Consider the following 57671-nt stretch of genomic DNA (forward strand, 5'->3'; position numbering starts at 1 on the left):
CGTAATCCCTTTGACGCCGGCGGCTACACGGCCCATGCTGTTCACCTCGGCTTCGTCAAAGCGGATGCTGAGCCCGTTTCGGGACACAAGCATTAATTGACGTCCGCCTTCGCTTAGCGTTACGCTAATAACCTCGTCGCCTTCGGCCACTTTACAGGCGGCAACGGCAGTTGAACGCGTGGTGGCATAGTCCTTCAGCTCGCTTCGCTTCACTTGACCTTTTTTGGTGACAAAAACAAGAGTTTGCTCTGATGCGCCAATATCCTTGACCGGAATGACGCTAATAATGGAGTCATCTTTGGGAAGCGGAATTATATTGACTACGGCCGTACCGGTATCCTTCCACTTAAACTCCGGAATTTGATGCACCGGCAGCAAATAATATTGCCCCTTCCGCGTAAACAGCAGCAGGCTGTCAATCGTATTGACCTGAAGCAGCTCGCGAATGACATCCCCTTCTTTGACGCCGGCGCTGTCCAGCTCGCCTCCGGAGCGGGTAAAGGACAACATACTGGTCCGCTTCATGTAGCCTTCCTGACTGAGCGTAACCAGAACATCCTCCGGCGCTACAAGCACCTCCAGATTCACCTTCAGCTCCTCGACCTCGCCTTGAATATCGCTGCGGCGATCAATGCCGTATTTGCCCCGGATTTCCAGCAGCTCTTCCTTAATGACGCCGATCAGCTTTTTTTCACTGTTCAGAATGGATTGAAGATAAGCGATGCGCTTTTGCGCTTCCTTCAATTCCTTTTCAAGCGCCGTAATTTCCAGGTTGGTCAAACGGTACAATTGCAGCGTCAATATCGCGTCGGCCTGGCGTTCGGTAAAAGCAAACTTTGCCACCAAATTGTTTTGGGCATCGGCACGGTTTTTGGAAGCCTTGATGGTTGCAATAACCTCATCCAGCACATTTAGCGCCTTAACCAGCCCTTCCACCACATGGGCCCGGTCCTCTGCTTTTTCAAGATCGTACGCTGTACGATGAGTGACTACTTCTTTTTGGTGATCGATATAAGCCGTCAGCATTGGCAGCAGGCCAAGCTGCTGAGGCGCTTTATTGACAATAGCCACCATATTGAAATTATAGGTAACCTGCAAATCGGTTTTTTTGAGCAAATAAGCCAAAATGCCAGCCCCGTCAGCATCCTTCTTCAGCTCAACGACAATGCGCAGGCCATTCCGGCCGCTTTCGTCGCGCACCTCGGCGATGCCTTCGATTTTTTTCTCCAGCCGGATGTTTTCCATCGCGGTCACGAGGCGGGATTTAACTACCTGATACGGAATTTCCGTAATGACGATCTGCTGTTTGCCGCCGCGCAAATCCTCGATAGCCGTTTTGGAGCGCAAATAAATGCGTCCTCTGCCCGTTGCATAGGCTTCGCGTATGCCTTCTTCGCCCATAATAAGTCCGCCGGTCGGAAAATCGGGGCCTTTAACAATCGTCATCAATTCCTCCAGCGTAATACCAGGGCGATCCATGCACGCAACACAAGCGTCGATTATTTCGCGCAGGTTATGCGGCGGTATTTCCGTGGCGAATCCGGAGGAAATGCCGCTGACCCCATTAACCAGCAGGTTGGGATACCGGGCCGGCAAAACAACAGGTTCTTTTGTTGTATTGTCGAAATTGTCCTTGAATTGCACCGTTCTTTTTTCAATATCGCGAAGCAGTTCAAGCGCGATGCTGGACAAACGGGCCTCCGTATAACGCATAGCCGCTGCGGGATCGTCGTCCTGAGATCCCCAGTTGCCGTGTCCATCCACAAGCGGATGTCCCATTTTCCATGGCTGGGCCATCCGCACCATGCCCTCATAAATGGAGGAATCTCCATGCGGATGGTAATTGCCCATCACGTCGCCGACGGTTTTGGCGGATTTGCGGTATGGCTTGTCCGGCGTATTGCCGGAATCGTACATCGCATACAGGATACGGCGCTGCACCGGCTTTAAGCCATCGCGCACATCCGGTATGGCGCGGTCCTGAATAATATATTTGGAGTAGCGTCCGAAGCGGTCGCCAACAATCTCTTCCAGGTACGCGGGCAAAAATTGTTCCAGAATACCCATAGCTCTTCCCCTCTATTCCTCGTATTCCGTAAAATCAACATTTTCAACAATCCAGCGTTTGCGCGGATCAACCTTATCGCCCATTAGTGTGGATACTCTTCGTTCCGCTTTTGCCGCATCCTCAATTTGAACAAGCAGAAGCGTGCGCGTCTCCGGATTCATCGTTGTTTCCCACAGCTGCTCCGGATTCATCTCGCCAAGTCCTTTGTAGCGCTGAAGCTCATATCCTTTGCCGATTTCCTTCAAATAGTTTTGAAGCTGCTCGTCCGTCCATGCATAACGCACCGTCTCCAGCTTGCCTGATTTACGGGTAATTTTGTACAGCGGCGGCTGGGCGATATAAATTCTTCCCGAGTCGATCAGCGGCTTCATATAGCGATAAAAAAACGTCAGCAGCAGCACTTGTATATGCGCGCCGTCCGTATCCGCGTCAGTCATAATAATGATCTTGCTGTAGTTGCTTTCATCCGCTTCAAATTCAGGCCCGACGCCTGCGCCGATTGCGGAAATGATCGCTTTATATTCATCGTTGCGCAAAATATCGGCAAGACGGGCTTTTTCCGGGTTCATCGGCTTGCCCTTGAGCGGCAAAATCGCCTGATGCTTGGAGTCGCGCCCCTGCTTCGCGGAGCCGCCTGCGGAATCCCCTTCCACAATAAACAGCTCGTTGCGTGTATAATCCTTGGATTGGGCCGGAGTCAGCTTGCCTCCCAGATTGGAGCTTTCGCTGCGTTTTTTGCCGCTGCGTATTTCCTCGCGCGCTTTGCGCGCCGCTTCACGTGCTTTGGACGCCTGTACCGCTTTTTTAAGAAGCGATTGGGCTACCTGGGGGTTTTCCTCCAGGAATACGTTCATGCGCTCCGTAACGACAGCGTCGACCCCGCTTCGCGCGGAAGCGCTGCCGAGCTGGTCCTTGGTCTGGCCAACAAACTCCACCTCAGACATTTTAATGTTAATGACGGTCATCATGCCTTCGCGCAGATCGCTGCCCTCCAAATTTTTGTCCTTTTCCTTGAGCAGTCCAACCTTGCGGGCATATTCGTTCATAACGCGGGTATATGCCGTTTTGAAGCCCGTTTCATGGGTGCCGCCGCCTCTTGTCGGAATGGAGTTAACAAACGAAGCGATCGTTTCGGTGTAGCCGTCATTGTATTGAAGAGCTACCTCGACCTCAATGTCATCCCGTTCCCCGGTAAAATGGACAACCTCGTGCAGCACCGTTTTATTTTCGTTCAGGAATTGCACAAATTGGCTTGCCCCGCCCTCGTAATGAAAAACGTCGGCGTTCCCGGAGCGGTCATCCTTGATGCTCACCTTTAAGCCGGAGTTCAAAAAAGCGATCTCCTGAAGCCGCTCGGCAAGGGTATCGTAGTTAAACGAAGCGCCGCCCTGGAAAACCCGGATATCGGGCTTGAAGGTAACCTTTGTCCCCGTGCGGTTCGTATTTCCGATAATCTCAAGGCCCGTTACCGGCTCACCGACATGCTCTTTGCCGTTATCGTCGATCCAATATTCAAAACGCATCTTGTGAATTTTGCCGTCGCGGTAAATTTCGACCTCCAGCCATTCCGACAATGCGTTGGTAACGGATGCGCCTACGCCGTGCAGGCCGCCGGATTTTTTGTATCCGCCGCCGCCGAATTTTCCGCCCGCATGAAGAATGGTATAAACAACCTGCGGCGTCGGAATTCCCGTTTTGTGCATGCCCGTCGGAATGCCCCGTCCATTGTCATGCACCGTAATGGAGCCGTTTTTGTGCAGCGTGACATCAATGGCGGAACAAAATTTCGCCAAATGCTCGTCCACTGCATTATCGACGATTTCCCACACCAGATGATGCAGCCCGGAGCTGCTGGTACTGCCTATGTACATGCCTGGCCGCTTCCGGACGGCCGTCAAGCCTTCAAGCACTTGTATATCATCGGCCTCGTAGTTCCGCCCTTCGGCCGGCGTTCCTGCTAATAAATCCAATTGCTCAGCCATGTGCTTCCTCCCAATATCAATGCCATATGCATCGTCTTCAAGCTATTTTAAAGCAACTATTCCCTTTCGTAAAGATGCGCCGCTTGTCAGAGCAAGCGCTATGCTGCTCATTCAAGGGGCGCGGCTACCGAAATGATGCTGATTTACATCCCTTTGTAAAAACGTTATCGAAAAAAGCAAAGCCGGATATACGTTATCATATTGTTAGCAATGTAGCAACAGCAGCCGTTGTTACCATACTGCGCAAATTTGGTCTGGCTTATTAATAAAAATCATGAAAAATCCTTTGCAGCGGTGGAAGAGCATTCCTCTTTCCCATGCAAAGGATCTTGTGCCTGGCCTTTTATTCTTTTTTTCGTTCGCTCCATAAACCCCTGGCGCTTCGTGATCATCCCTGCAGGGCAGCCAGCATAATGCCAAGCGATTTATTATAAATATCCGGCAGCTGCGATAAAGGCAGCGGATTTATGCCGCTTCCAAGCTCAATCGTAAACCCAGGTCTTCGCCAATCTTGAATAAACCAATCCTTATAACCCGCGGTGCTATCTACAAAACGGATGGCCTCATAACCGCTGACAGCGGCAAAACGCGCGGCCAAAATAGCGGACTCCGGCGGCTCAAGCCCCTGGAATCCCCAATAGATAACCTCGCCTTGCGTATGAAAGGCCAAAACCATGGAAAAATCACTGCTGCGGGTTAACGCCGCAAGCCCCTGAACCTCCGGCTCCGTAAGCGGTGCGGTGCCGGAATAATCACGCGGCGAAGGCTCTTGCGGCCCCATCACAGCATCCCGCTCCCACAGGGCGGGAAACTGCTTGTTGAGGTCCACCCCTGCCATATTCGCTTTCCAGCCGCCAAAGCTGTCGTTCCCCCCGTTAATAGCCAACACACTGCTGCGGTAAGGCTCGCTCTCAGGCGCGCCATTAATGACGAGATCCACTCCATCCGGATTAACCATGGGCACAAGGCTCAGCGTCGTTTCCAGATACAGCGGGTAGGTTGGCGCTTCCCTGATGTCTGCGCCGCTGCTTAAAGCAAGCAAATAATCATTTAGAAAAAGCATCAGGGCGCAGGTTGTAATCCATTCATTGGCATGAATCGACCCGTTGAAATGAACGATGCGGCTGCCGTTGCCTACGCGAAGCTCAGGGATATCCTTGCCCATTACCGACTTCCCCATCGTGCTGCTGCGTAAAAAGGGATACAGAGCGGCCAGCGCATTATAATCCTCCAGCACAGCGGCATAGGTATATGGACGGTCTGCATCAATGATGCGGGAGGTTATTTTTTGCGGCACAAGAAGAACGGCTCCGATGACAAGATTGCCGCTTGCCACACCGGGATTGCTGCGCATCAGCAGCTCCACGGAAATGCCGTTCGCTGACGCAATGCGCCATAAGGAGTCCCCTGCCACAACAGTGTGACGGCGCCATTCATAACCCGGAATTTGGACAACTTGTCCTGCTTGCAGGGCATCTGGTGCGATTGCAGGGTTGGAGTCGATAATTAATTGCAGCGGAACTCCAAAAATTAAGCTGAACCTCCAATACGTATCGCCGTTTTGCACCACAATTTGCATGACGCAGCCACCTTTCCGTTGCCGATTTCACGACCTGCTTTCCGTCAGAACAGTATATGCGTCCTTCAACCTGTCTCATTAGCGGCATAGCAAAAAAGAAGCCTGACGGCGGCAAAGCAATTCCTGCTGCGCGGATTATCGGCCCGCCAGGAAAACGCTTTGCGCTAGAGGCTTCTTTTGAAACTTCTTTTAAGACTTCTTTTACGTGCCGTTTTAACTATATTTCCCGCCGCCGGGTTTGCTGTTTTCAAGCAAATAGGCAAAATCGTTTTCACGAAGCTTCTGTTCTTTTCGTTTGGCTTCCTCGGCTTCCTGGCGCTTGCGCTCAATAGCCTCCGCCTCAGTGCGCTTCAGTTCGTCGGCCTGCGCCTTCAGCTTGCCGAGGACATCCGCTCCCAGCAGCTCCTTCAGCGTTGCTCCGCTCTCCTGCTGCTTGCCGCCGGACTCTTCTGTCTTGCTGCGGGAATTGCCGCTTGGCGGGCAGCCGCCTTTTTTCTTTTTAGCCATGTCTAAACTCCTCCCCTCAATTGTCGTAGCCTATGGACAGGGACTGCGCCGCCTGGCGGGCCAGAGTCCTAGCGTCCTCGACCTCTCCTGCTGTCGAAAGCGCAACCGCCATGCGGCGTCCGGGCAACGCTGCTGGCTTTCCGAATACGCGAACCTGCGTATTAGGCACGGACAAGGCCTCCTCCAAACCTCTGATCCGGAAAGCGCTGGAAGCGCGATCCGCTTTAAGCGTATGGGAGGCTCCCGGCGTCAGAAGGCGTATACCAGGGATGGGCAAGCCCATAATAGCGCGAACATGCAGACCAAATTCGGATATATCCTGCGTGGCCATCGTTACCATTCCGGTGTCATGCGGACGAGGCGAAACCTCGCTGAACAAAACGCCATCCTCCGTCAAAAAGAGCTCTACGCCGTATATCCCGTAGCCGCCCAGCTCGTCTGTTATTTTTAACGCAATGTCCTCAGCCTGTGCGATCTGGGCTTCGGTCATTTCATGCGGCTGCCAAGATTCGATGTAATCGCCATCCTTCTGCACATGTCCTATTGGCGCGCAAAACAACGTGCCCGAAACCGACCGGACGGTCAGCAGCGTAATTTCCGATTGGAAGGTGACAAAGCCTTCCACAATAATCCGGCTGTTGCGCGCGCGTCCGCCGTCCATTGCGTAGTTCCAGCAGCTCTCCAGCTCTTCCGCGGAACGGCAAACGCTTTGGCCTTTTCCGGATGAGCTCATAATCGGCTTGATGACACAAGGAAAACCCAGCTCCGCAGCGGCCTCGGTCAATTCCTCCAGAGAATCGGCAAACCGGAAAGGAGCAGTGGGCAACCCTAGACCTTCCGCAGCCAGCCGCCGAATGCCTTCCCTATCCATCGTAAGCCTAGCGGCTCTAGCGGTTGGAATGACGCGATGCCCCTCTTCCTCCAGCGCAACCAGCGTTTCGGTTGCGATCGCTTCAATTTCAGGCACGATGTAGTCCGGCTTTTCCTTTTCGATCAAATGACGCAGCGCTTCGCCATCCAGCATATCGATCACATAGGATCGGTGGGCAACCGCCATAGCGGGAGCATGCTCGTAGCGATCTACGGCAATGCATTCAAGCCCCAGCCGCTGCGCCTCCATAACAACCTCTTTTCCAAGCTCGCCAGAGCCAAGCAGCAGCAGCTTTTTTCCATAAGCGCCTAATGGCGATCCATAAGTTCCATAAGTCACAATAAAGAACCTCCACGTCTGAAATTTTGTCAATTCCATTGTGGAGGTTCCGCCTATAAAAATCAATATGCCCTTACAAAAAGCGGAATTGCGCTTCGATTAACCCATTGTATACGCCGCGTTTGGCAACCAATTGCTCATGATTGCCCTGCTCCACGATAACCCCGTGATCCAGCACGATAATATCGTCGGCATGGCGGATGGTGGAGAGACGATGCGCAATCATAAACGAGGTACGTCCGGCAAGCAGCGTCTTCAGCGCTTCCTGAATCTTCAGCTCGGTTTCAGTATCAATGCTGGCAGTCGCCTCGTCCAGAATGAGGATGCGAGGATCGGCAAGCAAAGCCCGTGCAAACGACAGCAGCTGGCGCTGTCCCATAGACAATACGTTGCCTCGTTCCTCAACCTGTGTGTCGTAGCCATCCGGCAGTCCCATAATGAAATCATGGGCGTGCACCGCTTTGGCCGCTTCCTCGATTTCATCATCGGTAGCATCCAGCCGTCCATAACGGATGTTGTCCCGGATTGATCCCGCAAAAATAAAGGTGTCCTGCAAAACAATGCCGATTTGCGAGCGAAGACTTTCGATGTTGACATCGCGGATATCGATGCCGTCAATCAGCACCCGTCCCTGCACGGGATCGTAGAAGCGGCAAAGCAGGTTGATGATCGTGCTTTTCCCGGAGCCGGTATGGCCAACCAGCGCAATGGATTGACCCGCTTTTACGTCGATGCTTATGCCTTTCAGCGCCTGACGGCCCTTTTCATATTCGAACACGATATTGTCAAAGGTCACGTCTCCCTTAATAGGCGGCAAAAGCTGCGCTTTATCGCCTTCTCTAACGGTCGTTTCCTCATCAATAAACTCAAAAATACGCTCCGAGGAGGCCATTGCGATCAGAAGCTGGGAATACATCTGGCCCAGGCGGTTGATCGGCTCCCAGAAGTTTCCGATATAGTTGGCAAAAGCAATGAGCAAACCAATCGTAATAACCTCCGCCTGGATCAGCATTGCTCCATACCAGAACAGGATACAGGTTCCGATTGCAGCCGTTATTTCAATAACGGGGCCAAACGTTTGGTTTAGCGCGGACGCCTTGTTCCAGGATTTCAGGTTGATGGTGTTCATATGGTCAAAAAAGCCCATGTTGTCTTTTTCCTGTACAAAAGCTTGCGTTACCTTCATCCCTTGAATACTTTCGTTCAAGTGGGAATTGATGCGGGACTGCTTCATTCGCACATCCTGCCAGGCAAAGCGGATTCGCTTGCGCAGCGAGGTGGATACGATAAACATAAGCGGAACCGTAATCATAACTGCCAAGCCCAGCTTGATGTTTAAGGCCAGCAAAATAATAACGATACCCGCCAGCTGAATGCAATCCATCAAAAGGTTGACAACGCCGTTTGTGAACAAATCCTGAAGCGCGTTGACGTCATTGGTGACGCGAACGAGGATGGAGCCTGCCGGACGTTTATCATAAAACCGGAAGCTCAGCTTCTGGATATGCTGGAACAGATGAGCCCTCAAATCATAAATGACCTGCTGTCCGATAATGTTGGTATATTTGATCCGATACGTATTGGAAATCCATTGCAGGATGTACAAAGCCAGCATTGCTGCTCCAATTCCAACGAGATGATACACATTTTGAGACCCTTTTTCGCCAAGAATGCCGTCGATCGCCTGCAGCATCAGGAGCGGCGTACCCAATCGGGTCAAGGTGCCGACCACCATCATCAAAAGAACAGGCATCAGCTGGCGGCGATAAGGTCTCATATAGAAATACAATCTTCGGATTTGAGCCCAGTTAAACGGTTTTTCAATGGCATCATCGTCCTGATAGACGAATCGTTCGTTTCGATTCCGTCCTTTCGATGCTTGTTCAGCGCTCATAATGGCTTGCTCCTTTTGCAAAATCATGCAATTCCCCGGCAGCGTTCCGGTATTGCTTGGCTGCGTCAAAGTCTGCGTATTGGATGTTGTAGGTGTCGCGATAAGGGCCTTCTTGCGCAATCAGTTCTTCGTGCTTGCCGCGTTGAACGATATGCCCCTTCTCCAGAACAATAATTTCATCGGCATGGCGCAGCGAGGAAATCCGATGGGCAATAATAAAGGTCGTGCGTCCCTTCATCAATTCCTTGAAGCCGGCTTGAATTTCGTGCTCGGTCTCCATATCCACCGCGCTTGTGGCGTCGTCAAGCACCAGAATGCGAGGGTTTTTAATCAGCGCCCTGGCAATGGCAATCCGCTGCTTTTGGCCGCCCGACAGCCCCATGCCCCGTTCGCCAACTATCGTATCGTAGCCAAGCGGCAGCTCCATAATAAAATCATGGGCTTTGGCCAGTTTGGCCGCACGCTCGATATCCTCCTGCGTGACATCCCGCACACCATAGGCAATATTATCCCGAATAGCGGCTGAAAAAAGGAAGGTTTCCTGAAAAACAGGCGCGATTTGGCGTCTGAGCGAAGCAACGTCCACATTGCGGATATCTATGCCGTCCAGCGTGATTTTACCATGCTTGACGTTATACGCCCGCATAAGAAGCTGAATAATCGTTGATTTGCCGGCGCCCGTTTCGCCCAAAAAGCCAATTACAGAGCCCGGTTTTGCATCAATGGTGATATCAGTCAAAGCGGCAGGCTTGTCGGGATAGTTGAACGTTACGTGATCAAACACGACGTGTCCTTTTGTATGCTCCGCATCCACCTCAACCGCATGCTCCACGCTTTTAACGTGGATATGCTCTTCCATTAGGCCAATTACTCGTTCGCCGGATGCTTTGAATTGCGTATAGTTGTTAATATGGAAGCCAAGCCCCCACATCGGTCCAACAATATACCAGATCAAGCTGAAAAAGGCGACAAAATTGCCAAGCACCAGCGTTCCGTTAATGACCATGATGCCGCCCGCAACAAGCAGCACGACAGGACAAAGATTGGCGCTAACCTCCATCGCAGGGAAAAACTTGGCCCACAATGTCGCAGCCCTGACCTGGTTGTTCTGATACGCTTCGCTCCGCACGGAAAACTTGGACACCTCATGTCCTTCGCGGGCAAAGGATTTGACCGTTCTGACTCCCGTTATATTTTCCTGAACGGCGGTTGTCAGATTGCTCATCGCTTGACGCATTTCCTGGAAAGCGGGATGGATCAGCTTTTCGAATCGAAGCGCGATAATAATGAGCAGCGGGATAGGCGCCAGCGTAATAAGCGTCAGCTGCCAGTTTAAATAAAGCATCATTCCGCCGCCAAACAAAACCATGATGACCATATTCAATATTTGCGCAAAACCAAAGCCGATAAATTGCCGGATCGCTTCCAGATCCGCTGTCAGTCTCGACATGAGATCGCCTGTTTTGGCCTTGTCATAATATTGATAAGACAGGGTTTGCAGCTTGTCGTACAAGGCGTTGCGCATCCGGTACGCAACCTTGTTGCCCAGCCTTCCGCCAAAAAAGCCGTGCAAGAACTGATTAACCGCCTTCAAGCTGATAGCGCCTACAACAATAAGAGCAAGCATAGGCACTTTTTCAAATTGATTTTGCTTGATGACATTTTCAATCAAATAGCTGAGAAGCATAGGATACACGAGTCCAAAAGCCGTTGCGCACATCAAAAAAAATACGGATAAATACAAAAACTTTGCTTCGGGCAAATAGAAGGCTTTCAGTCGCCTCATAACATCCAACGAAATCCAACTCCCCATCTTTTTTTAATATAGGAAAGCAAATGATGCCATTCTGGCTCAAACCAGAAATCAGTGCTTGACTTGGACCGAGATGTAACGCTACAGGACAGAGGGTTCTTCCAATCGCTGTTAAAGCCCGATTCCTTTTATTTTATGAGGTCTATGGTCGGAATCGTTCTTTAAAGGCGAGCACTTCAAATGTTCTGAAAGAACATCGCTTCGTAAGCATATGCCTCCTCCAGAATCCCTCTGCCCCTCCGCAAAGCTCTGTTTTCTGTCAAGCACTGATTATTAGGTTGAGTCTTCATTCTTTCTCTATATTTCTCGGAATGAAACATGCTGCTTCTCCAGTGGACAGAATCAACCGTTTCACCTTGGTATGAATGATAGTATCAGCATCCCTTATAACGGGCAAATACGATATGTAAACGAATTCCCGAAGGAACCCTTTAATTGGGGCGATTAGGAAGAAGAAACCACCAAAAGCTCTTAAATCGTCGCTTATTGTATAGAGAATGAACCTATTACTCCATTTTTGCATAAACGCACACAACTCGTGAAAAAAACTCCTATCGAGGTACTTCAGAGATGTGCCTCCGCAGTCAAAAATGGATTTTATATCCAGTATAAATCACCCCTTATACCTAACTCCTCTCTACTCCTTACTCCTTTCATGAACTCTCGGAAGAGGAATCTTGTGGCGGTTCATTCTTGCGGACAAAAATGTCCTTTAGAAGCTGATTTAGACGATGATTCCGTTTGTAATGGACATTAGTGTCCGTAACGTTCATAAATCCTGCCCGTATGCACCAATTTGGAGCTGTAAAGGACACGGATGACCGTTGCTCAACGAAAATCTAGTAATTCCAGCATGTAACGGTCATAAATGACCAGAAAAAACAGATCACATCTAAAATATCACTTTATTTTTAAACCTTAGCTCACGTATGCATACATACAAGCCATCCCGCATTTGCATTGCAAACCAGCCGACTCCCTGCATGCAAGCAATCTCGCATCCTTAATACATGCAATCTATCCACACTCGACATGTAAACCATCTCGCATTCTGCATACATGCAATCTACCCACACTCGACATGTAAACCATCTCGCATTCTGCATACCTACAGCCATCCCACACCCTGCACGCAAACAATCTCGCATTCTAGATACATGATGCTATTCCACCCTCTGCTTGCATACAAGCTCCAACTCAAGCGCTGATAATTAGGCTGTGCCATTTATGATATGTAAAAAGATGCTTTTGCCAGCTGTTGAACAGCCGGTAAAAGCATCTCCTTAAACCGAAAACATCGGATGGAAAGAACAGGAAAATCATAGATGGCTAAGAGAAATTCGCAGTTCCTTAAGCTCTCCGAGATTGGATTGATCCGACAGCGACAGACGTTTGCCCTGGCCAAAAGAATCTATATCCTCCAGCAGACGCTTGCTGCAGGAGGCTGCTGCGTTCCGCCAAACGGCCTCGTAATGTGTCATCCACGCCTCGCCTATGGATTCCGACTTGTGCTGCAGTGACGGAACAACCAAAGCCTCCAGCTCCTTGCGCAAAGCGTCCTTGCCTTCCCCTTCGAAGAAATGGCGAGGGGATTTGAAACGGCTCCACAGCCACTTGGCGGCAATGGTGCCCTCCTCCCAATCACTTCCTTCTGCTGGCGTCTCCAGAAAACCCTCCGACACGGGCGGCGGCGCGTAATCCGGCATATCCTCCAATAAATACTGGCAGCATTTTTCGTAGCCTTTATTTATTTCTCGCCATATGCCTCTTTCAAGCCTGAGCGTTGTGGCTTGCAGCTCTTGGGCCAGCTCCCGCTGGAAAAGCCGCTGCAGCTCCAGCCATGACGTCCATACCGCGCGCTTCAAGTCGCGCCCGTCGTCCTGCAAAGAAGAAGGATTAAATGCCAAATGATAAAAATCACCAAACCGGAATTGCAGCCTCTGAACAACATAATACAAGAGCTCTTTCATTTCCTGCCTTAAGCCCTGCGGAAACTCGCCTTGGCCAAAGCTTTGAATCGCGGCTTTGGCGGCTTCCAATTGACGCTCCAGCTTGCCCAGCTCAGCCTGACGGCTGGCCGCGTCTCCCTCCGCTCCGGCGACCCAGCCATCAATCAGCTGCAGCGCACGCTGAATTTCGCCTTGCGCGGACTGAATGGCGAGTTGGCCCAGATCATGGCGGACAAAGGAATGAAAGTCCTCTTCGAACCGGGGCAGTCCAGACTGCGAAAGCGCCTCAAGGTCTCTGCCCTCTTTTCCGTCCAGCGCCATAATACTGGAAACGGGATACAGGCGCGGAAAGGTAATACCATGCTTCTGGAGATTGCTTTCCACATGCTGTAGCACGCCTTGAAGCTCCTCTTGGCTTGAAGCAAGATCGCTTGCATTGACGATAAAAAACATTTTATCCAGCTCGAACTGGTCCTTCACGCGCCCAAGCTGGTCCAGAAACTGGCGATCGGCCTGGGAAAAAGCATGATTGTAGTAGGTCACAAACAAAATCGCATCCGCGTTTTTGATATAGTTAAACGCAACGCCGGTATGCCTCGCGTTTACGGAATCCGCTCCCGGAGTATCCACCAGCACAATGCCTTCATTCGTTAACGGACAGCTGTAATGAAAATCGATGCTGCTGACAAAACAGGACCGGGATTCTTCCGCCACAAAGGAAACATATTCCTCTCTGTCCGCCTTCAGCACCTGGCCAAGCAAAGGCTCGTGCTTCTCCCAGCCCGAACGGGCCGCCCGCAAAAAGCTGTAGTGAGGGCGTCCTCCCGCACCGACGGATTGCGGAGAAAGAGAGTCCACCAGCGCCATAATGTCAGCGGCATCCGGCAAAGCGGCTTCCGATGCGTCCTCTCCAAGCAAATGAAGCGAATAGCGGAGGTCGGCAAGCAGCTCCTGACGGGATTTCATTACGATTCGCGCCATGCCGTGGCCATATTCGCTATCCGGCGGCATAAGACGGTTGATTGCCGCTGTTGTTGGATTAGGGGACACCGGCAGCACCGCTTCTCCGATCAGAGCATTAGCCAGCGATGACTTGCCTGCGCTGAAGGCGCCGAACAGCGCGATGGTAAAGGTGCTGCTCCTCAGCCGCGCAGCCTTCTCGTTCATGGAGGCAGCGGCTGTATGAAGCGCAGGCTGGCCCTCCAGCAGAGCGGCAGCGGCGGACAGCCGCGCAGCGGCGTCGCGCTGAAGCCCCAGGGCAGAGCCTTCGGACGCCAAGCCACGGGATTCTCCTTCATCCCGCTTGCTGCCGATACGTTGTCCTGCATCTGCCGCTTCCACATCAGGAGCAGAAGCTTGCTTATGCTCCTGTTCAACCGAACCCGCTTGGGCTGTCACCGCCGACAGAGCGCGGGGATTACCCGTTGCAGCAATTGGCAGGGCCGTCCCGTCAATCCTCCGGGATTCGCGTCTAGGACGCGGCAACGCAGGAGCTTGTGCAGCTGGCGGCAGCAGCGCCTGCAGGGACTCCCGATAACGGCTTTCTTCCTGCTCCAGCTTGCGAAGACTGCGGGCGGCGCCCGCTTGCTCCTCCGCCTCTTTCAGCTGCGACTGTACGGCGTTTATTTTTTCATCAGCTGCTTTAGCGGCAAATGCGGCCAAGGCATCAATGACCTCAAGCGCCAATCCCCGGTATTTCCCCTTTAAATCAGCTGCCATTTCCTTGCAATAGATCATGGTATATTCATTGCCTATTACCGCGCCCGGTTTGATTTTGCCAGCCAGCCATTCCTCGTCCGGCCTCCAAACGAGCCTTGAGCCCATTTCCGCCTCCAGCGCCTCCATGTCAAAAGATATCCTCTCAGCCGCTGAACGAAGCAGCTGTCTGACGTGCCAGTCGATAGCGGCATCCGTCAATGCCAGCAGCTCGGAGCGGAAAACCTCCAGTCTGCGCGCCTGCTCTGCGGCCGTCTTGGCTCCCGCAAACAGCAAGCCTGCCCTGAAGCCCGGTTTCCTGCTTTCCAGAAAAGCCTGCGCCAAATCCCGCAAACTCGCCGGAGTAATATTGGCATTGTCCAATATGGATTGCAGCTCTCGCAGAAGACCGGATCGGAACTGCTCCTTTTCGTTTTGCAGCGATACGGTAAGCCCGAACAATCGCTGGATAGCTGCTTCGCCCTCTCGCAGCCCTTCCTCGCCGCCCGCCTCATCCAGCAGGGCAAGCCTCCTCGTCTCCATCTGCTCATCGCGCTGCTTCAAATGACCCTGCAGCAGATAGCTCATCGACGAGGAGACGCTATATGCGCATAAATCCTCTCTCTCTTCCGCCAGCTCCTTTATGAGAGCTAACAAGCTGTTCCATTGATGCTGTGGATGATCCGGCTGGCGCAGCGATAAATAGAGAATTCCCGCCGGCTCCAGATGCCAGGCATGGAAGGCCTCCTCCACACTTTTGGCGTAGTCGCTAAAGCTTAATTCGCGATCCCGGTGCTTGTCGATCTGGTTCACGATAAAATAAAGCGGCTTTCCCCAATCCTTCAAGCTTTTTGCAAAAGCGAAGTTAATCTCGGATTGGACATGATTGTAATCCATGACGTAAAAAACAACATCCGCCAGATGGAGCGCCGATTCCGTCGCTAAACGATGAGCGTTGTCCGTGGAATCAATGCCCGGCGTATCCAGCAATACAATATCTTTTCCAAGCAGCGGGCTTGGATAAATGATAGAAACCGATTGAAAGCGCTCTCCGTCGACACAGTAGCGATCCAGCTCTTCAATAGGTATCTCCGCCTGGACAACCTCCCCGTTCCTTACGGTTTCCACCGCCGCATATGGCCTGTCGCCCCCCCGGATCGACACGATATTGGCACTGGTTGGAATAGGGCTTGACGGCAGCAGCTTTGCCCCGCATAAAGCATTGACAAGGCTTGACTTGCCTGCTGAAAAATGACCGCATAATGCAACAGTAAGCCGACCTTCGGTCAGCTTACTGAGCAGTTCCTGCGCTTGCACCGAACGGCCGTCATCGCCAGCTTGCGACCATGACTCCGCCATTCGGCGCAATGCGTCAGCTATTTTCCCCGTATTCATCGTTACGAGCTTCGTCAAACTAGACAGCCGCCTCTTCGTCGGAGGGGAGACAAATTTCAAAAACGTTGCCGTGCTGCAAAATCATAATGTTGCGCTCCTTTTCCTTCATTACAACAACTTCCGGCTTTGTGCGCATACGGTCGATATATTGATCAGGCACATCTCCGGAGCCGCTGACGGTGATGCCTTCAATAACAATATCTTCATTCTCCTGCGGAGGAGCTTCCAGCACCTGCTCGTAAATATCGGAGAACAGCTCAAAATTGTTAGTATACACGGAAATGCACTTCATCTTCATCATCCTTCGTTTCCTTATTTGGCTTTCTTTGCTTTAGTTTGGGTCTTGACGGCAGGCTTCATACGTCGCTTACCCTCTTTGCAGATGTCCAGCAGCGGACAAATAGGGCATTGCGGCTTCTGCGCCTTGCAATGGTATCGCCCGAAAAAAATAAGCCGGTGATGGGTTAACGTCCACTCGTCCCTGGGAACCAGCTTCATCAGCTTTTGCTCCACCGTCAATACGGAATCGTCCTCCGCTGCAATCGACAGCCGCTTGGAAACCCGCTCCACGTGCGTATCCACCGCTATGGCAGGCACGCCAAAGGCGTTAGACATGACCACATTTGCCGTTTTGCGGCCAACTCCCGGAAGCTCTGTCAAGCCTTCATGGCTATCCGGCACCTCTCCCTCATACTTATCAATCAGGATTTGGCATAACTTCTGAATGTTAGACGCCTTGCTGCGAAATAATCCGATTCTGCGAATATCATTTTCCAGCTCCTCCAGAGGAACAGCCAAATAATCCCAAGGAGAACGATATTTCCGAAACAATCCTTCCGTTACTTTATTGACCGTTTCATCCGTACATTGCGCTGACAGCAAAACGGCAATCGTCAGCTCGAAGGGATTGTTGTGGTTCAGCTCGCAATGCGCATTGGGAAACATGTCGGCTATAGTATCCAATATATGACGCATCTTCTGTTTCGCATTCATCAATAAAGCCTCCACATTTGCACTATCGTTCAAAGTGTAGCGAAATTTGTCACGGTGCGCAACCAGTAAAATCGCATTTCTCAAAAAAAAACCGCCCTTTCGGGCAGTTTTTTTTTATTTTTCACAAAAGGCGTGCCATAAGCTGGCAGCTTACCCGTTTGAAGCGGTTGGAGCAACGATTTTCACCTGGGCTACGGCCGCGCCAATATACGAAACATCGATTTTGGTTCCGGCCGTGTACAAGCCGATTAGCCCTTTTGTTCCGTCTGCTTTTAACAGCTCAGCAGAGTTAACGTCAATATTAAAGGTTTCATTTAATATATTTTTTGCCCTGATTATTTTCTTCGAAACGTCAACGGATACAACCTCAAGCTGGTTGGTCCGATGAACCTGAATAACGGTAGCCTCCACCTTGTCCTGCTTCAGCATCATCGTAACGACATCGCCGGTTCTCAGGTCCAGATGAGTAGCCATCGGCTTATTGATATCGCCAACAATGGTATTGACATAAGGTACAGCGGCGATTGCGCCTTCTGCTGTTTTTATCGTGAGAACTTTATTTTTTGTATCTACGGCTGTCACCGTGCCCGTATAGTTGATTATAAATTTGATGGCAACCACGCTGTCATGAGTATAGCTGATCACAACGTTTTTGTTCGTCTTGAGCAGCGGAAGAGCTGTTGCACGGTCTACGGCAGATCCAAAATATTCAAATTTGGTTTTGTCTGTCAAATAGAGTGGCTGCACCTTACCTTTCGCATCATCTACCAAAATCAGGTTTTTGGCTTCGTTTACTTCCCAGATTTCAGCTCCGGCCAGCAGCTTAACGTCACGATTAAGCACTTTGACATGGGTTACCTGATCCTTATCATTCAACGACAACTCCACCTGATCGGATCCTTCCACCAAATCGGTAATGGCCGGCGATGCCAACCCCTCGATTTCAACGGTAGCTCCAAGCACCAATTCCTTGGTAATGTAGCTGTTATTTTCATTGATTCTGATCAGGTTGGATTTTACATCCGTAAATACCCCAGTTACTTTCGTTACGGGTACCTGGGCATCGGCAACGAGCTTAATGATTTGGGGTTCAGTCCGGAACGTATCGCGAACCAGCGTCAACGCCCGTCCTTCCTTAATGTCGGCAATATTCAATACTTTGCCGTCTGTATCAACCAGAGGCGCCGAACCGTCATAGGCAAACTTGACGGGCGCATTATTAATCCAGAGGTAGAAGCTTTTATCCTCGGGAACGTTGCGCAAGAATGTGCCGGAAATATTTTCGGTATGCTGAACATCGCCCAGCACCTCGACGTATTTGGCTATGCCGTCTCGTGCGATAACCGTAATGTCGCTATATTCCACAAGCTCGGATACGGTAATCGGCTTGTCCGAATTGTAATGATAGAACAACGTATTGCCATCAAGATAATAGCTGGTTTCCGCACCCTTGTCATACAGCTTGATCACGCCATCCTGCATGCCAGCGATAACGCCATTAACCTGACCCGCATATTGAACTGGGAAGCTGTATTGCGCACGGCTGAACAGAGTAGCCAGACTTGCCCGGTTAACGGGATCGCCGGGAGCAAAGGTCGTTTCGGTTTTGCCAGTGACTAGCTTCAATTGGACCGCTGCATTAACATAGCCCAAATAACGCTGTGAAATGTTTGACGCATCTCCAAAGTGGGAAGGCACGTTTTGCAGCTGCTGGGCGATCGCATTTTGGCCAATCGCCTTTACGATGAGCTTGGTCACCCATTCCCGGCTTGCCGGCTTGCTTCCCCATGCTTGATCCTGATCCTGGGAAGCCAAAGCGTATTCCTCTGTGCGGTCCAGCAAACCTTCCGTAAACGCATATTCGATGTAAGGCGTAAAGTAGTCGCTTACCTTAAAGCCATCCTCAAAAAACACCATGGACGAAGAAAAACGCGCCTCGGCCTCATCCTTCAAGCCGCTAAATTTTAACGCCATCAATACCGCCTCTTGTTGCGTAATGCTCTTTTCAGGCTGGAAGGTCAATGTGTTGTCGACTGTATTCCGGTACCCGTCAATAACGCCTTGCAAATACAGCTTCGCAATATGCTTCTCCGCCCAATGTCCGGCCGACATATCGGTAAAAGGCGTCTTTAAGGCGGATTCTGCTAAAACGGCAACAGGAGCGGACAAATAGACCGCTCCTCCTCCGGTTGCCAGCGACAAGGCAAGGATGCCGCTCATTACTTTTTTCCATTTCAGTTGCTTTGGCATATAACCGGTCTCCTTCAAGTTGGGTTTACTATAAGTTGAAAAAAGGAGTTTCAGCGACGTGGACCGGCGTGTGAGAAGTTCTTCCGATCGCAATTGTTCCCAGATTTCTCTGAATAAAATGTTCAAATGGTGAAATCCGGGAACACAAGCGAACGCTTAAAACGTTCTGGAAGAACGTTACTTCGTAAGCATATGCTTTTCTCCAGAACCCCTCACACTCTGGCCTATCCCTACTTTTCTTTTTTTCAACTTATATAGATCATTTAAACATCATCGCGCTTAATAGGATGAAGAAGCTCAACATGTCCCATGAGGGATTCTACCGCTTCGCCATCCAGCAAAATGTCCAGTTCATTAATGAAGTCAAACTGGAAGGACGTTTGCCTTAAGGACGACACTAGCATTAATTCGCCAGATGAACCAAATCTTCCTTCTTGGGGAATATGAATATCCAGCACAAGACGGTCTCCCTCAAGCTTTAAAGAATTGATCTCGATTTTGTTCATAAGAGAGATATTGCCGTTTTCCGGTTCCTTCCGCAGCTCCTCAATCGTTGCCGCTATCAATTCTTCATCCGTTGTATAGGAAACCTCAACTTCTCTTGTCACCATATCCATTAGATCGCTGTCAGACTCATGCAGCGTAACTGTTGCACGCTTTGCGTTGGGATCAGGCGTTGGCTCAGCGGGAGCCTCGGACTCCGTTGCAGGCGAAGACGATGCTTCAGCGCTTGGCGAAGGCGAAACATCCGACGGCGGCGTTTCACCGCCCGGACTTCCTCCTTTTTCTTTATCAACAGCGCCGCAGCCTCCGAGCCAAATTGCAAGAACGGCGGAAGCCAGCAGCAGGCTCCATTTTTTTCCTTGTGTAGTCATGCTGACCAACTCCAATTCCTTTTAGAGGTTGTTAACACGCACTTTTATTTTGACTTTGCGTATTCCTTTATTCCGTTAGCCAGCTCCAGAGCGATTCGGGCCTGCGACTTTTCGTCAAACAGCACCTTGGAATCAACCGGGCTGGACAAATAACCAACCTCCAGCAATATAGCCGGCATTGTTGTATTTTTAATGACCCGGTAAGCCGCTTTCTTGACGCCCCGGTCAGTCAAACCAGTCGCCTTAAGCAAATGCTTATGAACCACTTCCGCAAAAGCTTTGCTTTCGGGACGCTCATAATAGGTTTCGGTTCCGCTTACGGTATCTTTCGTAAAGCTGTTGGCATGAATGGATATAAACAGGTCCGCGCCAATGTTTTCGGCAAAATTGACTCTGTCGTTCAGCTCAAGAAAGGTATCGTCCGCTCTGGTCATGTGGACGCGGAAGGACTTGTCCTTGTCCAGCTCGGCTTTGAGCAGCAGCGCAATGCTAAGGTTAAATTCCTTTTCATATTTGCCGCTTGGCTTGCTGTAGGCGCCGGGGTCCTTGGCACCATGACCTGCATCAATAACGATGTCAATTATTCCGTCGTCCTTCGGCTCCTCAATCGGGGCTTCAGGCTCATTAGGCGTTTCCGTTTCTGGAGGAGCTACAACAGGTACGTCGCTTGACGGCATTAACGATATTCTCATTTCTCCTTCAGCCTGAGACAACACATAGCCAACATCCTCGCCAACCTCGATGACCAGTCTTGCTATAAGCGGATCGGTCTCGAATTGGGAATACCGGAAGCCATTCAGCAGGGGATTGCCGGAAACGGTAACTTTGGCTTGCGAGTCCTCGATAAACTGCTGGAAAACATGAGGAAGATAGGTTGTGTTTCTGAAATCAAAAACAAGACGCTTCGGCGATTCATACTGAATCGGCTTTCCTTCGTACACGACGCCGGAATGCGTAATCACGATTTCGGAATTTGCGTTTAAGCTTATGTCGCTGATATAACCAACCGGAGTTTCCTCGATGGGTGGTTCAACAGGGACTTCCGGCTCTGGCTGTGGAGCAGGTTCGGACATATGTACTTCGCGCTCTGTTCCCTTCCACTCAAACTCCAGTCCCAGCAGCTCGCCAACGATCCGGACGGGAACGAGCGTGCGCCAGTTCAAAAGCCGCGGCGCCGTGTCAATATCAATGGCATTTCCATTGACGTTCATACGCTTTTCGTTGATTCTCATTTCAATCATCGTGGCGTCTTTCTCAATTGTCACCTTTTTTATCGTTGCGTCCCAACTGACCTTATAGCCAAGTCCTTCGGATAAAATGGCGATTGGCACATACGTTACGCCGTTTTCAAGCAGCGGATCAACGTCAGAATACAGCTGAGTTCCATTCAGGAACAGCTTTGGCGGATTACCGGCAGCATGTCCGGCAGTGGCAAACATAGTGAACATAACCGACAGGAGCAGCAGAATGGATAACGACTTTTTCATTTCCCACCTCGATGACTGATTTGTTCCCGACGGAGCGGCTTATCCCCGGCAAGCTTGTCCGACAAGGAACACAAAAATATAGACGCATTTTGTAAGAAAAAGTTGCGTTTGAAGGAAAAAAGAGGACAATCCGGTTTATTTGCCGGAATGTCCTCTTTGCGGCGGCTTGACTTAGGCTTTTTGACCCAGGCGAGCTGCGTGTTTTTGTTCGTAAGCCGTAATTTTATCCTCATGCTGAAGGGTAAGACCGATATCATCAAGTCCTTGCAGCAGGAATTGGCGGCGGTGCTCGTCGATGTCAAAAGACAGCTTCAAGCCATAGTCGTCGGACAACGTTTTGCTCTCCAGATCAACATGCAGCTTGTAGCCTTCATGCTGCGCCGTGCGCTGGAACAGGTCTTCCACCTGTTCTTCACTCAGCTTGATAGGAAGAATGCCGTTTTTGAAGCAGTTGTTGAAAAAGATGTCGGCGTAGGACGGCGCGATAATGACTTTATAGCCGTAATCCAGAATCGCCCAAGGCGCATGCTCGCGTGAGGAGCCGCAGCCAAAGTTGGCGCGGGAGATCAACACGGACGCACCCTCGTAACGAGGTTTGTTTGGCTCGAAGTCAGCGTTGATGTCGCCATTTTCGTGGAAACGCCATTCATAAAAAAGGAACTGGCCGAATCCGCTGCGTTCGATGCGCTTCAAAAACTGTTTTGGAATAATAGCGTCTGTATCAACGTTGACCCGGTCAACCGGAGCAACGATTCCTGTTAATTGTTTGAATGGTTCCATAGATATAAGTCCCCTCTCTGCTTTCCCGGCTTAGCTCAATACCGGCTCTTTGATTTCCCAGTCGCGCACATCAGTAAAGCGGCCGTTGATTGCTGCGGCAACCGCCATAGCCGGCGATACCAGATGCGTTCTGCCGCCGCGTCCTTGACGTCCCTCGAAGTTGCGGTTCGATGTGGACGCGCAACGCTGCCCTGGAACAAGTACATCGGGGTTCATCGCAAGGCACATGGAGCAGCCTGCATCGCGCCACTCGAAACCAGCCTCGATAAAGATTTTGTCCAGTCCTTCGTTCTCGGCCTGGATTTTTACGCGGCCGGAGCCCGGCACGACAATCGCCGTTACCTTTTCGCTCACCTTGTAGCCTCTTGCAATTTCAGCTGCGGCGCGAAGGTCCTCAATCCGGCCGTTGGTGCAGGAACCGATAAAGACATAATCGATTTCGATTTCGGTCATCGGGGTTCCCGGCTTCAAGTCCATATATTCAAGGGCTTTTTCAGCAGCCTTGCGCTCATTTTCAGTCGCCATATCGGCAGGATTCGGTACAACCGATGTAATATCCGTGCCCATGCCGGGGCTTGTTCCCCAGGTCACTTGCGGAATCAGGGAATCTACATCAAAATCAACAACCGTATCAAACTCGGCGCCTTCGTCAGTGACCAGCTTGGACCACTCGGCAACCGCTTCGTCGAAGTTGGCAGGCGCATATTCGCGTCCGCGCAGGTAGTTGAATGTTGTTTCGTCCGGTGCGATCAAGCCGGCGCGCGCGCCCGCTTCAATGGACATGTTGCAAACCGTCATGCGCTCTTCCATCGTCAGGCTGGTGATGGCTTCGCCGCGGTATTCGATAACATAACCTGTTGCAAAATCGGTGCCGTATTGTGCGATAACGCCAAGAATCAAGTCTTTAGCGGTTACGCCAGGCTTGCGTTTGCCGTGGAAGCGAACCTCCATCGTTTTGGCTTTGGATTGCTGGAGGCATTGAGTCGCCATAACATGCTCAACCTCGCTTGTGCCGATACCAAAAGCAAGCGCTCCGAACGCTCCGTGCGTGGAGGTGTGGCTGTCGCCGCAAACAATCGTTTTGCCGGGATGCGTCAGCCCCAGCTCCGGTCCCATAACGTGAACAACCCCTTGATCAAGGCTGTCCAGACCGTACAGCTTAACGCCGAAGTCCTGACAGTTTTGAGTCAGCGTGTCGATTTGCTGCTTCGAGATCGGATCCGTAATATTGAAGCGATCCTTGGTAGGAACGTTGTGGTCCATTGTCGCAAACGTCAGGTCCGGACGGCGCACTTTGCGCCCCGACAGACGCAGTCCCTCAAATGCTTGCGGCGACGTTACTTCGTGCACCAGCTGAAGGTCGATATAAATAACGCTTGGTTTGCCCTCTTCCTGATGAATGACGTGATTGTCCCAGATCTTTTCAAACATCGTTTTTTTAGCCATTCTGTTCACCCCATAAGTTCATAATTGCGATAAATACCGAAGACCTCGGCCTCTTAAATTAAACCTATCATACCATGTCTTTCTTCATTGATCTAAGATATAATATCTATAATGTCTATAGAAATTAACTATAATAAAAAAGGCGTGTTTTGTACAGGCGCAGATTATGGGTGACGGGCGGCTCCGATCTATTGCAGCTCCGCTCCGGCTTTGCGCTATTGGCGTTTTATCCAATATCTGCTTCTGCACAGGCACCAGGGGAGTTCAACCTATGGAACTGAGACAATTAAATTATGTCCTTCAAATTGCAGCCGAAAAAAACTTTTCCCGCGCGGCCGACAAGCTTCATATTGCGCAGCCTTCGCTTAGCCAGCAGCTCTCCAAGCTGGAGCAGGAGCTGGGCGTTTTGCTGTTCAGGCGAACCACCAACTCTGTCGAGCTGACCCAGGCGGGGCATGTATTTGTAGAAAAATCGCAATCCATTCTGGATGCGGTGGAGCAGCTGAAGCAAGAGATGGACGACATGGCCCAGATGAGACGCGGCCGTCTCGTTGTAGGAACCTTGCCTATTACAGGCTCCCACGTTCTGCCGCTGGTGCTGCCTGAATTCGGCGCCAAGTACCCCCAGATCGAAGTGGTGCTGGTGGAAGAAACAACCGCCAAGCTGGAGCAGTTAACCGCAAGCGGCGGGACGGACATCAGCCTGCTTTCCCTGCCGCTGATTGATAACTCCCTGGCATGGCAGCCGTTTCTGGAGGAAGAGATTTGCCTTGCCGTTCCCCCATCCCATCCATTAGTGGGCCGCAGCGGCTCCATTGACATCGGTGAATTGGCAAATGAACCGTTTATCGGTCTCAAAAGAGGACAAGGCTTCCGGCAAATCACGGTTGAGCTTTGCCAGCAATCCGGCTTTACGCCATCCATTGTTTTTGAAAGCAGCAATATTGAAACCGTGCAATCGCTTGTGGCCGGCGGAATGGGTATTGCCTTTGTGCCGCAAATGCTTACGAGAAGCAGAGGCTCGGACATGTCTCCGGCCTATCTGCCGCTCGCCAACAAGCCGACCAGGCAACTGGTCGTTGCAAGCCGCAAGGGGCGGTATCTGTCCAAGGCTGCCGAAGCGTTTATTGCAACGTTAAACAGCACGATGAAAAACATCGGCAGCCCGTAACCTCAATAGTATTAGTCAAGCGTGTATAGTGACGGACGGCGATCCTCAAAAACGGGTATTCTGGACCTGACCTCATCAACCAGGCCTAATGAAATAACTCCGGTAAGGATGCCCTCCTCCTCGCCCGCCTCGGCGACCGTTTCACCCCAGGGGTCTATGATGACGGAATGACCGAAAAAGCTGGTATCGCCGCTTGTTCCGCAGCGGTTGCACGCAACAACAAACATCTGGTTTTCGATGGCACGGGCGGTCAGAAGGGTGCGCCAATGGTGCAGACGGGGGTTAGGCCATTCCGCCGGCACAAAGGCCAGCTTTGCGCCGCCCAGCGCCAGACTGCGGAACAGCTCCGGAAAACGGATATCGTAGCAGATCATGACTCCTGCTTCCTCGCCCTCCACCTCAAGCCGCCCCATGCTTTGTCCCGCTTGTAAATACTTTTCCTCCTCCATCAGTCTGAATAAGTGCATTTTGGCGTATTGCCCCAGCAGCTCTCCGTTTCTGCCGAAAACATAAGAGGTATTATAGACGCCGTCCTCCCTAAGCTCGGCAATTGAGCCGCCAACTACGATAACGCCATGCTCCTTGCTAAAAGACGACAAAAACGTTTTTGTGACCATGCCATCCTTGTCTGCCAGCCTCTCTATTTCATTCAACGCATACCCCGTATTCCACATTTCCGGCAATACGAGGATATCGGGTTTTATTTCGCTTGATACCGCTTCGCGCAGCATGGTATCAGCCTTTTTATAATTGCTTTCGGGATCTCCCGCTTTAATATCCATTTGCAGCAGCGCCAGCTTCAGCTCTTTGCTCATCGCTATTTCCTCCCGGTGATTCATCATTTCCCTAATGATACCCTCTCATGGTAACCTGTCAAGCTGGGCATGGTAAGAACAGAACGCTGACAGCTTATTTACGTTTTAAGGAGGGTATACGTATGAGCTCCAAAAAAAGGAAGCTACTCACAATAACCGCTGTATGGTGCTTCTGGTGGGCAATGGGATTTGCGCCTGCTGAAGCCGTCCCGCAAATGAAAACGGCAGCCTCCGTAATGGCGTCCGAAACGGAAATTGATGCGGCTAATCAGGTTCCGCTGCAGCTTGCCGGCATTGAAGCCGAAGGCTTCGGCCTCAATCGGCAGGCAGCATACAGGACCAAACGGACAAATCAGATTACGGCTTACCCTGGACCTGTTCAAGTTTTCGATGTTGAAATGGGCAAAATAATAAAAACCATTCCCAACGACGCCCGTTTTCAGCAAATGGCGCTGGAGTGGACAAAAACGGTGACAGGACTTGCTCCGCAGATGTCGCCCGGTCAAGGCTACAGCTATGTCATCCGCGTGCCGCTTGCAGCCCAAACGGCTATCCGAAGCGGCAGCATTCATTTTAATGCGGATAACCTGTTCCTGTTTCTCGCCAAGGACAAGCCGCCCCTCCTGCTTGCTTTCAATAGCGATAACAAGCCTTACCTCTTTTTGTTCAGGAGCAACACAGACGATTTTGTCAAAAGAATAGCTCTCCCGCTTTGAAAGGAATTGGCTTCCCCATCTTCAAATCCGGCCCGCTTCGTGCTACATTATTGTCAATGTCTATGGAATGCGGAGAGTGATGGAATGGAAAGCCGTTTACAAGTTTCAATCGTGCAGCCTGCGGAACGGATGGCGGGTCTGCCGGAGCAGTTTTTTGCCAAGCTGGTGGGCAAGGCGAACGCTAGAATCGCGCAAGGAAGGGATGTTATCAATTTGGGGCAAGGCAATCCCGACCGCCCTACCCCGCCCCATATAGTAGCTAAGCTGCAGGAGGCGGCAGCCAATCCCCTTTACCATAAATATCCCCCTTTCAGCGGATATTCATTTTTAAAAGAGGCCGTTGCCTTGCGTTACAAGGAAGATTACGGCGTAGAGCTGGACCCTGCAACGGAGGTAGCCATATTGTTCGGCGGAAAAACGGGGCTGGTGGAAATCAGTCAATGCCTGCTAAATCCAGGCGATATTTGTCTGGTGCCAGACCCCGGATATCCTGACTACTGGTCAGGCGTAGCCTTGGCCGGCGCCAGCATGAGCTTTATGCCGCTGCGAGAGGAAAACGGCTTTTTGCCGGACTTGAAGGCCATTCCGCGAGACGTTGCAGACAAAGCCAAGCTGATGTTTATGAACTATCCCAACAACCCCACCGGCGCAGTGGCAACGCCCGCTTTTTATGAAGAATGTGTTTCTTTTGCCCGGGAAAATAGCGTGGTTATGGCAAGCGACTTTGCGTACGGAGCCATCGGCTTTGACGGAAAACGGCCTGTCAGCTTCCTTCAGACGCCCGGCGCCAAGGAGGTTGGCGTTGAATTCTACACCTTGTCCAAATCGTACAATATGGCTGGCTGGAGGGTAGGCTTTGCGTTAGGCAACGCCAATGTCGTAGCCTTAATCAATCTGATCCAGGATCATTATTATTGCAGCCTCTTCGGCGGCATACAGGAAGCCGCCGCTCTGGCGCTAAGCGGACCGCAGGACTGCGTCTCGGAGCTTAATGAGGTCTATGAGTCCAGACGTGACGCTTTATACGAGGCGCTGGCGGAAATTGGCTGGAGGGCCGAAAAACCGGGCGGGTCTTTTTTCTGCTGGCTTCCGGTTCCAGAAGGCTACACATCCGAACGCTTTGCAGACAAGCTTTTGCAGGAGGCGGATGTGGTTGTAGCGCCCGGCGTTGGCTTTGGGTCAAACGGCGAAGGCTACGTCAGGCTGGGATTGCTGAGCGACGAAAACAGGCTTCGCGAAGCTATTGCAAGAATCGGGCGGCTGGGGCTGTTCTGTTAGCTTTACACTGCAATTCTTTCATGTTATCCTTACTACAATTAACAAGGATGTTCAAAAAGTACACTTTCCATTACGTATCATGCCTTGCGGCATGGCCGACGTCGAATATGTCATTCAGCCGAAATCTCCGGTGCTCACTTAGCTTCCACTAAGCTCCGCTCCTCAATTTCTAGCTTTATGCCATCTTCTCGATACTGAAAAGTGAACTTTTTGAACTTCTATTATAGATAACGCAATGACGGGACCAGTAAGCTTGACCGGCCGCGTCCAGAGAGTAAATTCCGAAGGCTGCAAGAATTTACCGTGGGCCCCTAGCTGAACCTACCTCCGAGCGGCTGGCGACAAGCCGGACAGCGCCCCCTGTTACAGGGCATAAAGACGGACAGCCCATCTTCTCCATCAGCGGCTGTCAACAAAGGTGGTACCGCGGAAGCCAAGACTTTCGTCCTTTATAGGATGAAAGTCTTTTTTGTTGTCATAAAAGGGTTGTCGTCATAAAACCAGATGAGGACGGGATGTTCAATGTCGGAACGAATCGTTGTAAAAATCGGAAGCAGCTCCCTTACTTCCGAGGAAGGCGGCTTAAACCGCGAGAGAATCGCTTTTTTCGCCGCAGAGCTGGCTGCACAGCATGCCAGAGGCGATGAAATGATGCTGGTCACTTCGGGAGCGGTAGCAGCAGGCTTTATGAAAATCGGATACGCTGCCAAGCCTAAGGCCGTGCATGAAAAGCAAGCCTCTGCCGCGGTTGGCCAAGCGCTGCTGATGCAGGCTTACCAGGAGGAGCTGTCCCAATACGGCATCGTGGCCGCTCAAATCCTGCTCACGAGAGCCGATTTTTCCAATCGCAGGCGCATTCAGAATGCGCTCATGACGCTGGAGGAGCTGCTCAAGCGCCGCATTATTCCGATTATTAATGAAAATGATACCGTTGCAACCGATGAGCTTGTGCTGAAGTTTGGCGACAACGACAATTTATCCGCGCTGGTGGCGGCTATGACAAAAGCAAGCAAGCTGGTTATCATTACCGACATGGACGGCCTTTATACCGAGGACCCGCGCATCAATCCCAACGCAACCAAAATATCGCTTGTGGAGCAAATATCCGAGGATATTCTCAAGGTGGCCGGCGGCTCCGGCTCAGCGGTAGGAACCGGGGGCATGCGCTCCAAAATCGAAGCGGCGCGAATCGCCATGCGAGGCGGCGTTCGCACCTTCATCGGCAAAATACAGACCAGGGACGATCTGGCAAACGCCGTGTCGGGAAGCGGCAAAGGCACCTATTTTGATACAAAGCTGCACAGCCTGCCCATGAAAAAGCAATGGCTTGGCTTCCACTCCATTCCACAAGGCGTTATTACAGTGGACAACGGGGCGGTCGAAGCGCTGCTGGTTCGCGGCAAAAGCCTGCTGCCTGCAGGCGTGACGGCCATATCGGGAGACTTTCATCCCGGCGACGTGGTTGAAGTGGTAGACACAGACGGCGCAACGCTTGGCCGGGGCGTCGTCAACTATGCCGCCTGGCAGCTGCAGGCGGCATCCGGCTTAGGCAGCGAGGAAGTAGCCCGCCGAATCGAGGTAAACCGCATTGAAGTCATTCATAGAGACGAATGGATTACACTAAAATCATAATTTTTATAAAAAAGCGAGGATGATCCTAATGACAAGCGAAGTGATTCAAAAAGCTACCGCAGCGCAAAAAGCAGCCGCTGCCATGAACCGGCTGACTACCGCTCAAAAAAACAACGCGCTGGAAACGATGGCAGATGCGTTATTGGCCCATTCCGACGATATTATCGCCGCGAACGCCGAGGATTTGAGCCGTGGCAAGGAGCAAGGCACCAGCCCTTCCCTGCTCGACCGCCTTGCGTTGAATCATGAAAGAATTGCCGGTATTGCGGAGGGCCTTCGCCAAATTGTCCAGCTTCAAGACCCCGTAGGCGCGACCATTCAATCTTTTACGCGTCCTAACGGACTGAAGGTGGAGCAAATCGCCGTTCCCATCGGCGTAATAGGCATTATCTATGAAGCCCGCCCGAATGTAACGGTTGATGCGGCTGGACTTTGCCTGAAAACCGGAAATTGCGTCGTGCTGCGCGGCGGCTCGGCTGCTCTTTCCTCCAACGCCAAAATCGTCGAGGTTTTGCGTAATAGCCTGAAAACGACGGATATGCCGCCTGACGCTATTCAGCTTATCGAGGATTCCGACCGGGCATCCGTCAATGAGATGCTTCGTTTAAACGGACTATTGGATGTAATCATTCCTCGCGGCGGCGCGGCATTGATTCAAAATGTCGTACAAAACGCCACTGTTCCCGTCATCGAAACAGGCGCAGGCATTTGCCATGTCTTTGTCGACGAAAGCGCCAATCCCGCAATGGCTTCGTCCATCGCCTATAATGCCAAAATGCAGCGCCCGTCCGTGTGCAATTCGATGGAAACGCTGCTTGTCCACGTAGCCTTTGCCCGAAACGGCGGCCTCGAAGAGCTTCTGGCTCCTATGGTCAAGGCCGATGCAGAGCTTCGCATTAGCGGCGTAACATCCGGCGAGCTGGCAAATGCGCGTAAGGCAACGGACGAGGATTTTGCAACGGAGTACAATGACTATATTTTAAATGTAAAAATCGTATCGGGCCTTGACGAGGCTCTGGAGCATATTGCCGCTTTTGGCACCAAGCACTCCGAATGTATTGTAACCGAAAATGCTGATAACGCTGAACGGTTCCTGCAGGAGGTTGACGCCGCAGCGGTTTATCATAATGCTTCAACCCGCTTTACCGACGGCTTTGAATTTGGTTATGGAGCGGAAATCGGCATCAGCACGCAAAAGCTTCATGCACGCGGTCCTATGGGCTTGCCTTCTCTGACTTCGACGAAATACCGCATATACGGGAATGGCCAAATCAGAGGATAACTGAGTTTAAATGGAGGAAACAACAATGAATACAGCAGCAAGCAACGCTATATCGGATTTACATGTATGTTTTTACGGAGCAGGCTCCATGTCGGAGGCGATTCTGCGGGGCATGCTGCAAAAGAAGCTGCTGGCTCCCCAGCGCGTCTCTATGCTGAACCGCAGCGGCGGCGAAAGACTGGCCGAGCTGAAGCGCCTTTACAATGTAACTACTCTTTTGGACGGAGGTTCAAAGGAAGAATTGCTCCGCGGGGCGGATATTATTTTCCTCGCAATGAAACCTAAGGATGCGGCAGAAGCGCTGACTCAGCTTAACGGCCTGCTATCCCCTGGAACGCTCATCATTTCCGTCATTGCAGGCTTGTCCATTGAAACGATGGCGTTTTTGCTGGGAGCCAGCCAGCCTATTGTACGCTGCATGCCCAACACATCCAGCACCATTGGATTAGGTGCAACCGGCATTAGCTATTCCGCAGCGGTATCGCAGGAGCAGCGCGAAATAACGGAAACCATTTTCAGCTCCTTTGGCATTCACGCCGTTGTGGAGGAGAAGCTGCAAGGGGCCATTACCGGCTTGTCCGGCAGCGGTCCCGCATATGTCTATTACTTTATGGAGGCCATGATCGACGCGGCGAGCCAGCTTGGCATCGAACGCGAAACCGCGCATCGCCTTATTTTGCAGACCGTAACAGGAGCCGCCGAAATGGTTCGTTTGACGGGTGAAAAACCGGAGGAGCTGCGCCGCAAGGTGACCTCTCCGGGCGGCACGACACAAGCCGCTATAGAAGTGCTTTCGGATGGCGATTGGTCCGGCACCTTTATTAAAGCCATGTTCAGGGCTGCTGAACGCGCGGACGAGATGGGCCGGGATATTGAAAGGAGCGTTTCGAAATGAATGGCGTATGCGTAGCGACCTACCGCGCCTTTGATGATAAGGCCGACTTCCACAAAAAAGCGTTGTCCATTGCGGTTGGCTTAACCGTGGGAAGCTGGACGGAGCTGCCTGAGGCGCAAAAGGCGGAGATGGAAAAACATCTCGGTAAGGTTGTTTCCGTAGAGGTGTTTGAAGCACAGGATGGAGCAGCGGGAACCCGTTATGCCGATATTGCCATCGCATATCCCGACATTAACTTCAGCCGCGACTTGCCCGCCCTGCTTGTTACCGTATTTGGCAAGCTGTCGATGGACGGAAAAATCCGGCTTATCGACCTTGAGGTTTCGCAGCATTTTGCCTCCGCTTTTCCAGGGCCGAAGTTTGGCCTGGAAGGCGTCCGCAATTTGCTGGGCGTTCACGACCGCCCCTTGCTCATGAGCATTTTCAAATCGGTGGTCGGTTATGACCTCGCTAATCTGCAGGAGCAATTTTACCGTCAAGCGTTAGGCGGCGTCGATCTGATCAAGGATGATGAAATCCTGTTTGAAAACCCGCTGACTCCGCTGGAGAAGCGTGTTGAGGCTTGTATGGAGGCGGCAGCCAAGGCGCAGAGCGAAACGGGGCAAAAGCTGCTTTATGCGGTCAACCTGACCGGCCCGACCTCCCGTCTTGCCGAACAGGCGCGCAAAGCCATTGCGGCTGGCGCTAACGCTTTGTTGTTTAATGTGCTGGCTTACGGCTTCGATGTGCTTCACGAGCTTAGCAGCGACCCCACTATTTCAGTGCCGATAGCGGCGCATCCTGCAATGGCAGGAGCGATTTACCCTTCTCCCCATTACGGGATTAGCGCCTCCCTGCTGCTGGGCAAGCTAATGCGGCTGGCGGGAGCCGATCTTGTTTTGTTCCCTTCCCCTTACGGCTCGGTTGTGATGCCAAGGGAAGAAAATATGGCCGTCAAGGATGCTTTGCTAGCGCCGCTGCATGGGCTGAAAACCAGCTTCCCGGTGCCTTCGGCAGGCATTCATCCCGGCCTGGTTCCGCTTATTCTAAAGGACTTTGGCCGCGACGTTGTTGTTAACGCAGGCGGGGGCATTCACGGACATCCTGGCGGCACGGCTGCGGGCGGACGAGCCTTCCGCCAAGCGATTGACGCAGCAGGCGCAGGCATTCCGTTGCGTGAAGCCGCGTCTACTCCCGGTCACGAGGCACTATTGGCCGCAATTGAAGCATGGGGTGTCAGAGAGTCCTAATGCCGCTCATTAGTCTCAACATAGCTCCAAAATAACACGGCTTGAGCTTGAATATGAAGAAGGAGATTCACTTTTAAATGAAAAAGAAGGTTGTTTTTTGCGACTTTGACGGAACAATCACGGTTAATGACAATATTATCGCTATCATCAAACATTTTAACCCGGAGGGCTGGGAGCAGCTCGCACAAAAAGTAATTTCCACCGAGCTGTCTATCCGCAGCGGTGTTAGCGCCCTTTTTGCTCTCCTCCCTTCCTCTATGGAGCAAGAGGTGATTGATTTTGGCGTCTCCAATGCGGTCATTCGAGATGGCTTCCGTTCATTTCTTCAATATTGCGAAGCAAACGATATAGAGTTTTATGTGACCAGCGGCGGTATTGATTTTTTTGTGTATCCCGTCTTAAAGCCTTTTGACATTCCAAAGGATCATATCTATTACAACGGCAGCGACTTCAGCGGAGAACGCATCGCCATTACGTGGCCGCATCCTTGCGACGGACAATGCAGCAATGATTGCGGCATGTGCAAAACGACCATTATGCGCCGGTTTCCGGCGGAGGACTATACCCGCATCGTAATCGGCGACAGCGTAACCGATTTTGAAGGAGCCAAACTGGCTGACGTCATTTTCTCCCGCTCCCATTTAACAACGAAGTGCAAAGAGCTGGGATTAAGCCATACTGAATATGAAACCTTCCACGATATTATTGCGGCGCTGGAGAAAGAAAGGATGGAGCAAGCATGAGCTTCCAAAGTGTTACAACCGAGCAAAAGCAAGCGGCGCTCCAAGAATTGAGATCCGTCAAGGAGCTTTTTGCCGGACGAGGCTGGTTTCCCGGTACAAGCGGCAATTTGTCGGTGCGGGTTGGCGATTATCGCCCCGACGAGTTTCATTTTGCCATAACCGCAAGCGGCAAGGACAAAACGGTGCATACGCCGGAGGACTATCTGTTTGTCGACCAGACCGGAAAGCCCGCCGAAGCAACAAGCCTGAAACCCTCCGCTGAAACGCTGATCCATTGTGAAATTTACCGGTTGACCGGAGCAGGCGCCATTTTTCATGTGCACACCGTCTTTAATAATGTCATTTCGGAGTATTTCTGGGATCGTGGAAGCGTGCCTGCTGTTGGCGTAGAATTAATTAAAGGGTTTAACATATGGGATGAGGAAGCGGAAATACAAATTCCGATTGTATCCAATTATGCCCACATCCCTTCCATCGTACCGGAAATAACGGAACGCTTCGATAGCCGCATACCCGGCATTTTGCTGCGCAAGCATGGCATATATGCGTGGGGAGCCAACGCTTTTGAAGCCAAGCGCCATCTGGAGGCGTTTGAGTTTATTTTCGAATATGTATACCGGCTGGAGCTGCTGAAAAGCGGCAAGGCTTAAAAATACGGCATATATACGGCATAGGTTAACATTTGGCCATCATGTTTGAGAAGCAGCAAAAGGGGTTATCCGAAAAGTCTGTTACGGTGAATAATTAATCAGCAAAACCGGTACCTGCTGATAATTATTCGTTCCGCTTTACTTTTCGGATAGCCCCTTTTTACTACTGGCATTATAGTAGAGCGAGCCTTAACCGCGCCCGCCATGAAACTTGCTTGCATGAGCTCTTGCTTCCTCAGCATTGGTTATCCGATTGCGGCTCCATTCCATCAGGATGCGATCGATATAACGCAAGCTCAGCTTTCCGGCAAAAACAGATTCCTTGAGAGCAAATAAAATAATTTCCTCTGAATAGTTGTCCTGATCCAGCCAGGCGCTAATGGTTTCGCATTCCATTGGCGAGAGCAGCCGGCCAAACTCCTGCTCAAAAACGGAAAATAAATTGGTGTCCGGCTTTGGTTTGGTTTTTCGCATAGTGGTGGACTCGGATGACTTTCGCGCTTCGCGCTTTCGAGCCGTTTCCCATTCCGCTGCCTTCATCAGCCACCCGCTCCAATTATAACGCTCCCCCTGAATCCCCGTGCCAGGCTCTACAAAATCGTCAATGCTCAAAAAACCATCCTTGATCAGCCGCCCCAGCCAGCCTTCAACCTGGCGGGATGTGCTCCCCATTACCTCGGCAAGCTCGACCGGCGTTGGAAAGTCATTGCCTTCGCCCTCCGAGCAAATCAGAATTTGCAGCAGCAGCATAACCTCCGAATGGTTCAGCCCAAGCTCAGCCGCGCTTTTAAGAAGCAAGGAGGGCAGGTATACCCCCCGCCCTCCAAGCGCCGCAGCCATGCCATGAGTATATGCCTTCCATAAATCATCGCTCAAGACTGCATCCTCCCCCGCCTAAAACGGCATAATCAGCACGGAATCCGGCATTTATTTCGAAGCGTTCTGTACCAGCTCAAACGTGTCTCTTGCAATCAGCAGCTCTTCGTTGGTTGGCACAACCAGCACTTTAACCCGTGAAGCCGCCGTTGAAATTTCTCTGGCTTCTTTGCTGCGAATAGCATTTTTTTCATCATCCAGCTCAATGCCAAGGAACGTAATCCCTTTGCACACAGCTTCACGAAGCACGGAGGAGTTTTCGCCAACGCCCGCTGTAAAAATTAGCGTATCGATGCCGTTCATCGCAGCAGCGTAAGCTCCAATATATTTACGAACCCGGTAGACATACATATCAAAAGCCAGCTTGGCATTTTCGTCGCCTTCGTTCATGGCGTCGATCACTTCTCGCATATCGCTGCTAACGCCGGAGATAGCCATCATGCCGCTGTGCTTGTTCAGCATGGAGTTAACCTCGCTCAGCGTAAGCTCCTCCTTGCCCATAACAAAAGGAACGATAGCAGGATCGATATCGCCGCTTCTGGTTCCCATCATCAGACCTTCCAGCGGAGTCATGCCCATGCTGGTGTCATACGATTTGCCGTCCAGAATAGCTGTCACGCTTGCGCCATTGCCGATATGGCAAGTGACCATCTTCAGCTCGTTAAGCGGCTTTTTCAGGTAGCTTGCAGCTACGTCGCTGACGTAGGCATGCGAAGTGCCGTGGAAGCCGTAGCGGCGAATTTTGTGACGGCGGTACAATACCTTCGGAATAGGGTAAAGGTACGACGAGGCCGGCATCGTTTGGTGGAATGCCGTATCGAATACGACCGCTTGCGGCACGTTCGGCAGATTGTTGTCGACCGCGGTGATCCCCATCATATGGGCAGGGTTGTGCAGCGGCGCCAGGTCAAACAGTCTTTTGATTTCATTTTTGACTTCAGCAGTAACCAATACCGAATTTTTGAACACCTCGCCGCCGTGTACGATGCGGTGGCCGACTGCGTCGATTTCGTCCATGGACGAAATCACGCCGTGTTCATCATGAGTCAGCATGTCAATGACGCGTTTGACGGCTGTGACATGATCCAGAATTTCGCTGACGTCGCGAACCTCCGGCTTGCCGGTTGGCTCATGCGTTACGATGGAGGAATCCATGCCGATTCGTTCCACGCGGCCGCTTGCAAGCACGGATTCATCTGTCATATTGTAGAGCTGGTATTTCAGCGACGAGCTGCCAGCATTAATAACTAGTACTTTCATTAGATTCGATCCCCATCCTTGTCATAGTGGAAAAAGCCGTAACCCGTTTTAACGCCAAGATGTCCTGCGCGCACCATTTTTTTCAACACGATGGAAGGACGATATTTCAGCTCGCCGTATTCGCGGAACATATTTTCCATCGCAGCAAGCACGGAATCCAGACCGAAGCGGTCCGCCATTTCAAACGGCCCATGCTGGAAGCTGTAACCGGTTCTCATGGCATTATCAATATCCTCGGCTGACGCAACGCCTTCCTCAAGCACATGCAGTGCTTCGTTGATCAACAAGCAAATAAGCCTTGTTGTCACAAAGCCCGGCGATTCAAATACCATTATTCCGTTTTTGTGAATGATTTCTTCTACAAAATATTTCGTTTGTGCAAACGTATCGTCCGATGTTTTTAAGCCGCGCACAATTTCAACCAAATCAATTTTGGAGACGGGATATATGAAGTGAAGCCCGATTACCCTTTGCGGAAAGCGTGTTGCGCTTGCCAGCTCCGTCAGGCTGAGTGTTGAAGTATTGCTTGCCAGTATGGTGTTTTCCTTGCAAATATCATCCAGACGCCGGAAAACTTCTTTTTTCGCTTCCAAATCCTCCGAAATGGTCTCGATCACAAGCTCGCAGCTAGCTAGCTCCTCGTACGTGATAGCAGCATGAATACGGGACAGGATTAATTTTTTCTCTGTGCCTGTCAGCGCCCATTTTTCAATTTGCTTGTCCAGGTTGATTTCAACCATGCTCATGCCGTAAGACAGTCTTTCGTTTGTTCTCTCGATGACGACGACATCAAGTCCCTTTGCGGCAAGCATTTCAGAAATGCCTTGCCCCATCGTTCCTAATCCAATAACGCCAACTTTCTTTATCATATGCAGCAACTGCTCCCTCTGGATTGAGATTTCTCTACTATTATAACGGATTTTCGACAAAAAAGAAGACGAACCTGAGGTCCGCCTTTAAATTGTAATAATGTAACCGTTTTTATTGCTTATACCGCCACATTTTGCGCCAAGAGCTCTCTAAAACGGCTTCCATTCAGATTTTCTTCCTTCAGCAATTCCGGAAGCGATAACTGAAAAACGTCACGATGACGCTCCAGCCTTTCCTTCGTTTCCGCCATCAGCCCATCCAGAATCGAAGAAGTAATTTCCGCCCAGCGATCCGGTGTCATCATCGTTGAATCTATAATGCCCAGTTCCGTCAAGCCGCATTCCACCAAATGCTTGACGATGCCGACCGCCTGATCGAAATCGCCGCGCGAGCCAGTGCTCCGTTCACCGTAAAACATCTCTTCCGCTGCGGCTCCGCCCAGCGCAATCATAATCTGCTCGTGCAAATATTGTTTGCTGTACAGGTATTGATCCTGCAGCGGCTGATGCCGCACATAACCTAACGTTCCGCCCCGCGGCGATAGCGCTACCTGCGAGACACTTCCGGGACGCAGCGTTTCGGCCGCGATTGCGTGGCCCAGCTCATGCAGGGCAACCCTTTTGCGCTCGTCAGGCGATGTTTCCTTATCGCTTCTTTCACCCAGCATCACCTTATCAATCGCCATAGTCATATGCAGCTTTCCGATTTCCTCCAGATCCTCCCGCATCGCATAAATGGCGGCTTCGTTCATAACGGACTCCAATTGCGCGCCCGAGAAGCTGAAGGTTTGCTCCGCAACTTCATCTAAATCCACCGAGCTGTCAAGCTGCTTGTTGGCGGCATGAATGCCAAGAATATGGCGCCGGCCCTTTCGGTCGGGCAAATCCACGGTAATATGACGGTCGAAACGGCCGGGACGCAGCAAGGCGCTATCCAGCATTTCCTTGCGGTTTGTTGCCGCAATAAGCAAAATGCGCGGATTCTCATTGCCGTGGATGCCGTCCATTTCTGTAAGCAGCTGATTCAAGGTCTGGTCATATTCACGCTGCTGGCCGCCGTCGCGCTTGCCGCCAATCACTTCAATTTCGTCGATAAAAATAACCGCGCTGCCTTTGCCTTCTTTTTTTGCTTTGGTGCGCGCTTCCCGAAACAGGTCGCGAATCCGGCCGGCGCCCACGCCGACGTACATCTCTACAAATTCGCTTCCTGAAGCCGTAAGGTATACCGAGTCGGTATATTGAGCCGCCGCTTTAGCAAGCAGTGTTTTGCCCGTTCCTGGAGGGCCTGCCAGCAGGATGCCTTTAAGCGGCCGTATACCCAGCTTGGCAATCTGCTCGCGCTTTACCAGAAAATCGAGAGCTTCCACAAGCTCTGTCTTGGCGCGGTCCTGTCCCCCTATCGACTCAAAAGTGAATGTCGAGCTTACGGGAAGCTGTCGGCCGTTTTTACCCGGCATAGCCGCCAATCGTCCACGACCTTTGGAAGCAAAAGCAACGCCCGCTCCAAGACAGACAAGCAAAAGCACGGGAACAACATTTACCCCGATATATGCAAGGAACAATAATAAAGCCGCTGCTCCGCCGATCAAAAGCTCTATACCGTATTTACGCATGGCTCCACACCCCCAAGCTTGCGCCTGTGCGAGGCAAAACCATATATTTGGAGGCTCCGTCTTTTCTCAGTGTAATATAAACATTGCGCTCGTCCATCTCGGTGGAAGCCTCTACTTTATCATGCTGCTTTGCAGCTTGCTCCACTGCTTGCGGAATGATTGAATACGTCTTGTTCTCCATCGCCTCCGCTACCTGGAACAACAGGCTTTGCCACAGCTGCTCCAGCTCCTCTGAAGATGCAGAGGCTATATCCAATTCCAGCTGCCGGTCACCGCCATTTTGCTTGCTTGCGGCGGCAATATCGCGATATACCTGGCTTAAGCTGGCGTCCTTCTCCAGCTCTAAACTCACTTTAATGGTGCTTTGGTCAATAACGGGTTCGCCAGCCTTCGCGACACCCGGCACGGCTTGGACCGCTTCGCTAAGTGGGGCGGCTACAAAGAAATAGCTGTATAGCATATAACCGCCAAACAACAACCCTGCCGCCAACACAGCAATGACTGCCGTCGGCGCCCAACGTGGTTTTCTCATCCCCTAAATCCCTCCGCATCTCTGTTTGATATACTTTGATCTATCAGTTTGTCTATATCAGAGTATATCATATTGAGCTGCTTAATTGGGCGTGTAAAAACAGGAAACGGGACCTTACGGTCCCGTCGTTGTTGGCAATCTGAATGTGTCCAGCAGCTCTGCGGTTTCATCAAAGCGATAAAACCGGTAGTAATGGCTCACGCCTTTATCCGATGTCTCTGTGTAATAAATTTCCCAGGCCGGACCGCCGCGCATCCGTCCCGGCGATATGGAGATCACTTCGGTTTCCGGCTTTTCCTGCTTGAACCGCTCCCGAAGCTCCTGCTCCGAAACCACCCTGCTTTTGTCATACGTTTCGATTTGTCCATCAGCCAGCATAAACAAGTAGATTTCCTGATCAAGCTCGTTTTTGCCTTCCGCAACCCAGGTTACCTCTTCCCAGACATGCTTGTTCAATTGTTCGACATCGGCAATCAAGCCGCTTTCCAATGCCGCCTCGCGAGCCTGATTCAGCTCTGACCAGCGGGGACCCATCACCTCGCGAAAATAAAAGCCGAACCATACGCCCAATGAAACAATGACCGCTATCGAAATCAAAATCCAGCGTTTCCTTGTCATAAAAGGAGGACGCTTTCTCTGGATGGCGCGCATCAGCCCTGCAGCAGCCTTTCAAAACGGGCGGCTGCTTCCCTAACTATTTTTTCCTCATCCAGCAACGTGCAGATGCCGTTCCGCAGCACTTGCCTCCCGTCTACCCAGACATGCACGACATCTCTGCCCGTTCCTGCATAGACAAGATGGGAAATAACATCAGATAGCGGATAAAAATGCGGCTGGTCCAGATTGATGCCGATAAAGTCCGCTTTATAGCCAGCCTTCAGCTTGCCGATCCGGTCACCCTGCCAGATTGCCTCTGCTCCATATGCCGTACCAAGCTTGAGGGCCTCCGAGGCCGGCACAGCTGTTGGATCGCCCGATACGCCTTTATGCAGCAAAGCCGCCATATTAATTTCCTGAAACAAATCCAGATTATTGTTGCTGGCTACGCTATCCGTACCAAGGGATACCTTTACGCCAGCCTTCATCAAATCGTTAAGCCGGGCAATACCGCTCGCAAGTTTAAGATTGCTGACCGGGTTATGGGATACGGAAGCTCCCCTGCTGGCCAAAAGAGCGATTTCGTCATCAGTCAGATGCACCGCATGGGCGAGCAGCGCCGGACGTGAAAAAAAGCCTAATTGATCAAGATGCTCCACGGGGCGTTTACCGTAATCGGCAACATTTTGCTCAACCTCGGCAATCGTTTCCGACATATGCGTATGCAGCGGCAAATCATAGTCATGAGCCGCCTGAACAAATTTTTCGATAAATGCAGGCGGACATGTATAAGGCGCATGCGGAGACAGCATTGTCGAAATCCGGCCGTTTGCCGCCCCGTTCCATTCACGGGCAAATGCGATAGCTTCGTCCAGCTTCTCCTGTTGCACTTCCTCGGGACAGAGGCCGATTACGCCGCGAGTCAATACGCCGCGAATGCCGGACTGCTCCGTAACGGCCGCAACCTTATCCATGCGGTCATACATGTCGACAAACGTTGTTGTACCCGTCTTGAGCATTTCCACAATAGCAAGCGCGGCGCCGGCCGATGTGTCCGCATCCTCGTATTTGGCTTCCATAGGCCACATTTTTTGCTCCAGCCATATTTGCAGCTTCTGGTCGTCGGAGAAGCCGCGAAGCAGGCTCATTGCAGCATGGCCATGGGTATTGATCAGACCCGGCATAAACGCAAGCTTGCTGCCGTCCAGCACCTCGACGTCCTCTTTCAAACCTTCAGGCGCTTTTTCACCCAGGTATGTAATGATATCGCCATCAACGACCATATGGCCCTTGAAGGGCGAAACGCCATCCTCCATTGATATAAAAAGTCCTTCTTTAATCCAGAGTTGACCCATCTTCGTCTTCCTCCTCGTCCTGATTCAAATAATAGGCCAAACTTAACAATTCGCGGGTAAAATCTGCATTCTGAACCCGAACCTCCTCCGGCACGCGAAGAATGCCAGGAGCAAAGTTTAGCAAACCCTCTATCCCCGCTTCCACAAAACGGTTGGCTACATTTTGAGCTTCCACCGCCGGAACGGTAATGATGCCGATGCGAATTTCGCCCTGCTTGACCGTTTCCACAAGCTCGTCCATTGGCTGAACAAGCAAATTGTTGATTTTGGTTCCTATTTTTTGCGGATTGTCGTCAAACACCGCTGTAATCTTCATATTGTCCTTGGAATATTTGTTGTAATTGCACAGAGCCAGGCCCAGGTTACCCGCTCCCACCAGCGCAACATTAATGGTCTGGTTTACTTTCAGAATCTGGCGGATTTTTTCAATCAGATAGATAACGTCGTATCCGATCCCTTTGCGTCCAAACTCGCCGAAATAGGCCAGATCCTTGCGAATTTGCGCCGGATTGAGATCCAGCCGTTGTCCAAGCTCCTGCGAGGATACGGTTCCGATTTCGCGGCTGTGCAATTCGTTCAAAGCTTGAAGATAGATAGGAAGCCGTCTAACGACTGCTTCCGATATTTTCGCGCTTTTCATCCCTGTCGCCTCCCTCTTCGTATGAACCTTCATTTTCCGGTATGAGCCACTCCCGAATTCTCGGCACGATCTGGGCTGTAAACATCGTTTCCATCTTTGGTCCCGGCAAGGAATAAAGAAAATGCTTGCCATAGTAGGCTTCGATAACGCGAGTATCATAAATAATGACAATTCCTTTATCATGCGCCGTTCGGACCAGACGTCCAAAGCCTTGCTTAAACCGGATAACTGCTTGCGGTATAGACAATTTCATAAACGGATTTTGCTTCTTTCTCTGCAGCAGCTCCGCCTTTGCCTCGGCAACTGGATGGTTGGGCGGCTGGAACGGCAGGCGGACGATAGCCAGACAGGTCAATGCTTCTCCTGGAATATCAACGCCCTCCCAAAAGCTGCTTGTACCCAATAAAACAGATTCGGCCTGCTGCAGGAAGCGGCGAGTCAGCTTGGTACGGTTGCTGCTGTCGATGCCTTGGCCAAGCACCTGTATGCCGGAAGCCTCCAGCGGGTCCTTGAGCAATTCGTAAACTGCCCTGAGCATCCGGTACGAGGTAAACAGCACCAGCATTTTGCCCCCCGTTTCCACAGCAACATCATGTATGGATCGGGCTAATCGTTCCAGATAAGAGGAGTCGGGAAAAGCGCCTTTGTAGGGCGGAAAATCTCGCGGCACGATGACAAGCGCTTGCTGCCTGTACTGAAACGGCGATGGGAGCTGCACGGTTTGCAGCCTGTTCTGTACCTCGTAGCCCTCCAGCCCCAGCTGCTCCATCACATATTGAAACGATTTCTGGACGGTTAACGTTGCCGAAGTCATGATGACGCTGTCTTTTGCATCAAAAAAATACGTTTGCAGCTGCCTGCTGACTTGAATTGGCGCCGCATAGAAATGCAGAGAGCGATGACGCATAACCGGGCTGGCTTCCAGCCAGTATACAAAATCCGGCTGCTCCATTTTGGCCAAAATCCGCAATTCATCCTTGATCCGCGCAAAATTTCTCAACTCTCCGTTTAAATCCGTCAGCGCTGCCTGAACGCCGTGATCATCAATCCGTTCTTTAATATCCGACGCAAGCTTCTCGCAATCTTTAAGCCACATGGACAATGCCGTATGAACATTTTCCTCGCAGGATGCGATATCGTCCCACCCTTCGGGAGGCTCGCTGCCTTGAAGCCTCAAAACAGCCGCTCCGTTGTCACCCGGGCCTTCTCCGGAAGTGCCGATAAGCCCAAATAACTGCTCAAACAGGTTATCCCAATATTCCTTCATGTTCTGAAGCTTGGGAATAAGCAGCGCGTCTATGGTTTCGATCCATGCATTAACCCGCTCGTCATCCTCCTGCTGTAAGCGATAACGCAAATTCAGAAGCATTCCGCTGCGGCTGTCCTTGAATAAGTGCATAGAGGTATTGATGAAGGAATAATAGTTTACGTTGAAGCCCAAATGTTTGCTAGCCGTCTCCTCCACATGATGGGCCTCGTCTATAACGAGATGGGAATAAGCGGGCAAAAGCCGGTGCTCTGATTGCACATCGGTAAACAGCAAGGAATGGTTGGTTATGCATACATCGGCAATATTGGATTCGTGCTTGGCGCGATGGTAATAACAACGCTTGAACCACGGGCAAGCCCGATTCAGGCAGGAATCTGCGTCACTGGCTACGCTTTGCCAAAAATCCGCTCCCCTGCTTCCAAAATTCAATTCCTCCTGATCGCCGGTTTCGGTTTCGCCAAGCCATACGATCATTTGAGAAGCGGTAACGCCATCATCATTCGGCGTTGCAAAATCCAGCGTGTTAACCTTGCTTTCAAACTTCCGCATGCAGAGATAATTGCCTCTGCCCTTAAAAATCGCCGCCCGGAAAGGAAACGGCAATACCTCCTCCAAAAGCGGCACATCGCGCCCGCGAATTTGCTCCTGCAGGTTGATGGTGTGCGTGCTGACGACAACCTTGCTGCCGCTCTGCACGCCGTGATATAGCGCCGGAATCAAATACCCTAACGATTTCCCTGTTCCCGTTCCTGCTTCAATCAGCAGATGGCTGTCGTTCGACAACGCTTTGTAAACCTCGTCAAACATCATATTTTGCGGCTCTCGTTCCTCATAGGCAGCAAACTTGTCCATCATGGCTGATTTGATGCTGTCGAGATATTCCTGAAAGGTCATTGTAATGGCTGGACCTTCATTGCCGCCTTCGCCTCGCGGAGGCTGCTCCTCGCTCCACTCCCTTGCCTTGAGAGCAAACTGGCGGTAGTAGTCGTATTCAGCGGATTCCAATACCGTCGTTTGTTCCAGCTCCTGCTCGATCAAGCGCAGAAACCAGTGCAGATCTTTGGTGGTGTCAATTAACGCAGAGAGCCGCTGCAATGTAAGCAGCGGCAAAGAACGCAGTTTTTGGACGGAGCGAATAAAAATCTCCGCTGTAGCCATCGCGTCGCTGTCAGCCTGGTGCTGACGTTCATGACTTATGCCAAAAAGATCCGCTACAGCTCCCAGCTGATAGGTCGTTATGGAAGGAAACAGAATGCGCAGCAAATCCATTGTATCCAGCCTGCGGCCGTTAAGCGGAAGGTATCCGCAGCGCTCGAGCGCTTGATTCAAAAATGAGGCATCAAAGCCGACATTATGCGCAACAAGCACCGTGTCCTCCAAAAGCGGCAGCAGCTCCTTCAATACTTCGTGCAAGGGAGGCGCATCTTTAACAGTATCGTTAGTAATTCCGGTCAGCCCGGTAATAAAGGATGGAATGATAATGGCGGGTTTAACAAACGAGCTGTACGTATCCAGAATAGCCAGCTCATGTGAGACAAACACAACGCCAATTTGTATAATTTCATCATCGGCGCTATGTCCGGTTGTCTCTAAATCCAGAATCGCATATTTCATCCATCCCTGTCCTTTCACAAATAAATCAGCTCCGTACTGCCAAAATACAGCGACAATTGTCCGGCGGCCGACTGCCTGCATGATTGCAAATTGCTTAAAGAATCGGTAAACTCGGGATAAATTTCATGCGCTTTGCGAAACAGCTCTTCGGCTAAAGCCATATTCATTCGTATCGCATGAATGCACCCAAGCGCATTATATCCTAAAGCAACCCATTTGGGAAAGTCCGACAAAACAACAAGCAGTTGAAAATGACCCTGCGCCTCGTTCCAATTTCGCAAATGCATCTGGCTCATGCCAAGAAACAGCCGTGCCATATTGCATTCCGGAGCTGCGGCAACCATCAATTGAAAATATTTTGCCGCTTCATCAAACATAAATAATTTATAATAGCCTTGGCCTTTGTCCATCATGCCGGAAAATTCCTCGGGAACGGTCAAATCATTGGCATTGCACGGAAAAGCCCCGCCCGGCTTATTTCCGGTCTCCCCCGCCTGCTTGGCGGCAAACATTTCATAAGCCGGCAGTGCTGGTACCGGAGCCAGCTCGCCAAGCTCCGCAAGCTTTTCCTCGAATTGAAGCCATTGCTCGATAAATTCGTCGCTTAGCGCCTTGAGGCCTGCAATCTGCTCCAATAAAAGACTTTTTTCCTGGTCAGCCGAACCCGGATACTGCTGTTTGATCCCGTCAAGCATTTCGTTCATTGCCGCGAACACATGCCCAATCATGCCGCATCCCGCCTTATCAATGGAGTAGGTGTGATACGGTCATTTTTTGTTTGCAGGGGTCTTTTCATACGGCATGCCAGCCGTTGCATAAAGCAGGCGGCAACATCCCATGTATGAGCTTAAAGGATTGTGGCGTGCAGCTCTTCATTCAGCAGCTTCACGGGTTTGTTCTCGCTGTCCAGAATCGTAACAATCGGCTTGTAGCTTCTGGCTTCTTCATTAGTCATGGAGGCATAAGAAATAATAATAACCTGATCCCCTGGCTGCACCAGTCTGGCCGCTGCGCCATTCAGGCAAATAACGCCCGATCCTCTTTCACCGGTGATGACATACGTTTCAAACCGAGCTCCGTTGTTGTTGTTGACAATTTGCACCTTTTCATTGGGCAGCAAGTCCGCTGCATCCATTAAATCCTCGTCTATGGTAATACTGCCTACATAATTCAGATTTGCTTCCGTTACGGTTGCACGGTGCAGCTTGGACTTCATCATTGTTCTGAACATGCTGATTCACCTCCGGTGTGATCAAACAAAGCATTATCAATCAGTCGAGTTGTGCCAAATTTAACGGCAAGAGCCACAATAAAGGTTTCCCGCAGCTCGTTAAGGGGCTGATCCTCAGGTACAGGCTCCAGCGAAGGATAAAGCAAAAGCTCCACATAATCAATAACGGCATCCTGCGCGCCATTAATGGCCTCTCTCACAGCCTTAATCAGGCCTCCTGACGTCATGCCAGGCTTCATGCACATTTCTTTCGCTTCCCGAAGAGAACGCGACAGAACCACCGCCTGCTCGCGCTGAACGGGGGATAGATACACATTGCGCGAGCTTAGAGCAAGGCCGTCAGGCTCTCTGACAATTTCCCCGGTTACGATTTCAACGTCAAAATTCAGGTCTGCCGTCATCGTTTTTATAACTGCCACCTGCTGAGCATCCTTCATGCCAAAATAAGCACGGGTTGGGGAAACCAGATTAAACAACTTTCCAACCACCAGTCCAACGCCGTCGAAATGGCCGGGCCTGCTGGCTCCGCACAGCCTTTCCGTCAAGCCGCTTATTTTAACAGAAGTCAGCGGCCTTGAAGGATACATCTCTTCCTGGACGGGCAGAAATACCAGATCACATCCGCAGCTCTCAGCAAGCGCCAAATCCCGCTCCTCATTTCGCGGATACCGGTCCAAATCCTCTCCCGGCCCAAACTGCATGGGATTGACAAAAATACTGAGCACAACCACATCGTCCCGCTCGCGGGCCTTTCTTAGCAAGCTGGCATGTCCTTCATGCAAATAACCCATTGTCGGCACAAATCCAACGCTTTTGCCGCCGCTTCTTAATGTATGAAGCTTTTCCTTCAAATCCGCAATGGTTCTGCAAATGATCATTTTACCGTCACTTCCTTGGCGCTTTGAGACCTATTCTGCTCATTAACGACGTCAGCCTCGCCGCCGTAAAGCCGCTCAGGTCCACGGCTATCCGGCTGGAAGACATGCTCCTCGGCTGGAAAAGCCCGCGTTTTTACATCCTGCACAAAGCCTTCAATGGCGCCTCGAATCGTTGTTCCAATATCCGCGTATGTTTTAACAAATTTTTTCTCAAAATAAGGAGAAGAATATTGCAGCAAATCATGAAATACAAGCACTTGCCCGTCGCAATATCTGCCTGCCCCGATCCCGATAACGGGAACGGACAGCTTATTCGTAATCTGAGCGGCAACCTGCTCCGTCACAAGCTCCAATACAATTGCAAAAGCGCCTGCTTTCTCCAATTCGATGGCATCCTGCAAAAGACGGGCAGCATCCTCTTCCGTCTTCCCCTGCACGCGATAACCGCCCAATTGATGCACGGATTGCGGCGTAAGTCCAATATGTCCCATGACTGGAATGCCGGCATTTACAAGAGCTTTTACATCGTCGGCAATTTCTTCGCCGCCCTCCAGCTTAACCGCCTGGGCTCCGCCCTCGCGCATAATGCGTGCAGCATTCAGCAGCGTATGCTCGCGGCTTGCGCCATAGGTCATAAACGGCATGTCCGCTACAATCATCGTCCCGCTAGTGCCTCTTGCCACCGCTCGAGTATGGTAAACGATATCGTCAAGCGTAACCGGCAACGTCGTTTCATAACCCAATACCACATTGCCTAAAGAATCCCCCACCAGCAAAATGTCGATTCCAGCTTCCTCTGCCAAAATAGCCGACGGATAATCATAGGCCGTCACCATTGAAATTGGATTGCCTTCGTTTTTCATCTTCCGGAGGGCATGTATGCCTAACCGTTTCCTCATCCTCTTCATCTCCTAGTTAAGGTTGTTCAAAAAATCCGCTTACCATTACGAAACATGCCTAGTGGCATAGTCGACATCGAATATGGAATTCAGCCGAAATGTCCGTTGCTCACTTAGCTTTCACTAAGCTCCGCTACTCCATTTCTAGCTTCATCCCATCTTCTCGGTACTGAAAACCGGACTTTTTGAATTCTCTCCTTGTAGTGTAAACACAAAAAAACCTTTTAGCCGCCGCTAAAAAGGTTCCCACAGAGAAAAGGAAACGTTTGTCTGGTATGCTTCCTTCTGTCTCGGTCCCTACGGCTCAGAGCAGAATGCGTCATTCATTCCTTGACAAAAAGCTTTGGTTTAATTGCGACAGTGCAGCTTCGTTCAGAATACCGCCTGCCCTTACAGTTTACCAAAACAACCGGCATTCGTAAATATGATTACCCCTGTCTAGGCTCGCCCATTTCCGCCGAAAAAAGAGTAACGACCTCGCCATCATCCCGCTTTACAATAATAGCGCCGCTCCCATCCAGTCCTATGGGCACGCCAATCAGCTTGCCTTGGGGCGTTGTAAGCTCCATTTTTTTGCCAAGTGAAACAGACAAGGATTCCCACAGGGCGGCAATGCTCTGAAAGCCTGTTTCCAGATACAGCTTGTAGAGCGTTTCCCACTCCAGTAAAAAAGCAGTCAGCAGCTGCGCCCGGTTAAAGCTGTTTCCAGATGCTATCCGCAGCGAGGTCGCTTTTTCCAGCAGCTCTTCGGGATAATCGCTTTGCGACATATTTACGCTGATGCCGATGCCCGCGATTATATATTTAAGCCGTTCATCCTCCGCTGCAGATTCCAGCAGGATGCCGCTAATTTTTTTGCCATTAATCAATAGATCGTTTGGCCATTTTATGCCGATGTCGAGTCCTGTTTCCCTTCTCAGGCTCCGGCATAAAGCGACAGCAGCGAGCAAGGTTAGCTGCGGCGCGCAATGGATGGGCACCAAAGGACGGAGCAGCAGGCTCATCCAGATGCCTTTGCCTCTTGGCGCAAGCCATGAGCGTCCCATACGACCCCGGCCCGCTTGCTGCATGTCGGCTATAACAACAACGCCTTCGGCGACCCCTTCCTCCGCCAATTCCCTGACTGCATTTTGAGTGGAGTCGATTTCGTCCCGGTAATGCAGGGGAAGGCCAAAGGATTCCGTTTTCAACAAGCTTTGAATGGTTTTTTCGTCAAGCTTGTCCGGCTGAAACAGCAGCCGATAACCTAGCTTGGTGGAGGCTTCGAATTCATAACCCGCCGACTCCAGCTTACGGATGCTTTTCCATATGGCCGTACGGCTTACCCCAAGCACCTCGCTTGCAAGGGCCCCCGATACATATTGTCCCTCATTTTTAATAAACAGCCCAAGCAATTCATTTTGGCTCATGATTACTCTCCATTGTCCATTTCATCCCTTGGGAAATCAGGACCTCTTTGTGATTGAGCAGTTCGCCGTCCGCGACGGCATGCAAAAGACGCAGCAGCATTTCACGCGTCCAGGGTCCCGGCTTTTTCCCCAGCGCCTCCGCGAGCTCAGCGCCGTTGACGCTCAGCTCGCGAGCCGAAGAAACGGGCAGGCTCTCCATGACATGCCGATAGCCGCCGCCTTTGCCCGCTATGCCGGGAGCCAGCTCGTCCGGCAGCAGCAGCGCCATCTCCAGCCACTCGGCAGCCGCTTCCCTGCCGTATTCCAGCACAGTTTTGCGCCAAAGCGAGTCTTCGTCGGCTTCCTCCGGCACTAACAGGTAACGAGCGTGCATATCCAGACGATTCCTGACAGCATCCATCCGTTTGCCTGAAAAACGCAGCTTGCTCATGCATGAAAAAGCGGCGGCACCATCCATACCGCATGCGATAAACAAAGCCGCATAGCGGTTGTCCTTGCCAGGCAGCTCACCCAGCCATGAAAGGTCAATGCAATCTATCGGCTCCGGCAGATTCAGCTCTTCCCGTGTATGCTTCAGCAGCCCGCTGAGGCTCAGCCAGGCCAAGCTGCGCTCAGGCGCAGGTCCGTCTACCATTTTGTCCAGCTCAGCCTGAACGCGCTCCATGGCGACATGTCTCAGCAAGGCGCGATGCCGGCGCAGCGCCCTCCAGGTGGAGAGCGTCGGAGAAAGTCCGTAAGTACCGATAAAACGAACGCCGCGCAGCATCCGTAGCGCGTCCTCCTGCAGCCTCGCGTCTGGATCGCCAACGCATCGGAGGCGACGGTTTTTCAAATCCTCCAGCCCGCCAAACGGATCATGAAGCTCTCCATCTGCTCCCAGCGCCATTGCGTTTATGGTAAAGTCGCGCCGCAGCAAATCGCCTTCCAGATTGCCAATGAACTGAACGCTGCCCGGACGTCTGTGATCCTCGTAGGGGGATTCCTGACGGTAGGTAGTCACCTCGTAGCCGTTGCCTTCCACCATGACGGTAACTGTGCCATGCTGCAAGCCTGTGCCTATGCATTTGGGGAATAAAGCCATTGTTTGCTCCGGCAAAGCGGAGGTGGCAATATCTACATCCTTGTCCTCCAGCCCCAGCATCAGGTCCCTGACGGCGCCGCCAACAAAAACCGCTTCATGCCCGTGCTTAATCAACGTCAGCAAAACCGGCAGCGCAGTCTTCATTCCCGAGCTAAGCTCCGTCTTCATTGGGATTGACACATCGCCTTCTCCGCCTCTGCTTCAATGCCCAGCACGCGGTAATAGATCGCCTCATATTGATCGGTTATCCCGTCATTGCAAAACTCCTCATGCGCGCGGTAGAGGCAGGCCTCCCTAAACTGCGCCCGAAGCTGATCGTCCGTAAGCAGCAATTCCGTATTGTCCGCCATCTCCTCCACATCGCCAATGCTGGACAGAAAACCGGTTACGCCATGCGTAACAAGCTCCGGGATGCCGCCCGCATTGGAGCCGATGGTCGGAACGCCGCAAGCCATCGCTTCCAGCGCAACAAGCCCAAAGCTTTCCTTCTCGGAGGGGAGCAGCAATACATCCGCCATAGAGATGACCTGCGCCACATCCTCCTGCTTGCCCAGAAAATGAACCTTGTCCTCCAGCCCCAGTCCTTTGATCTTGCACTGGATTTTGGATAGCTCCGGCCCTTCTCCTACCAGCAGCAATTTGGCGGGAAGGCGCTTCGACACTCTGTCGAAAATATCAATGACGTCGCTTACCCGCTTGACAGGTCTGAAGTTGGAAATGTGCATCAGTATTTTTTCATGAGGAGCGGCATAATCGCTGCGCAAACTCGCCACCTCGCGAGGATAGTAGACCCGTTTGTCCACAAAATTATAGGTCAGGTCCATCGGCCTTGATATATCAAGAAGTCGTCTTGTTTCTTGAATCAGATCGCGTGAAACCGCTGTGACGGCATCGCTCTGGTTAATGGCCAGCGCGATGAGATCCTTCAGCGATTCATCCTGTGCAAGCACCGTGATATCCGTTCCGTGCAGCGTTGTTACCGTCTTCAGCTTGTCGCCTACCATTTGTTTGGCCAAATAAGCGCAGACGGCATGCGGAACAGCGTAGTGAACATGCAGCAGGTCGAGGCCTTGCATGTTGACAACCTGAGCCATTTTGCTAGCAAGGGAAAGGTCGTATGGCGGGTAACGAAACACATAATAATCGTTAACTTCCACTTCATGAAAAAATATATTTTTATGAAACTGGCCAAGCCGGAAAGGAATGCTGTGAGTTATAAAATGAATTTCATGTCCGCGTTCCGCAAGCAGCTTGCCCAGCTCCGTTGCAACAACGCCCGAGCCGCCAAGCGTCGGATAACATGTAATGCCGATTTTCAGCTTTTTTGCCATGCTTTTTGCACCTCCGCGTTTGTCGCATGGAATAGTATATTCCGAATGGGCTGTACGTTTTGTCAAAATAATGAAACGGACAGCGGTGATTTGATGGCAAAGCCTTCGGCATAGGTCCAGCCCTTGCTCTGGCCCAGCAAATAATCTCTTGCCTCTACTCGCTTCAAATAGCCGTTGGTAAGCGGCGTTTCGACGCTATTGTCAGTAGCCTTCACATTAAATTGAGAGGCGTACGCCTCCAGCGATTTCGTTTTTTTATCATAATGGCTGGTGATGTCTACCACAGCCGACGGATGTTCCATGTCATTAATGTAATAATAAATTAGCCCTTCAACTCCAACGGAAGGGATGTCCGGCAAATAGTTGCGCAGCTTGGCATTAAAAACCGCTTCCTCAACCAGCTTGCTGCAAGCAATATGATCGGGATGGCGATCGATCCAATAGGGAGCAAAAACAAGACGCGGTCTCCAGCGCCGAATTTCACGCACAATGGCTTCAATCTGTTCCGGACTCCCCGTCAGTCCCCGATCAGGGAGCCCCAGGTTGGTGCGGGCCGATAAACCAAGCACCGCGGCGGCCGCGGCGGCTTCTTGCCGCCTCAGCTCCACGGTGCCATTGGAGGACATCTCGGCTTCGGTCAGATCGCATACGCCAACGCGGGAGCCGGCTTCAGCGTGCTTGGCAATAGTGCCGCCCATACCAATCTCCGCATCGTCGGCATGCGCTCCAAAAATGAGAATATCCAGCTTGTCCATTGTCCTTACTCCAGTCCCGGCTTGTACTTGTGCACAAGCTCGCGCCATGCAAAATCGCCGCGTTCTACCGCTTTAACAAGCAATTCAGCCGTTGCAACGTTAGTTGCGACCGGTATGCCCTGAACGTCGCAAAGACGAAGCAGCGCAATAATATCCGGCTCGTGAGGCTGGGCCATCAGCGGATCGCGCAAGAAAATAATCAGATCCATTTCGTTTTCGGCCACCATTGCCCCGATTTGCTGATCTCCGCCAAGCGGCCCCGACATAAAGCGGTGAATCTTCAATTGCGTCTGCTCCATGATGCGGGTGCCGGTTGTGCCGGTGGAATAAAGCTGATGAGGCATAAATACGTTTTCGTATGCCGTTACAAAGTTAACGATTTCCTCTTTTTTACGGTCATGCGCAATAAATGCAATTTTCAACATGATGTTCTCCTCTCAAGCTGGAGCGGATTTGGTTTGGATGAGTCCTTCATTTAATCCATAATGTGCTCAAAGCCGTAGATCAGGCCGCTGTAGGTCATTACCTTTTTGACGGCAACATTAACCCCTGGCATATAGCCGGCGCGTTCATAGGAATCATGGCGGATTTTTAACGTTTGCCCATGTCCTCCGAACACAACCTCCTGCTGGGCGAATACCCCTGGAAGTCTGACGCTATGTATGCGGAATCCGTTATAATAAGCTCCCCTTGCTCCCTCGATCAGCTCTTCCTCGGCGGGATTGCCCTGTTTCAGCTCTTGTCTAGCTTCGGCAATCAGCTCGGCGGTTTTGATCGACGTGCCGGATGGCGCATCCAGCTTTTGGTCGCCATGATATTCAATAATTTCAACATGCGGCATATATTTGGCGGCTTGAGCCGCAAATTTCATCATCAGGATTGCACCGATGGAGAAATTCGGCGCGATTAGTCCGCCAATTCCTTTTTGCTTGCAAAGCTCGTCCAGCTCGGTAATTTGCTCAGGCGTAAAGCCCGTCGTGCCAATAACGGGACGAACACCGTATTCAATGGCGGTTCTTGTATTGTTGTAAGCGGCCTGAGGCACCGTAAAATCGACAAGCACATCGCTTTGGCTTGAAGACAAGGCTTCCTCCAGCGTTGAGCTGACCGTAACTCCGGTTTGTTTGCCTCCTGCGAATATGCCTGCATCAACAGGACCCGCTGAAGGATCAACTGCAGCAACAAGCTCCAGCGCTTCATCCTCCAGCACCATTTTGATAACCTCGCGGCCCATTCTTCCTCCTGCTCCGGTAACTGCTACTTTTATACGTTGATCTGCCACTTCTAATCACCTGTCCTTTTTTCTGCTGAATGTTGAGGTTATGGCTCTAAACCTGCGTTTGCGGCGAATATCGCCGAACAGCCGCTTCGCAGCGGCATGCTGCGGATCGAGGCGAAGCGCCTCGCGCGCGCATACATATGCTTCTTCCAAATCGCCTGCCCTCTGCCAAACGAGCGCAAGCGTATAAATAGCGTCAAAGTACAGCGGATCCAGCGTCACCGCCTGACGAAGCATCGTAGCGGCTTCGCCTAACAGGGGCGGCGTATGGGACAGCAGGCCATTTGCTTCCACAAGCAGAAGCCTGGCCCGAATCACTCCAGAATGGTAGCGGTATTCCTCATTGTCCGGCTCCAGCTTTTCCGCATAATCGGCATAAACCTTTGCTTTGCTCCATTTGCCGCTGCGAGCGCAGGATACCGCGCATTTATGATAAAAGGACGGATTGGCGGGGTCCGCTGCAATCGCCTGCTCAAACCATTCTATAGCCGCTTCAAAATCGCCGTTTAATATATACTCGTACGCTTTTCGGACACAACTTTCCCCATCCATCTGCCCATCCTCCTGTAACAGGATTATGGTACAGCATATGTAGGGGGCTTGCTTACAGTTCGCCGGTTTTCCGCGTCCAGCGATTAGCGTCGCGGGTATTGAATTTGTTCATGACCTTGTCATGAGCCTGACTTAGATCAATCCCCAAGGAGTTGGCAAAGCATGATAAAATAAACAGAATATCCCCAAGCTCCATCTCAATGGAATTATCAGCTTCATCGCTTCTTTTGGGCTTTTCCCCATAGGAGTGATTGATTTCGCGGGCCAGCTCACCGACCTCCTCGGTCATACGCGCCATTAAAGCTAACGGGCTGAAATAGCCTTCCTTGAATTGCGAGATATATTCGTCAACCTCGCGCTGTATATCGGACATCGTTTTTTCCGCCATAGGAGACTCCCTTTCACACTATATAGCTATACGATTCTTATGTTACCGTATTGCTCTGATGAAAATCAATGTTTTTTACATGGCCCGTTAATTGCCCATACTATATAAAATCAACAAAAGAATAGCTGCGTCAGGCCTACGGAAACAATTGTGACCGGGAGAACTTCACAAGCCGGCCCACACTGCTGAAATACATTTGTTCAATTAATGTAAGAAGTGAACCTCTACATTAGAAAGGAGCTGCAACAAGAATGAAACGATGGATAGGACAGCTGAAAATGATTGTGCCGATTATGCTGGGCACGGCCGTTTATGCATTTGGCCTGCATTACTTTCTCATTCCCAACCAGCTGATGGAAGGCGGCGTAACGGGCATTGGAGTGCTGCTAAATTATGCGGCGGGATGGCCTTTGTCCATAACGACGCTGGTTCTCAACATTCCGCTATTTTTGTTGGGCTGGAGGACGCTTGGGAAATTTCAAATGCTTTATACGATTCTGGGCACGGTTTCCTTGTCTGGATTTCTAGCGCTGATAGAATGGTTTATCCGGCTGGGATGGATTGTGCCTTTCAAAAGCTCGGGGGATCATATGCTGATCGCTTTATATGCAGGTGCAACGCTGGGAGCAGGCCTTGGCATTGTATTCCGGTTCGGAGGGACAACAGGGGGGATTGATATTATCGCGCGCATCCTCTCACGCAGAAGAGGGTACAGCATGGGGCAGATCATTCTTTTTTTTGACGCTATCATTATTGGCCTTTCCCTGTTCTATATTTCACTGGAAAAGGTGCTGTATACGCTCGTTGTTGTTTTTGTCGCCTCCAAGCTCATCGACTTTATCCAGGACGGCGCTTATTCCGCCAAAGCCTTCTCCATCATTTCTGATCATAGCGCGGCCATTGCAACCGCAATAACGCAGGAACTGGAAAGAGGCGTTACGCTAATGCAGGCAAAGGGGGCTTTTTCGGGACAGGACAAAGAGGTCGTTTATTGCGTAGTCGGGCGTTATGAAACCCGGCGCCTGAAAGGCATTGTACGCAAAATCGACCCCCATGCATTTATCGTTATTAATGACGTCCATGACGTACTGGGCGAAGGCTTCAAGGAGGAATGAGCGCTTCCGCGCGACGAAACGCTACCCGTTAATGCAGCGTTTTCACGCCAAACGGATCTTGCTTGTATTTCCTCCAGCCCGTCCATGTCAGAACGGCGGCAATGACTGTTCCAAAAAATAAAACCCACTGTGTGACATCAGGTCCGCCTGACGATTGAGCTATCGGCTTAAAGGCGCTGCGGTATGCCTCCCCTTCAAACATCGCCGACGACGACGCTTCCATTGAGGAAAAAGCGGCTTCAATCGCCAGCTGGAGTCGCTGATGATCATCGGGAGCCGCCATCTTGGCTTTAAGCAGCGCTGAGGCTTCCTTAATGCCTTGAATAAGCTGCTCCGTCTCATGGGCGGAACCGGCCATCAGCGCGGCAGGTCCTATCCGGCTGGCATAAACTTCGAAATGATTAAGACGCGCAAGAGCAGCGGCAGCGGGATCGCCTGCGCTGCGCTTCCAGGCTTTACGAATGGCCGCAAGATCATCCTCCAGCAGCTTGTCGTATTGAAGCCACAAACCGCCGCTGCCAGAGGATATTGCATCAACAGCCAGTGCTATGCGGGCCGCTCCTTCGTTCCAGTCGCGCGATGGAGAACCGGACAGCAGCAAAACCTCCGTCTCGGCCATTTCGTTGTCAAGCGCCTCCCAGCCCGCCTCTGTGCCAAATCCTCTGAGCATGCCGGACTCAGTTTGCTGCTTCAGCTTCATAAGCCGATTGTAAGCAAGGTGCTTTTCATTGGATGCAGCAGCAGCGTAAAGGGCGGCAGCCGTCTCGTTCATTCGTTGAAGCTGGATATGATGACCGCTGGCGGCTTGATCCAGATGCTCCGCATTAATCGGACGTATCCATACCGACCATACCGAAGCCAGCGTAAATAGAATACATAATAGAAATGGAGCTGCAAAACGGGCCTTCATGTGGACATCCCCCCATAATAGAAGCTTATGAGGGGATGTCCGGCTTTATGATGCGGTTTTGGACCGTTTTTTCCATATCCATAAAGGAAGAATAAAGCTGATGACGGAAAGAGCCATTGTAAACCATTTAATTTCAGTCAGATCATCCTGAAGCTCGTTTGGCAGGCTTGGGAAAATGCCAAAGGTATAATCCATTGTATCGTTCAGCAGCATCCAGCCAAGCGCTATAGCCAGACTTACCGCTCCAGCCTTCATAAAACGGAAATAAAGCAGCGCCTCCAGCGCCATCCCCAGATGGGAAGCAATAAGCATATAATGGCTCCAAATCAACACATCCCCTTGAGCTGCGCCGGCCCAGATCATGGCAACCGCCCAAATGCCGTATTTGAAGGAGCACGCAACAGCAAGACCTTCAATCAATAATCGAAATCCATTCGTCACAACCGAAGCCTTACGAGGCGGAAACAGCAAAAATAATAAAGCCAGCGTAAAAAATAGGCTAGCCGTCGGAGAATCAGGCACAAATGGCAGCATCCATAACGGCTTTTCCTGAATGGTCATCCGAATTTGATATTCATACCAGATGTATCCGTAAATCGTCCCCAAAAAGTTAACCGTAAACAAGATCCACAAAAAATTCCGGTTTAACAAAAAGTCCTTGCTCCAAAAAAAGCGAAGATTCATCCTTCGTTACCTCTTCCATGTTCATATGTAGCGAACGGTTTGTCCGCACTTTCTATTGTGCGAAAAAAAAGGCTGATCGTCAAATGACAATCAGACCTTTTTGATCCTTATTGGGTTTGCTTCGCCAGCCAAACAGCCAGCTGATCAATTTCTTCGGCGGAAAGCTTGTCGTTGAAATGCGGCATTGCCCCATTTTCGC

General features: G+C 51.2%; 50 protein-coding genes (2 of these 50 cut by a window edge). 10 read left to right on the forward strand and 40 right to left on the reverse strand.

The window, feature by feature from the left end; all coding sequences use genetic code 11:
• The 15 genes from gyrA to leuC all read right to left on the reverse strand — a co-directional run.
• On the reverse strand, positions 1-2067 hold the 5' portion of the coding sequence (gene gyrA, locus A7K91_RS14085) for a DNA gyrase subunit A (RefSeq protein ID WP_068683768.1). Its footprint begins 387 nt before the window's first position; only the first 2067 of its 2454 coding nucleotides appear in the window; it begins with the start codon at positions 2065-2067; its stop codon lies off the left edge, out of view.
• 12 nt (positions 2068-2079) lie between these two features.
• Positions 2080-4050, reverse strand: coding sequence for a DNA topoisomerase IV subunit B (gene parE / locus A7K91_RS14090; protein WP_068683769.1), 1971 nt, complete (start codon positions 4048-4050; stop codon positions 2080-2082).
• Positions 4051-4438: 388 nt separating this feature from the next.
• A complete protein-coding gene (locus A7K91_RS14100) occupies positions 4439-5629 on the reverse strand; it encodes a M14 family metallopeptidase (protein ID WP_068683771.1) in 1191 nt (396 codons plus the stop codon).
• 213 nt (positions 5630-5842) lie between these two features.
• The gene (locus A7K91_RS14105) at positions 5843-6136 is read right to left on the reverse strand and encodes a YqkE family protein (RefSeq protein ID WP_068683772.1); all 294 of its coding nucleotides are present in this window, start codon (positions 6134-6136) and stop codon (positions 5843-5845) included.
• Between the two features lie 16 nt (positions 6137-6152).
• Entirely contained in the window at positions 6153-7346 is a 1194-nt protein-coding gene (purT, locus tag A7K91_RS14110; RefSeq protein WP_245697520.1) for a phosphoribosylglycinamide formyltransferase 2, read from the reverse strand.
• 73 nt (positions 7347-7419) lie between these two features.
• Complete coding sequence (locus A7K91_RS14115; RefSeq protein ID WP_068683776.1) at positions 7420-9240, reverse strand: ABC transporter ATP-binding protein; 1821 nt, start codon at positions 9238-9240, stop codon at positions 7420-7422.
• Complete coding sequence (locus tag A7K91_RS14120) at positions 9230-11035, reverse strand: ABC transporter ATP-binding protein (protein WP_068683778.1); 1806 nt, start codon at positions 11033-11035, stop codon at positions 9230-9232. The genes A7K91_RS14115 and A7K91_RS14120 overlap by 11 nt, the downstream gene beginning before the upstream one ends.
• 1337 nt (positions 11036-12372) lie before the next feature.
• Positions 12373-16110, reverse strand: coding sequence for a dynamin family protein (locus A7K91_RS14130; RefSeq protein ID WP_068683780.1), 3738 nt, complete (start codon positions 16108-16110; stop codon positions 12373-12375).
• A 1-nt stretch (position 16111) separates the two neighbouring features.
• Positions 16112-16384: an NAD/NADP transhydrogenase alpha subunit gene (locus A7K91_RS14135; RefSeq protein WP_068683783.1), complete on the reverse strand. Its 273-nt coding sequence runs from the start codon at positions 16382-16384 to the stop codon at positions 16112-16114.
• A gap of 20 nt (positions 16385-16404) precedes the next feature.
• Positions 16405-17085 (reverse strand): endonuclease III, encoded by a 681-nt coding sequence (gene nth / locus A7K91_RS14140; RefSeq protein WP_068683785.1) that lies wholly within the window; start codon positions 17083-17085, stop codon positions 16405-16407.
• Positions 17086-17235: 150 nt separating this feature from the next.
• Positions 17236-19335, reverse strand: a complete 2100-nt coding sequence (locus A7K91_RS14145; protein ID WP_068683786.1) for an S-layer homology domain-containing protein — start codon at positions 19333-19335, stop codon at positions 17236-17238.
• Positions 19336-19598: 263 nt separating this feature from the next.
• Positions 19599-20210 carry a GerMN domain-containing protein gene (locus A7K91_RS14150; protein WP_068683787.1) on the reverse strand — a complete coding sequence of 204 codons (612 nt, stop codon included), beginning with the start codon at positions 20208-20210 and terminating at the stop codon, positions 19599-19601.
• A gap of 44 nt (positions 20211-20254) precedes the next feature.
• Positions 20255-21697 (reverse strand): N-acetylmuramoyl-L-alanine amidase, encoded by a 1443-nt coding sequence (locus A7K91_RS14155; RefSeq protein ID WP_068683788.1) that lies wholly within the window; start codon positions 21695-21697, stop codon positions 20255-20257.
• Positions 21698-21868: 171 nt separating this feature from the next.
• Entirely contained in the window at positions 21869-22477 is a 609-nt protein-coding gene (gene leuD, locus A7K91_RS14160) for a 3-isopropylmalate dehydratase small subunit (RefSeq protein WP_068683791.1), read from the reverse strand.
• Between the two features lie 30 nt (positions 22478-22507).
• The gene (gene leuC / locus A7K91_RS14165; protein ID WP_068683793.1) at positions 22508-23923 is read right to left on the reverse strand and encodes a 3-isopropylmalate dehydratase large subunit; all 1416 of its coding nucleotides are present in this window, start codon (positions 23921-23923) and stop codon (positions 22508-22510) included.
• A 271-nt stretch (positions 23924-24194) separates the two neighbouring features.
• Here leuC and A7K91_RS14170 point away from each other — a divergent pair, with 271 nt between their 5' ends.
• Positions 24195-25094: a LysR family transcriptional regulator gene (locus tag A7K91_RS14170; protein WP_068683795.1), complete on the forward strand. Its 900-nt coding sequence runs from the start codon at positions 24195-24197 to the stop codon at positions 25092-25094.
• Positions 25095-25105: 11 nt separating this feature from the next.
• Here the strand turns inward: A7K91_RS14170 and A7K91_RS14175 are convergent, their stop codons facing one another.
• Positions 25106-25909 (reverse strand): carbon-nitrogen family hydrolase, encoded by an 804-nt coding sequence (locus A7K91_RS14175; protein ID WP_068683797.1) that lies wholly within the window; start codon positions 25907-25909, stop codon positions 25106-25108.
• A gap of 122 nt (positions 25910-26031) precedes the next feature.
• On the opposite strand from A7K91_RS14175, the gene A7K91_RS14180 reads away from it, so the two are divergent.
• The 8 genes from A7K91_RS14180 to mtnB all read left to right on the forward strand — a co-directional run bounded on the left by A7K91_RS14180 (position 26032) and on the right by mtnB (position 34334).
• Positions 26032-26625 carry a hypothetical protein gene (locus A7K91_RS14180; protein ID WP_068683798.1) on the forward strand — a complete coding sequence of 198 codons (594 nt, stop codon included), beginning with the start codon at positions 26032-26034 and terminating at the stop codon, positions 26623-26625.
• An 84-nt stretch (positions 26626-26709) separates the two neighbouring features.
• Positions 26710-27903 carry a pyridoxal phosphate-dependent aminotransferase gene (locus A7K91_RS14185; protein WP_068683799.1) on the forward strand — a complete coding sequence of 398 codons (1194 nt, stop codon included), beginning with the start codon at positions 26710-26712 and terminating at the stop codon, positions 27901-27903.
• Between the two features lie 522 nt (positions 27904-28425).
• Entirely contained in the window at positions 28426-29535 is a 1110-nt protein-coding gene (proB, locus tag A7K91_RS14190) for a glutamate 5-kinase (protein ID WP_068683801.1), read from the forward strand.
• A 28-nt stretch (positions 29536-29563) separates the two neighbouring features.
• Positions 29564-30817: a glutamate-5-semialdehyde dehydrogenase gene (locus A7K91_RS14195; RefSeq protein WP_245697522.1), complete on the forward strand. Its 1254-nt coding sequence runs from the start codon at positions 29564-29566 to the stop codon at positions 30815-30817.
• A 25-nt stretch (positions 30818-30842) separates the two neighbouring features.
• Positions 30843-31712: a pyrroline-5-carboxylate reductase gene (proC, locus tag A7K91_RS14200; protein ID WP_068683804.1), complete on the forward strand. Its 870-nt coding sequence runs from the start codon at positions 30843-30845 to the stop codon at positions 31710-31712.
• Entirely contained in the window at positions 31709-32941 is a 1233-nt protein-coding gene (locus tag A7K91_RS14205) for a 2,3-diketo-5-methylthiopentyl-1-phosphate enolase (RefSeq protein WP_068683807.1), read from the forward strand. The genes proC and A7K91_RS14205 overlap by 4 nt, the downstream gene beginning before the upstream one ends.
• Positions 32942-33018: 77 nt before the next feature.
• Entirely contained in the window at positions 33019-33684 is a 666-nt protein-coding gene (locus A7K91_RS14210) for a 2-hydroxy-3-keto-5-methylthiopentenyl-1-phosphate phosphatase (protein WP_068683809.1), read from the forward strand.
• Positions 33681-34334, forward strand: coding sequence for a methylthioribulose 1-phosphate dehydratase (mtnB, locus tag A7K91_RS14215; RefSeq protein WP_068683810.1), 654 nt, complete (start codon positions 33681-33683; stop codon positions 34332-34334). Before A7K91_RS14210 ends, mtnB begins: the two co-directional genes overlap by 4 nt.
• A gap of 189 nt (positions 34335-34523) precedes the next feature.
• Here mtnB and A7K91_RS14220 read toward each other — a convergent pair whose 3' ends face one another.
• The 21 genes from A7K91_RS14220 to A7K91_RS14320 all read right to left on the reverse strand — a co-directional run bounded on the left by A7K91_RS14220 (position 34524) and on the right by A7K91_RS14320 (position 54763).
• A complete protein-coding gene (locus tag A7K91_RS14220; RefSeq protein WP_068683811.1) occupies positions 34524-35210 on the reverse strand; it encodes a DnaD domain protein in 687 nt (228 codons plus the stop codon).
• Between the two features lie 51 nt (positions 35211-35261).
• Positions 35262-36470, reverse strand: coding sequence for an acetate/propionate family kinase (locus tag A7K91_RS14225; protein WP_068683812.1), 1209 nt, complete (start codon positions 36468-36470; stop codon positions 35262-35264).
• Complete coding sequence (locus tag A7K91_RS14230) at positions 36470-37339, reverse strand: 3-hydroxyacyl-CoA dehydrogenase family protein (protein WP_068683813.1); 870 nt, start codon at positions 37337-37339, stop codon at positions 36470-36472. Before A7K91_RS14230 ends, A7K91_RS14225 begins: the two co-directional genes overlap by 1 nt.
• Before the next feature lie 119 nt (positions 37340-37458).
• Positions 37459-38952 carry an AAA family ATPase gene (locus tag A7K91_RS14235; protein WP_068683815.1) on the reverse strand — a complete coding sequence of 498 codons (1494 nt, stop codon included), beginning with the start codon at positions 38950-38952 and terminating at the stop codon, positions 37459-37461.
• Positions 38945-39484, reverse strand: a complete 540-nt coding sequence (locus A7K91_RS14240) for a hypothetical protein (protein ID WP_068683817.1) — start codon at positions 39482-39484, stop codon at positions 38945-38947. The genes A7K91_RS14235 and A7K91_RS14240 overlap by 8 nt, the downstream gene beginning before the upstream one ends.
• A 114-nt stretch (positions 39485-39598) precedes the next feature.
• Entirely contained in the window at positions 39599-40102 is a 504-nt protein-coding gene (locus tag A7K91_RS14245) for a hypothetical protein (RefSeq protein ID WP_156739559.1), read from the reverse strand.
• Positions 40103-40134: 32 nt separating this feature from the next.
• Entirely contained in the window at positions 40135-41436 is a 1302-nt protein-coding gene (locus A7K91_RS14250) for an amidohydrolase (RefSeq protein WP_068683821.1), read from the reverse strand.
• A complete protein-coding gene (locus tag A7K91_RS14255) occupies positions 41417-42076 on the reverse strand; it encodes a redox-sensing transcriptional repressor Rex (protein ID WP_068683823.1) in 660 nt (219 codons plus the stop codon). The genes A7K91_RS14250 and A7K91_RS14255 overlap by 20 nt, the downstream gene beginning before the upstream one ends.
• Positions 42042-44960 carry an ATP-dependent DNA helicase DinG gene (dinG, locus tag A7K91_RS14260; protein WP_068684469.1) on the reverse strand — a complete coding sequence of 973 codons (2919 nt, stop codon included), beginning with the start codon at positions 44958-44960 and terminating at the stop codon, positions 42042-42044. The genes A7K91_RS14255 and dinG overlap by 35 nt, the downstream gene beginning before the upstream one ends.
• Positions 44961-44974: 14 nt before the next feature.
• Positions 44975-45688, reverse strand: a complete 714-nt coding sequence (locus A7K91_RS14265) for a hypothetical protein (RefSeq protein WP_068683825.1) — start codon at positions 45686-45688, stop codon at positions 44975-44977.
• Positions 45689-45807: 119 nt separating this feature from the next.
• Positions 45808-46191, reverse strand: a complete 384-nt coding sequence (gene panD, locus A7K91_RS14270; protein WP_068683832.1) for an aspartate 1-decarboxylase — start codon at positions 46189-46191, stop codon at positions 45808-45810.
• Entirely contained in the window at positions 46176-47069 is an 894-nt protein-coding gene (gene panC, locus A7K91_RS14275; protein ID WP_068683833.1) for a pantoate--beta-alanine ligase, read from the reverse strand. Before panC ends, panD begins: the two co-directional genes overlap by 16 nt.
• Positions 47066-47968: a 3-methyl-2-oxobutanoate hydroxymethyltransferase gene (gene panB / locus A7K91_RS14280; protein ID WP_068683834.1), complete on the reverse strand. Its 903-nt coding sequence runs from the start codon at positions 47966-47968 to the stop codon at positions 47066-47068. Before panB ends, panC begins: the two co-directional genes overlap by 4 nt.
• Positions 47969-48396: 428 nt before the next feature.
• Positions 48397-49377, reverse strand: a complete 981-nt coding sequence (locus A7K91_RS14285) for a biotin--[acetyl-CoA-carboxylase] ligase (protein WP_068683836.1) — start codon at positions 49375-49377, stop codon at positions 48397-48399.
• Positions 49364-50638: a CCA tRNA nucleotidyltransferase gene (locus tag A7K91_RS14290; protein WP_156739561.1), complete on the reverse strand. Its 1275-nt coding sequence runs from the start codon at positions 50636-50638 to the stop codon at positions 49364-49366. Before A7K91_RS14290 ends, A7K91_RS14285 begins: the two co-directional genes overlap by 14 nt.
• Positions 50623-51789, reverse strand: a complete 1167-nt coding sequence (gene bshA / locus A7K91_RS14295) for an N-acetyl-alpha-D-glucosaminyl L-malate synthase BshA (protein WP_068683840.1) — start codon at positions 51787-51789, stop codon at positions 50623-50625. The genes A7K91_RS14290 and bshA overlap by 16 nt, the downstream gene beginning before the upstream one ends.
• Positions 51790-51851: 62 nt before the next feature.
• The gene (gene bshB1 / locus A7K91_RS14300) at positions 51852-52544 is read right to left on the reverse strand and encodes a bacillithiol biosynthesis deacetylase BshB1 (RefSeq protein WP_068683842.1); all 693 of its coding nucleotides are present in this window, start codon (positions 52542-52544) and stop codon (positions 51852-51854) included.
• A gap of 5 nt (positions 52545-52549) precedes the next feature.
• A complete protein-coding gene (locus tag A7K91_RS14305) occupies positions 52550-52969 on the reverse strand; it encodes a methylglyoxal synthase (RefSeq protein ID WP_068683844.1) in 420 nt (139 codons plus the stop codon).
• 50 nt (positions 52970-53019) lie between these two features.
• On the reverse strand, positions 53020-53826 hold the full coding sequence (dapB, locus tag A7K91_RS14310) for a 4-hydroxy-tetrahydrodipicolinate reductase (RefSeq protein ID WP_281198629.1): 807 nt from the start codon (positions 53824-53826) through the stop codon (positions 53020-53022).
• Positions 53827-53832: 6 nt separating this feature from the next.
• Positions 53833-54375 (reverse strand): tetratricopeptide repeat protein, encoded by a 543-nt coding sequence (locus A7K91_RS14315; RefSeq protein ID WP_068683848.1) that lies wholly within the window; start codon positions 54373-54375, stop codon positions 53833-53835.
• A 52-nt stretch (positions 54376-54427) separates the two neighbouring features.
• Positions 54428-54763 carry a nucleotide pyrophosphohydrolase gene (locus A7K91_RS14320; RefSeq protein WP_068683849.1) on the reverse strand — a complete coding sequence of 112 codons (336 nt, stop codon included), beginning with the start codon at positions 54761-54763 and terminating at the stop codon, positions 54428-54430.
• A gap of 251 nt (positions 54764-55014) precedes the next feature.
• On the opposite strand from A7K91_RS14320, the gene A7K91_RS14325 reads away from it, so the two are divergent.
• Positions 55015-55878 carry a YitT family protein gene (locus A7K91_RS14325; protein ID WP_068683850.1) on the forward strand — a complete coding sequence of 288 codons (864 nt, stop codon included), beginning with the start codon at positions 55015-55017 and terminating at the stop codon, positions 55876-55878.
• Between the two features lie 28 nt (positions 55879-55906).
• Here A7K91_RS14325 and A7K91_RS14330 read toward each other — a convergent pair whose 3' ends face one another.
• The 3 genes from A7K91_RS14330 to A7K91_RS14340 form a co-directional block, all read right to left on the reverse strand.
• A complete protein-coding gene (locus A7K91_RS14330) occupies positions 55907-56788 on the reverse strand; it encodes a sporulation protein YpjB (protein ID WP_068683852.1) in 882 nt (293 codons plus the stop codon).
• Positions 56789-56833: 45 nt separating this feature from the next.
• Positions 56834-57472, reverse strand: a complete 639-nt coding sequence (locus A7K91_RS14335; RefSeq protein ID WP_068683854.1) for a DUF1405 domain-containing protein — start codon at positions 57470-57472, stop codon at positions 56834-56836.
• A 107-nt stretch (positions 57473-57579) separates the two neighbouring features.
• On the reverse strand, positions 57580-57671 hold the final stretch of the coding sequence (locus tag A7K91_RS14340) for a menaquinol-cytochrome c reductase cytochrome b/c subunit (RefSeq protein ID WP_068683856.1). It continues 763 nt past the right edge of the window; only the last 92 of its 855 coding nucleotides appear in the window; its start codon lies beyond the right edge, outside the window; its stop codon occupies positions 57580-57582.

The organism is Paenibacillus oryzae (genome assembly GCF_001675045.1).
Taxonomy (GTDB): domain Bacteria; phylum Bacillota; class Bacilli; order Paenibacillales; family Paenibacillaceae; genus Pristimantibacillus; species Pristimantibacillus oryzae.

Excerpts from the sequence above, each read along its gene's own strand:
- proB (WP_068683801.1), top strand. The coding sequence starts at position 28,426 with ATGTCGGAACGAATCGTTGTAAAAATCGGAAGCAGCTCCCTTACTTCC.
- A7K91_RS14175 (WP_068683797.1), bottom strand. The coding sequence starts at position 25,909 with ATGAGCAAAGAGCTGAAGCTGGCGCTGCTGCAAATGGATATTAAAGCG.
- bshA (WP_068683840.1), bottom strand. The coding sequence starts at position 51,789 with ATGGCAAAAAAGCTGAAAATCGGCATTACATGTTATCCGACGCTTGGC.
- A7K91_RS14170 (WP_068683795.1), top strand. The coding sequence starts at position 24,195 with ATGGAACTGAGACAATTAAATTATGTCCTTCAAATTGCAGCCGAAAAA.
- bshB1 (WP_068683842.1), bottom strand. The coding sequence starts at position 52,544 with ATGGACAAGCTGGATATTCTCATTTTTGGAGCGCATGCCGACGATGCG.
- mtnB (WP_068683810.1), top strand. The coding sequence starts at position 33,681 with ATGAGCTTCCAAAGTGTTACAACCGAGCAAAAGCAAGCGGCGCTCCAA.
- A7K91_RS14240 (WP_068683817.1), bottom strand. The coding sequence starts at position 39,484 with ATGAGAAAACCACGTTGGGCGCCGACGGCAGTCATTGCTGTGTTGGCG.
- A7K91_RS14100 (WP_068683771.1), bottom strand. The coding sequence starts at position 5,629 with ATGCAAATTGTGGTGCAAAACGGCGATACGTATTGGAGGTTCAGCTTA.
- A7K91_RS14185 (WP_068683799.1), top strand. The coding sequence starts at position 26,710 with ATGGAAAGCCGTTTACAAGTTTCAATCGTGCAGCCTGCGGAACGGATG.
- A7K91_RS14265 (WP_068683825.1), bottom strand. The coding sequence starts at position 45,688 with ATGATTGGGCATGTGTTCGCGGCAATGAACGAAATGCTTGACGGGATC.
- nth (WP_068683785.1), bottom strand. The coding sequence starts at position 17,085 with ATGAATGCGAAACAGAAGATGCGTCATATATTGGATACTATAGCCGAC.
- A7K91_RS14135 (WP_068683783.1), bottom strand. The coding sequence starts at position 16,384 with ATGAAGTGCATTTCCGTGTATACTAACAATTTTGAGCTGTTCTCCGAT.
- A7K91_RS14255 (WP_068683823.1), bottom strand. The coding sequence starts at position 42,076 with ATGAAAAGCGCGAAAATATCGGAAGCAGTCGTTAGACGGCTTCCTATC.
- A7K91_RS14315 (WP_068683848.1), bottom strand. The coding sequence starts at position 54,375 with ATGGATGGGGAAAGTTGTGTCCGAAAAGCGTACGAGTATATATTAAAC.
- A7K91_RS14205 (WP_068683807.1), top strand. The coding sequence starts at position 31,709 with ATGAATGGCGTATGCGTAGCGACCTACCGCGCCTTTGATGATAAGGCC.
- A7K91_RS14305 (WP_068683844.1), bottom strand. The coding sequence starts at position 52,969 with ATGTTGAAAATTGCATTTATTGCGCATGACCGTAAAAAAGAGGAAATC.
- A7K91_RS14245 (WP_156739559.1), bottom strand. The coding sequence starts at position 40,102 with ATGACAAGGAAACGCTGGATTTTGATTTCGATAGCGGTCATTGTTTCA.
- A7K91_RS14180 (WP_068683798.1), top strand. The coding sequence starts at position 26,032 with ATGAGCTCCAAAAAAAGGAAGCTACTCACAATAACCGCTGTATGGTGC.
- A7K91_RS14145 (WP_068683786.1), bottom strand. The coding sequence starts at position 19,335 with ATGCCAAAGCAACTGAAATGGAAAAAAGTAATGAGCGGCATCCTTGCC.
- panD (WP_068683832.1), bottom strand. The coding sequence starts at position 46,191 with ATGTTCAGAACAATGATGAAGTCCAAGCTGCACCGTGCAACCGTAACG.
- A7K91_RS14195 (WP_245697522.1), top strand. The coding sequence starts at position 29,564 with ATGACAAGCGAAGTGATTCAAAAAGCTACCGCAGCGCAAAAAGCAGCC.
- proC (WP_068683804.1), top strand. The coding sequence starts at position 30,843 with ATGAATACAGCAGCAAGCAACGCTATATCGGATTTACATGTATGTTTT.
- A7K91_RS14285 (WP_068683836.1), bottom strand. The coding sequence starts at position 49,377 with ATGAGCCAAAATGAATTGCTTGGGCTGTTTATTAAAAATGAGGGACAA.
- leuD (WP_068683791.1), bottom strand. The coding sequence starts at position 22,477 with ATGGAACCATTCAAACAATTAACAGGAATCGTTGCTCCGGTTGACCGG.
- A7K91_RS14115 (WP_068683776.1), bottom strand. The coding sequence starts at position 9,240 with ATGAGCGCTGAACAAGCATCGAAAGGACGGAATCGAAACGAACGATTC.
- A7K91_RS14225 (WP_068683812.1), bottom strand. The coding sequence starts at position 36,470 with ATGAAAGTACTAGTTATTAATGCTGGCAGCTCGTCGCTGAAATACCAG.
- A7K91_RS14330 (WP_068683852.1), bottom strand. The coding sequence starts at position 56,788 with ATGAAGGCCCGTTTTGCAGCTCCATTTCTATTATGTATTCTATTTACG.
- A7K91_RS14210 (WP_068683809.1), top strand. The coding sequence starts at position 33,019 with ATGAAAAAGAAGGTTGTTTTTTGCGACTTTGACGGAACAATCACGGTT.
- A7K91_RS14105 (WP_068683772.1), bottom strand. The coding sequence starts at position 6,136 with ATGGCTAAAAAGAAAAAAGGCGGCTGCCCGCCAAGCGGCAATTCCCGC.
- A7K91_RS14150 (WP_068683787.1), bottom strand. The coding sequence starts at position 20,210 with ATGACTACACAAGGAAAAAAATGGAGCCTGCTGCTGGCTTCCGCCGTT.
- A7K91_RS14250 (WP_068683821.1), bottom strand. The coding sequence starts at position 41,436 with ATGGGTCAACTCTGGATTAAAGAAGGACTTTTTATATCAATGGAGGAT.
- A7K91_RS14155 (WP_068683788.1), bottom strand. The coding sequence starts at position 21,697 with ATGAAAAAGTCGTTATCCATTCTGCTGCTCCTGTCGGTTATGTTCACT.
- dinG (WP_068684469.1), bottom strand. The coding sequence starts at position 44,960 with ATGAAATATGCGATTCTGGATTTAGAGACAACCGGACATAGCGCCGAT.
- A7K91_RS14335 (WP_068683854.1), bottom strand. The coding sequence starts at position 57,472 with ATGAATCTTCGCTTTTTTTGGAGCAAGGACTTTTTGTTAAACCGGAAT.
- A7K91_RS14235 (WP_068683815.1), bottom strand. The coding sequence starts at position 38,952 with ATGCGTAAATACGGTATAGAGCTTTTGATCGGCGGAGCAGCGGCTTTA.
- panC (WP_068683833.1), bottom strand. The coding sequence starts at position 47,069 with ATGATCATTTGCAGAACCATTGCGGATTTGAAGGAAAAGCTTCATACA.
- A7K91_RS14230 (WP_068683813.1), bottom strand. The coding sequence starts at position 37,339 with ATGATAAAGAAAGTTGGCGTTATTGGATTAGGAACGATGGGGCAAGGC.
- A7K91_RS14325 (WP_068683850.1), top strand. The coding sequence starts at position 55,015 with ATGAAACGATGGATAGGACAGCTGAAAATGATTGTGCCGATTATGCTG.
- panB (WP_068683834.1), bottom strand. The coding sequence starts at position 47,968 with ATGAGGAAACGGTTAGGCATACATGCCCTCCGGAAGATGAAAAACGAA.
- leuC (WP_068683793.1), bottom strand. The coding sequence starts at position 23,923 with ATGGCTAAAAAAACGATGTTTGAAAAGATCTGGGACAATCACGTCATT.
- A7K91_RS14320 (WP_068683849.1), bottom strand. The coding sequence starts at position 54,763 with ATGGCGGAAAAAACGATGTCCGATATACAGCGCGAGGTTGACGAATAT.
- parE (WP_068683769.1), bottom strand. The coding sequence starts at position 4,050 with ATGGCTGAGCAATTGGATTTATTAGCAGGAACGCCGGCCGAAGGGCGG.